General features: G+C 68.4%; 57 protein-coding genes, 1 tRNA gene and 1 pseudogene (1 of these 59 cut by a window edge). 30 read left to right on the forward strand and 29 right to left on the reverse strand.

The annotated features are described in order from the left end of the window. The 4 genes from ACWELJ_RS02310 to ACWELJ_RS02325 form a co-directional block, all read right to left on the reverse strand. Window positions 1–35, reverse strand: partial view of a hypothetical protein gene (locus ACWELJ_RS02310; protein WP_452364366.1) — the 5' end (the start) only. The gene continues 463 nt to the left of window position 1, outside the view; 35 of the gene's 498 nt are visible here — the first part of the coding sequence; its start codon is at window positions 33–35; the stop codon falls past the left edge of the window. Between the two features lie 137 nt (window positions 36–172). Further along, window positions 173–679 (reverse strand): hypothetical protein, encoded by a 507-nt coding sequence (locus ACWELJ_RS02315; RefSeq protein WP_452364367.1) that lies wholly within the window; start codon window positions 677–679, stop codon window positions 173–175. An 11-nt stretch (window positions 680–690) separates the two neighbouring features. Then, window positions 691–1,926: a DUF6973 domain-containing protein gene (locus ACWELJ_RS02320; RefSeq protein ID WP_452364368.1), complete on the reverse strand. Its 1,236-nt coding sequence runs from the start codon at window positions 1,924–1,926 to the stop codon at window positions 691–693. Beyond that, entirely contained in the window at window positions 1,923–2,216 is a 294-nt protein-coding gene (locus ACWELJ_RS02325; RefSeq protein ID WP_452364369.1) for a hypothetical protein, read from the reverse strand. The genes ACWELJ_RS02320 and ACWELJ_RS02325 overlap by 4 nt, the downstream gene beginning before the upstream one ends. A gap of 180 nt (window positions 2,217–2,396) precedes the next feature. Between ACWELJ_RS02325 and ACWELJ_RS02330 the strand changes: the two genes are divergently transcribed. Beyond that, window positions 2,397–2,747 (forward strand): YbaB/EbfC family nucleoid-associated protein, encoded by a 351-nt coding sequence (locus ACWELJ_RS02330; protein WP_452364370.1) that lies wholly within the window; start codon window positions 2,397–2,399, stop codon window positions 2,745–2,747. Between the two features lie 89 nt (window positions 2,748–2,836). Next, window positions 2,837–3,208, forward strand: a complete 372-nt coding sequence (locus ACWELJ_RS02335; protein WP_452364371.1) for a hypothetical protein — start codon at window positions 2,837–2,839, stop codon at window positions 3,206–3,208. A 17-nt stretch (window positions 3,209–3,225) separates the two neighbouring features. Here the strand turns inward: ACWELJ_RS02335 and ACWELJ_RS02340 are convergent, their stop codons facing one another. After that, window positions 3,226–5,376: a LuxR C-terminal-related transcriptional regulator gene (locus ACWELJ_RS02340; protein ID WP_452364372.1), complete on the reverse strand. Its 2,151-nt coding sequence runs from the start codon at window positions 5,374–5,376 to the stop codon at window positions 3,226–3,228. 298 nt (window positions 5,377–5,674) lie between these two features. Between ACWELJ_RS02340 and ACWELJ_RS02345 the strand changes: the two genes are divergently transcribed. The 4 genes from ACWELJ_RS02345 (at window position 5,675) to ACWELJ_RS02360 (ending at window position 8,496) form a co-directional block, all read left to right on the forward strand. Next, window positions 5,675–6,520: a 3-hydroxybutyryl-CoA dehydrogenase gene (locus ACWELJ_RS02345; RefSeq protein ID WP_452364373.1), complete on the forward strand. Its 846-nt coding sequence runs from the start codon at window positions 5,675–5,677 to the stop codon at window positions 6,518–6,520. Between the two features lie 206 nt (window positions 6,521–6,726). Beyond that, window positions 6,727–7,137, forward strand: coding sequence for a hypothetical protein (locus ACWELJ_RS02350; RefSeq protein WP_452364374.1), 411 nt, complete (start codon window positions 6,727–6,729; stop codon window positions 7,135–7,137). 100 nt (window positions 7,138–7,237) lie between these two features. Continuing rightward, a complete protein-coding gene (locus ACWELJ_RS02355) occupies window positions 7,238–7,606 on the forward strand; it encodes a nuclear transport factor 2 family protein (protein WP_452364375.1) in 369 nt (122 codons plus the stop codon). 71 nt (window positions 7,607–7,677) lie between these two features. Then, entirely contained in the window at window positions 7,678–8,496 is an 819-nt protein-coding gene (locus ACWELJ_RS02360) for an alpha/beta fold hydrolase (RefSeq protein WP_452364376.1), read from the forward strand. Window positions 8,497–8,507: 11 nt separating this feature from the next. Here ACWELJ_RS02360 and ACWELJ_RS02365 read toward each other — a convergent pair whose 3' ends face one another. Then, on the reverse strand, window positions 8,508–11,255 hold the full coding sequence (locus ACWELJ_RS02365; protein ID WP_452364377.1) for a helix-turn-helix transcriptional regulator: 2,748 nt from the start codon (window positions 11,253–11,255) through the stop codon (window positions 8,508–8,510). A gap of 307 nt (window positions 11,256–11,562) precedes the next feature. On the opposite strand from ACWELJ_RS02365, the gene ACWELJ_RS02370 reads away from it, so the two are divergent. Both ACWELJ_RS02370 and ACWELJ_RS02375 read left to right on the forward strand, forming a co-directional pair. Further along, complete coding sequence (locus tag ACWELJ_RS02370) at window positions 11,563–13,041, forward strand: MDR family MFS transporter (protein WP_452364378.1); 1,479 nt, start codon at window positions 11,563–11,565, stop codon at window positions 13,039–13,041. Between the two features lie 150 nt (window positions 13,042–13,191). Then, window positions 13,192–13,503 carry a YciI family protein gene (locus ACWELJ_RS02375; protein ID WP_452364379.1) on the forward strand — a complete coding sequence of 104 codons (312 nt, stop codon included), beginning with the start codon at window positions 13,192–13,194 and terminating at the stop codon, window positions 13,501–13,503. Between the two features lie 4 nt (window positions 13,504–13,507). Here the strand turns inward: ACWELJ_RS02375 and ACWELJ_RS02380 are convergent, their stop codons facing one another. The 6 genes from ACWELJ_RS02380 to ACWELJ_RS02405 form a co-directional block, all read right to left on the reverse strand. Then, window positions 13,508–14,974 (reverse strand): peptide MFS transporter, encoded by a 1,467-nt coding sequence (locus ACWELJ_RS02380; RefSeq protein WP_452364380.1) that lies wholly within the window; start codon window positions 14,972–14,974, stop codon window positions 13,508–13,510. A 130-nt stretch (window positions 14,975–15,104) separates the two neighbouring features. After that, the gene (locus ACWELJ_RS02385) at window positions 15,105–16,124 is read right to left on the reverse strand and encodes a Ppx/GppA phosphatase family protein (protein WP_452364381.1); all 1,020 of its coding nucleotides are present in this window, start codon (window positions 16,122–16,124) and stop codon (window positions 15,105–15,107) included. Window positions 16,125–16,176: 52 nt separating this feature from the next. Continuing rightward, a complete protein-coding gene (locus ACWELJ_RS02390; RefSeq protein WP_452364382.1) occupies window positions 16,177–16,725 on the reverse strand; it encodes a DUF501 domain-containing protein in 549 nt (182 codons plus the stop codon). Beyond that, the gene (locus tag ACWELJ_RS02395) at window positions 16,722–17,399 is read right to left on the reverse strand and encodes an FtsB family cell division protein (protein ID WP_452364383.1); all 678 of its coding nucleotides are present in this window, start codon (window positions 17,397–17,399) and stop codon (window positions 16,722–16,724) included. Before ACWELJ_RS02395 ends, ACWELJ_RS02390 begins: the two co-directional genes overlap by 4 nt. Window positions 17,400–17,450: 51 nt before the next feature. After that, on the reverse strand, window positions 17,451–18,737 hold the full coding sequence (gene eno / locus ACWELJ_RS02400) for a phosphopyruvate hydratase (RefSeq protein ID WP_452364384.1): 1,287 nt from the start codon (window positions 18,735–18,737) through the stop codon (window positions 17,451–17,453). Between the two features lie 142 nt (window positions 18,738–18,879). After that, on the reverse strand, window positions 18,880–19,632 hold the full coding sequence (locus tag ACWELJ_RS02405) for a lytic transglycosylase domain-containing protein (RefSeq protein ID WP_452364385.1): 753 nt from the start codon (window positions 19,630–19,632) through the stop codon (window positions 18,880–18,882). A gap of 215 nt (window positions 19,633–19,847) precedes the next feature. Here ACWELJ_RS02405 and ACWELJ_RS02410 point away from each other — a divergent pair, with 215 nt between their 5' ends. The 6 genes and pseudogenes from ACWELJ_RS02410 (at window position 19,848) to ACWELJ_RS02435 (ending at window position 27,458) form a co-directional block, all read left to right on the forward strand. Then, window positions 19,848–20,936 carry a TauD/TfdA family dioxygenase gene (locus ACWELJ_RS02410; RefSeq protein WP_452364386.1) on the forward strand — a complete coding sequence of 363 codons (1,089 nt, stop codon included), beginning with the start codon at window positions 19,848–19,850 and terminating at the stop codon, window positions 20,934–20,936. Between the two features lie 23 nt (window positions 20,937–20,959). Continuing rightward, window positions 20,960–21,922: an ornithine cyclodeaminase family protein gene (locus tag ACWELJ_RS02415; protein WP_452364431.1), complete on the forward strand. Its 963-nt coding sequence runs from the start codon at window positions 20,960–20,962 to the stop codon at window positions 21,920–21,922. Window positions 21,923–22,086: 164 nt separating this feature from the next. Next, on the forward strand, window positions 22,087–23,496 hold the full coding sequence (locus tag ACWELJ_RS02420; RefSeq protein WP_452364387.1) for an alanine racemase: 1,410 nt from the start codon (window positions 22,087–22,089) through the stop codon (window positions 23,494–23,496). A gap of 60 nt (window positions 23,497–23,556) precedes the next feature. Then, window positions 23,557–24,609 (forward strand): annotated as a pseudogene (locus tag ACWELJ_RS02425) (PLP-dependent cysteine synthase family protein); the annotation flags it as partial. A 344-nt stretch (window positions 24,610–24,953) separates the two neighbouring features. After that, entirely contained in the window at window positions 24,954–26,372 is a 1,419-nt protein-coding gene (locus tag ACWELJ_RS02430) for an MATE family efflux transporter (protein ID WP_452364388.1), read from the forward strand. A gap of 132 nt (window positions 26,373–26,504) precedes the next feature. After that, a complete protein-coding gene (locus tag ACWELJ_RS02435; protein ID WP_452364389.1) occupies window positions 26,505–27,458 on the forward strand; it encodes a metallophosphoesterase in 954 nt (317 codons plus the stop codon). A gap of 90 nt (window positions 27,459–27,548) precedes the next feature. On the opposite strand, the gene ACWELJ_RS02440 is transcribed toward ACWELJ_RS02435, so the two are convergent. Next, window positions 27,549–27,749 carry a hypothetical protein gene (locus tag ACWELJ_RS02440; RefSeq protein ID WP_452364390.1) on the reverse strand — a complete coding sequence of 67 codons (201 nt, stop codon included), beginning with the start codon at window positions 27,747–27,749 and terminating at the stop codon, window positions 27,549–27,551. Window positions 27,750–27,768: 19 nt separating this feature from the next. Here ACWELJ_RS02440 and ACWELJ_RS02445 point away from each other — a divergent pair, with 19 nt between their 5' ends. Further along, window positions 27,769–27,990, forward strand: coding sequence for a hypothetical protein (locus ACWELJ_RS02445; protein WP_452364391.1), 222 nt, complete (start codon window positions 27,769–27,771; stop codon window positions 27,988–27,990). Window positions 27,991–28,151: 161 nt separating this feature from the next. Continuing rightward, window positions 28,152–28,298 (forward strand): hypothetical protein, encoded by a 147-nt coding sequence (locus tag ACWELJ_RS02450; RefSeq protein ID WP_452364392.1) that lies wholly within the window; start codon window positions 28,152–28,154, stop codon window positions 28,296–28,298. Window positions 28,299–28,361: 63 nt separating this feature from the next. Here ACWELJ_RS02450 and ACWELJ_RS02455 read toward each other — a convergent pair whose 3' ends face one another. From ACWELJ_RS02455 to ACWELJ_RS02470, 4 genes are all read right to left on the reverse strand, one after another. Continuing rightward, window positions 28,362–29,198, reverse strand: coding sequence for a DUF4389 domain-containing protein (locus ACWELJ_RS02455; RefSeq protein WP_452364393.1), 837 nt, complete (start codon window positions 29,196–29,198; stop codon window positions 28,362–28,364). Between the two features lie 132 nt (window positions 29,199–29,330). Then, on the reverse strand, window positions 29,331–29,714 hold the full coding sequence (locus ACWELJ_RS02460; protein WP_452364394.1) for a hypothetical protein: 384 nt from the start codon (window positions 29,712–29,714) through the stop codon (window positions 29,331–29,333). Window positions 29,715–29,823: 109 nt separating this feature from the next. After that, entirely contained in the window at window positions 29,824–30,159 is a 336-nt protein-coding gene (locus ACWELJ_RS02465; protein ID WP_452364395.1) for a DUF397 domain-containing protein, read from the reverse strand. 10 nt (window positions 30,160–30,169) lie between these two features. After that, entirely contained in the window at window positions 30,170–30,994 is an 825-nt protein-coding gene (locus ACWELJ_RS02470; RefSeq protein ID WP_452364396.1) for a DUF5753 domain-containing protein, read from the reverse strand. A gap of 220 nt (window positions 30,995–31,214) precedes the next feature. Here ACWELJ_RS02470 and ACWELJ_RS02475 point away from each other — a divergent pair, with 220 nt between their 5' ends. From ACWELJ_RS02475 to ACWELJ_RS02485, 3 genes are read left to right on the forward strand one after another with little or no spacing between them, the layout of a single operon-like run. Continuing rightward, on the forward strand, window positions 31,215–31,403 hold the full coding sequence (locus tag ACWELJ_RS02475; protein ID WP_452364397.1) for a hypothetical protein: 189 nt from the start codon (window positions 31,215–31,217) through the stop codon (window positions 31,401–31,403). Between the two features lie 38 nt (window positions 31,404–31,441). Further along, a complete protein-coding gene (locus ACWELJ_RS02480) occupies window positions 31,442–31,606 on the forward strand; it encodes a hypothetical protein (protein WP_452364398.1) in 165 nt (54 codons plus the stop codon). After that, entirely contained in the window at window positions 31,603–31,836 is a 234-nt protein-coding gene (locus ACWELJ_RS02485) for a hypothetical protein (RefSeq protein WP_452364399.1), read from the forward strand. Before ACWELJ_RS02480 ends, ACWELJ_RS02485 begins: the two co-directional genes overlap by 4 nt. A 133-nt stretch (window positions 31,837–31,969) precedes the next feature. On the opposite strand, the gene ACWELJ_RS02490 is transcribed toward ACWELJ_RS02485, so the two are convergent. Beyond that, on the reverse strand, window positions 31,970–33,424 hold the full coding sequence (locus tag ACWELJ_RS02490; RefSeq protein ID WP_452364432.1) for a stealth family protein: 1,455 nt from the start codon (window positions 33,422–33,424) through the stop codon (window positions 31,970–31,972). 442 nt (window positions 33,425–33,866) lie between these two features. Here ACWELJ_RS02490 and ACWELJ_RS02495 point away from each other — a divergent pair, with 442 nt between their 5' ends. From ACWELJ_RS02495 to ACWELJ_RS02505, 3 genes are read left to right on the forward strand one after another with little or no spacing between them, the layout of a single operon-like run. Further along, complete coding sequence (locus ACWELJ_RS02495) at window positions 33,867–34,355, forward strand: hypothetical protein (RefSeq protein ID WP_452364400.1); 489 nt, start codon at window positions 33,867–33,869, stop codon at window positions 34,353–34,355. A 16-nt stretch (window positions 34,356–34,371) separates the two neighbouring features. Further along, window positions 34,372–34,947 (forward strand): TerD family protein, encoded by a 576-nt coding sequence (locus ACWELJ_RS02500; RefSeq protein WP_452364401.1) that lies wholly within the window; start codon window positions 34,372–34,374, stop codon window positions 34,945–34,947. Next, a complete protein-coding gene (locus ACWELJ_RS02505; RefSeq protein ID WP_452364402.1) occupies window positions 34,944–35,240 on the forward strand; it encodes an MTH1187 family thiamine-binding protein in 297 nt (98 codons plus the stop codon). Before ACWELJ_RS02500 ends, ACWELJ_RS02505 begins: the two co-directional genes overlap by 4 nt. 27 nt (window positions 35,241–35,267) lie before the next feature. On the opposite strand, the gene ACWELJ_RS02510 is transcribed toward ACWELJ_RS02505, so the two are convergent. The 5 genes from ACWELJ_RS02510 to ACWELJ_RS02530 form a co-directional block, all read right to left on the reverse strand. Further along, entirely contained in the window at window positions 35,268–36,281 is a 1,014-nt protein-coding gene (locus ACWELJ_RS02510; protein WP_452364403.1) for a hypothetical protein, read from the reverse strand. Between the two features lie 118 nt (window positions 36,282–36,399). After that, entirely contained in the window at window positions 36,400–37,077 is a 678-nt protein-coding gene (locus ACWELJ_RS02515) for a MazG family protein (RefSeq protein ID WP_452364433.1), read from the reverse strand. A 47-nt stretch (window positions 37,078–37,124) separates the two neighbouring features. Beyond that, window positions 37,125–40,742: a transcription-repair coupling factor gene (mfd, locus tag ACWELJ_RS02520; RefSeq protein WP_452364404.1), complete on the reverse strand. Its 3,618-nt coding sequence runs from the start codon at window positions 40,740–40,742 to the stop codon at window positions 37,125–37,127. Between the two features lie 239 nt (window positions 40,743–40,981). Beyond that, window positions 40,982–41,629, reverse strand: a complete 648-nt coding sequence (locus tag ACWELJ_RS02525) for a TetR/AcrR family transcriptional regulator (RefSeq protein ID WP_357280388.1) — start codon at window positions 41,627–41,629, stop codon at window positions 40,982–40,984. Window positions 41,630–41,858: 229 nt separating this feature from the next. Further along, window positions 41,859–42,506: a TetR/AcrR family transcriptional regulator gene (locus ACWELJ_RS02530; protein ID WP_452364405.1), complete on the reverse strand. Its 648-nt coding sequence runs from the start codon at window positions 42,504–42,506 to the stop codon at window positions 41,859–41,861. A gap of 169 nt (window positions 42,507–42,675) precedes the next feature. On the opposite strand from ACWELJ_RS02530, the gene ACWELJ_RS02535 reads away from it, so the two are divergent. From ACWELJ_RS02535 to ACWELJ_RS02555, 5 genes are all read left to right on the forward strand, one after another. After that, window positions 42,676–42,746: transfer RNA gene (locus ACWELJ_RS02535), tRNA-Gln, on the forward strand. A gap of 76 nt (window positions 42,747–42,822) precedes the next feature. Continuing rightward, window positions 42,823–44,325 carry a bifunctional UDP-N-acetylglucosamine diphosphorylase/glucosamine-1-phosphate N-acetyltransferase GlmU gene (glmU, locus tag ACWELJ_RS02540; RefSeq protein WP_452364406.1) on the forward strand — a complete coding sequence of 501 codons (1,503 nt, stop codon included), beginning with the start codon at window positions 42,823–42,825 and terminating at the stop codon, window positions 44,323–44,325. Further along, window positions 44,322–45,302, forward strand: coding sequence for a ribose-phosphate diphosphokinase (locus tag ACWELJ_RS02545; protein ID WP_328602486.1), 981 nt, complete (start codon window positions 44,322–44,324; stop codon window positions 45,300–45,302). The genes glmU and ACWELJ_RS02545 overlap by 4 nt, the downstream gene beginning before the upstream one ends. 191 nt (window positions 45,303–45,493) lie before the next feature. Further along, the gene (locus ACWELJ_RS02550; RefSeq protein WP_452364407.1) at window positions 45,494–45,826 is read left to right on the forward strand and encodes a hypothetical protein; all 333 of its coding nucleotides are present in this window, start codon (window positions 45,494–45,496) and stop codon (window positions 45,824–45,826) included. 58 nt (window positions 45,827–45,884) lie between these two features. After that, the gene (locus ACWELJ_RS02555; RefSeq protein WP_452364408.1) at window positions 45,885–46,523 is read left to right on the forward strand and encodes a DUF2461 domain-containing protein; all 639 of its coding nucleotides are present in this window, start codon (window positions 45,885–45,887) and stop codon (window positions 46,521–46,523) included. A 47-nt stretch (window positions 46,524–46,570) separates the two neighbouring features. Here the strand turns inward: ACWELJ_RS02555 and egtD are convergent, their stop codons facing one another. The 4 genes from egtD to egtA all read right to left on the reverse strand — a co-directional run bounded on the left by egtD (window position 46,571) and on the right by egtA (window position 51,135). Next, entirely contained in the window at window positions 46,571–47,542 is a 972-nt protein-coding gene (egtD, locus tag ACWELJ_RS02560; RefSeq protein WP_452364409.1) for an L-histidine N(alpha)-methyltransferase, read from the reverse strand. Next, window positions 47,539–48,393 carry a class II glutamine amidotransferase gene (locus tag ACWELJ_RS02565; RefSeq protein ID WP_452364410.1) on the reverse strand — a complete coding sequence of 285 codons (855 nt, stop codon included), beginning with the start codon at window positions 48,391–48,393 and terminating at the stop codon, window positions 47,539–47,541. The genes egtD and ACWELJ_RS02565 overlap by 4 nt, the downstream gene beginning before the upstream one ends. After that, the gene (egtB, locus tag ACWELJ_RS02570; protein WP_452364411.1) at window positions 48,393–49,736 is read right to left on the reverse strand and encodes an ergothioneine biosynthesis protein EgtB; all 1,344 of its coding nucleotides are present in this window, start codon (window positions 49,734–49,736) and stop codon (window positions 48,393–48,395) included. The genes ACWELJ_RS02565 and egtB overlap by 1 nt, the downstream gene beginning before the upstream one ends. 76 nt (window positions 49,737–49,812) lie before the next feature. Continuing rightward, window positions 49,813–51,135 (reverse strand): ergothioneine biosynthesis glutamate--cysteine ligase EgtA, encoded by a 1,323-nt coding sequence (egtA, locus tag ACWELJ_RS02575; protein ID WP_452364412.1) that lies wholly within the window; start codon window positions 51,133–51,135, stop codon window positions 49,813–49,815. 124 nt (window positions 51,136–51,259) lie between these two features. Between egtA and ACWELJ_RS02580 the strand changes: the two genes are divergently transcribed. Beyond that, window positions 51,260–52,432 carry an aminotransferase class V-fold PLP-dependent enzyme gene (locus ACWELJ_RS02580; RefSeq protein ID WP_452364413.1) on the forward strand — a complete coding sequence of 391 codons (1,173 nt, stop codon included), beginning with the start codon at window positions 51,260–51,262 and terminating at the stop codon, window positions 52,430–52,432. Between the two features lie 108 nt (window positions 52,433–52,540). Then, on the forward strand, window positions 52,541–54,187 hold the full coding sequence (locus tag ACWELJ_RS02585) for a fatty acyl-AMP ligase (RefSeq protein ID WP_452364414.1): 1,647 nt from the start codon (window positions 52,541–52,543) through the stop codon (window positions 54,185–54,187). A gap of 74 nt (window positions 54,188–54,261) precedes the next feature. Here the strand turns inward: ACWELJ_RS02585 and pth are convergent, their stop codons facing one another. Together pth and ACWELJ_RS02595 are read right to left on the reverse strand one after the other, a co-directional pair. Beyond that, window positions 54,262–54,843, reverse strand: a complete 582-nt coding sequence (gene pth, locus ACWELJ_RS02590; RefSeq protein ID WP_452364415.1) for an aminoacyl-tRNA hydrolase — start codon at window positions 54,841–54,843, stop codon at window positions 54,262–54,264. A gap of 46 nt (window positions 54,844–54,889) precedes the next feature. Then, a complete protein-coding gene (locus ACWELJ_RS02595) occupies window positions 54,890–55,489 on the reverse strand; it encodes a 50S ribosomal protein L25/general stress protein Ctc (RefSeq protein ID WP_452364416.1) in 600 nt (199 codons plus the stop codon). Between the two features lie 374 nt (window positions 55,490–55,863). On the opposite strand from ACWELJ_RS02595, the gene ACWELJ_RS02600 reads away from it, so the two are divergent. Then, a complete protein-coding gene (locus ACWELJ_RS02600) occupies window positions 55,864–56,118 on the forward strand; it encodes a hypothetical protein (RefSeq protein WP_452364417.1) in 255 nt (84 codons plus the stop codon). Window positions 56,119–56,147 lie beyond the last annotated feature (29 nt).

A 56,147-nucleotide genomic window follows, 5' to 3' on the forward strand; every position in this document is an offset into this window, starting at 1 on the left:
AGCAGTGGAACCATCAGGATGCCGACAACGATCATGGCTGGTTTCACTTGCCTCGCACTCACTTTCCCTTGCTTGGAAGTGGGATATCCAGTTGCTCGAAACTCGTCGCATCCGTCCGGGGAGTGATTCCTCGACAACGGTTTTCGATGAAGCGTGGCGCCAGCGAGCATGCTCAGTAGGTTCTGAGTCCGCCGCTCTTGGCGTTCAGCATGGTTTCGTGAGTCAGTCGCTCATTGGCGCGGAACTCCAGGACCCTGTACCCGGTGTTCCACGTCACGGACTGCACCGCCTGCCGGTCTTTCAGGAAGACGTAGTACCCGAAAGATGCCGGCTCCGAACCGATTCGGGGCGGTAATCCCTTCCAGCAGGTGCCCGGCGGGGTTTGCGCCATCTTGTTCAGCCAGTCGTCGTCCATTGCCGACGAGACGTCGATCACCGTGTCCCAGTCGTCGGACCAACCGGCTGCGCGAGTGACCTCACCAAGACTGATGGGCTGCTCCCTGTTCCCAGCGGTTTTGAACTCCGCCGACAGCGCCTTGCTCGAGCCGAGCGGCTCTGGCTTGCTGTCGAGGCGGATTTCGGATTGGCATGCTTTCGCGGCAGGCTTGTCGTGTTTGGCGGCGCATCCAGCCAGCAGCGGAGCGAGCAGGATGCCGACAACGATCGTGGCTGGTTTCACGTGCCTCGCACTCACTTTCCCTTGCCCGGAAGCGGGATATCCACTTGCTCGGGACTCGTCGTATCGGTCCAGGGAACGGTATTGCTGAAGGCGATCTGGGCGGGAGCGGCCGGGTTGGGGTCGGGATGGTGGATGACGACGGTGTCGCCCTTGTCGACCGCGGCGATGACCGCTGTTTTCAGGTCGTCCTTGGACGCGTTCATGTTCGCCAGGCCGATCTGACGGCCGACATCGTTGTTCTTGAGGTCCATTGCCTCTCGCTGCGGACCGTTTCCGCCGACGCCCTCGTGAGCGGTGGCGTACTGCTTCGCCCAGTCGGCGCCGAACTCCTGGGTCATACGCGCGTTCCAGTAGGCATGCCGGGCCGCGTCCCCGTGACCGTCATCCTTCGAGTCGGGATTCACCGCTGTGTACTTGTTGTTCTTCCCGAACTCTTCCGCCTCGTCCTTGATGTCGTTGAACTTCATGTAGTTCATCGGATTGCCGCCGTAGAGCGGGTTGCAGAGCTTATCCATCGCGGTCTTTTCCTCGACGGTCATCTCTACCGGCTGCATGTCGGGCTTGGATATCCGGATCAGGTTCAGCAGGGTGGAGTCGGGCCAGACGACGATCTCGGACTTCGTCGTGTCCACCTGGTAGTTCAGGAGAATATCCCGGAGTGCGGCGTCCGCGGGAATGCCGGCCAGCACCAGCTTGACATCATCGGATACGTGCTCGAGTTGGGTGGCCAGGTCGCGCGCGCCGATCTTGTCGGTTGCCTGCACATCCCAGAACGCCTGCTTGAGACTCGCACCCAGGCGAAGGCAGTCGGCGGTCTTCCAGGCGACGGAAGCCGGGCATCCCCAATGCTTTTTGATGGTCTCCCAGTTCGAGTCGTATGACTTCACGTCGCCGGTCTCGTCGTCGTAGAAGAGGTTGTACTCCGAGTCTTTGACGTCGTCGACTGCCGACTGCAAACTCTTGATATCCGATTGCAGTGCGGCAGTCGTGGCGTCGATCTGCTTATGGATGGCATCGAGGACGTCACCGCTGGTGACCGCCTCGTTCTTCAATTTGGTCGACATGGTGCGAGCGGCAGTACCGCCGGCATCGCCGAAGTAGGAGTCGGAGCCCTGAATCGCCTTGTCGGCGTTGAGGGATTCGGCTTCGAGGGTGATACCGGCGTTCATCGCGTCCGCGCTGGCGAAGCGTGCCGAATCGAGCTTCCAGCCCAGCACCGTGGAGATGGTGATCTTCTCACCGCTCACTTGATCCCCTTGAATCCAGCCACGTTCGCCTCTTCCATCCCATCGACGGTGCCGGCCGCGTTATCGGTCAGCGTCGCGAACTGGTCGAGCCTGCCTTGATGGAGCGTCACCACCCGATCCATCGCCTTGAGTACCAACCCGACGTTTTTCGCGAAGGCGGAGAACGGCATCGCGCCGAGTGCGGCGTCACGGTTGTGCTCGCCGATCGGGTTCAGTTTGCCGATCGCACCGGCATGGGTCCGCGTCTCGGTCGCGAGCGCGCGCATCTTCTCAGGATCGAAAGCGACCATGTCTACCGCCCCACCAACAGCTTTCGTGTCATGAATCCCCCAGCACTGGCCATAGTGCTGCCGAATAGTAGCCGGTCGGTATGTACTGTGAACAATCGGGCGCTTGGTGTAGGTACAGTGTCGGGCAGTCGGGGGGGACATCCCGGCGTGGACGATCCGGATGGAAGGGGTGCGGAGCACGTGGACCAGCGTCGCGCGCGGGCCGAGAAGATCGATGAGGCCATCGGGGTGGTCCGAGCCCAGGCTCGCGCCGCGGACCGGAGCATGGCGATCGAGGTGGACGCCTACGGGCAGATCACCCAGATCAAGCTGGCGCCGCAGGCCGTCGCCGAGGGGACCCAGCAGCTCGAGCGGACCATCATCGAGCAGTACCGGGCGGCGCGCGCCGATGCGGAAGCGCAGGCCCACAAGGTGTACGAACAGTTCGTTCGAAACGAGAAGCAGGCCGCCGTACAGGCAGCCCCGCCGCAACCCGAATGGGCCGATCCGGACGATGTGCAGCCGGTCAGGCTCTGGACCAACACGCGGTAACAAGGAATTCCGCACGAAATAGCGTCGGGCGGGTAGCACCCCTGTGGGCGTTAAGGATTCGACAAGTGGGCGGGGCGAGAGTTTCGCGCATGAGTAGTAGTCGTGGGGCCGCGTTGGAAGCGGCCGGGGGCATTGTGGGTGGAATCGCCGGGGCGGTCATGGGTTTCGTCTACCCGTGGGCGATCATCGCGCTGCAGCGCAGTGTGGGGATCACTGATCCGGGCCGGCCCGCCACTGTCACCGAGGATGGGCCTGTCGAGTACGGGGTGGGATCGGTCGGCTACTGGGCCAGTTGGATCGCGACGTTCGCCGCGATCATCGCAATCGGGGTGGTGGGGTCGAGGTATCGGTATACGCGGGTTGCCGCGCTGCCCGCGACCATGCTGTTCGCGATCGTCACCCTTCCGCTGGCCCTGTTGTTCATCGCGTTCGACTTCGGTGGTGCGCCCCATCCGAGTTGATGGGACGGTCCGAGGAGTCAGGCCGTCCGCTGGGCTTGTTGTTTGATCACGAGGGCGACATGGAGGCGGGAGGGGCAGTCGAGTTTGGTCATGACTTGGCGGAGGTGATTGACGACCGTCCATTCGGCGATGCCGAGGCGGCTGGCGATCATGCGGTTGGTCATGCCCTCGGCGACGAGGCGGGCGATCTCCAATTGCCTTTTGGTCAGCCGGGATACGGGGGAATCGGGGCCTTCGGCGGGCAGGGGCGGGGTGGAGAGGGCGTAGGCGATGGCCTCGTCGATGTCGAGGACGGAGCCGACGGTGGAGACGGCGGGGTCGTCGGTGTCGAGGGTGGGGTCGGGGATGAGAACGTGGTCGGTCAGTTGGGGCAGGGCGTAGGCGTCGCGAATCCAGCGGGCCGCGGCGGAGAGTCGGTGTACGTGGTCGGAAAAGTGTTCACCCGCCGCGTGATAGGCGCGGGCGCAACCCTCGAGGGCCACGACCATTTCGACGGCGTTGCGAGCCGGGTCGGGGGTGCGCAGGGCGAGGCGGAAGACCTCGTGGGCGTGCTGGGGTGCGCCGGCGCGCAGAAGGGCGCGGCCGAGGACCGCGAGCAGGCCGAGGCGGTCGCGGCGATGCGGCAGGGCGGCGATGCGGTCGCGCAGGGCCTGCCAGTCGCCGTCGCCGTCCTGGGATCGGTCGACATGGACCAGCGCTTCGACCAGTTCGCCGACCTCGCGTTCGCGGGGCGTGCGGGCGGCGGCGGGTGGGGCGCTGTCGATCAGGGTTCGGGCCCGCCGCGTGTCCCCCACTTCGTTGCAGGCCACGGCTAGTCGCCAGACCGCCGATCCGGTCGGTTCCACGGCGGAGGTCAGCAGGGCGACCGCGTCCGCGAACCGTCCGGATCGTAAAGCCCAGTGGCCCAGCAATTCCCGGCCCAACGCGGCCGCGACCGGATCCGCGGTCTTCGACATCCGGATGAGCGTCGCCTCGGCCCAGGTGAACGCGCGCCGCTCGATCCAGATGTCCTCGAGTTCGCGCAGCATGCGTACCGCACGAACCGCTTCGCCGTGGACCGTGAAGTAGTCGATGGTCGCGACCAGGTCGCCGTGCCAGCGTTCGGCGAGGCGCACCGCGGTGGGGCGACGGGCCGGGTCGTCGAGCATGCGCGCGATGCGGGCGGCGAGCTGACTCATCCCCGCCGCGCGCATGGCTCGAATACGCAGCGCGCGTTCGGGATCCGCGAACAGCAGCTGCCGCAGACCGGTGCGCGTGAACCCGGACATGGCGTAGGTGTAGTGCCCGTTGCCGGCGACCGCGTGGTCGAGCAGGCTGCGGTTGACCAGGTCCGCGAGTCGCTCCACGATGGCGTCGCGCTGCTGACCGCACAGCAGCAACAGCACTTCCTCGAGATCGGTGAGCACGTCGGAGGTGGCGATCTGCAGCAGCAGGTCGACCGACAGCGGGTCGAGATCGCTGGTCCCCCACTCCAGGCAGTCGCGGACGGTGCGATGCCGCGCGGGCGTGTCGACGAACGGCGACGGCGGCAGCGGCTGCCCCGATTCGATGCGCCGCAGCGTCCGCTCCGCCCCGAACCGGGCGATGGCGGCCGCGGCCAGTTCCAAGGCGAGCGGCACACCGCCGAGCGCCGCCGCGATCTCCTCCACGATGGCGAGATCCGCGGATGCCGCTCCCCGGAACCGGGTTTCGATGCTGTCGAGCAACAGCCGCGCGGCCGGGCTCGGCTCGGCCGGGTCCGGGGTGGCCGTGGTGGGCAGCGGGTGCACCTGGAACAGGCATTCCTGGTACAGCCCGAGCGCCCGCCGGCTGGTGGTGACCACGGTCAGATCGGGTCGGCGGTTCAGCAGCGCCGGAAGCTCGTCCGCGAGCGCGCGGACCGCACGATCACAGTTGTCCAGGAACAGAATCGGCGAAGCGCCCTCGAGTTCGGGTCCACCATCGATCGCCGACCACACCCGTTGCGTATCCGGCAGCTCGGCCAGATCCACCGCGACCACCCGCGAGATTCCATCCCGCACGGCTTCGGCGGCCAACCGGCTCTTGCCCACCCCCGCGAGCCCGGTCACCGTCAATACCCGGACCCGCGAATCCGAGATGAGCCTCCGAACCTCGTCGACCTGGCCTTCCCGCTCGAGTAGCGCGGGGAATCTGTAGCTGTCAGGCATCGAGCAGGCATCCCATCCGATCGAACTCCGGCAGTCGTCCCCCGAAGCCGCAGTCTAGGACCGGTTCCACCGGCCCGCGCCTCGACAGTGCCCCCGATTTCCCCGGCACGGACCTGGCAGAAACTTGCCGGTGTCCCCGCACACCGCCCGCGGGATAGGTTGTCCGGTTCGGCGCCGATCGGTTCCCGGGCGACCGGGGCGGGGTGTGCGGTGTACCTCACAATGTCCGCCCAGCTGAGAGTGGGTGCGGGCGGTCCAGGAAGATGGTGCTCGAGTAACTCGAGTACAAGGAGATTTCGTGGAACGCATTGGCGTGATCGGTGGCGGCACCATGGGTGCCGGTATCGCCGAGGTGGCGGCCCGCGCGGGCGGGTCGGTCCTGATCCTGGAGCGCGACACCCAGGCGGCGGACGCCGCGGTGGAGCGGATCGAGAAGTCGCTGGCGCGCGCGGTGAAGTCCGGGCGGCTCGAGCAGGCCGCCGCCGACGAGGCCCGCGCCCGCATCGCCCTGACCACCTCGATCGACGATTTCGCCGATCGGGAGCTGGTCATCGAGGCCGCGCCGGAGATCGAGTCGCTGAAGGCCGACTTCTTCACCAAGCTCGACGGCATCGTCTCCCCCGAGACCATCCTGGCCACCAACACCTCCTCCATCCCGGTGATCCGGCTGGCCAACGCCACCGCCCATCCGGAGCGCGTGGTCGGCGTCCACTTCTTCAACCCGGTGCCGGTGCTGCCGCTGGTCGAGATCGTGGTCACCCTCAAGACCGACCGCGCGGTGGTCGACAAGGTCACCGGCTACGCCCGCGACGTGCTGGGCAAGCGCACCATCGAGTCCAAGGACCAGGCGGGCTTCATCGTCAACGCCCTGCTGATCCCGTACCTGTGCGGCGCGATCCGCATGTTCGAGACCGGCTTCGCCAGCGCCGAGGACATCGACGAGGGCATGGTCAGCGGCTGCGCCCACCCGATGGGTCCGCTGCGCCTGTGCGACACCGTCGGCCTGGACGTCACCCTCGCGGTCGCCGAGTCGCTGTTCGCCGAGTTCGGTGAGCCGCAGTACGCGCCGCCGGTGCTGCTGCGCCGCATGGTCGACGCGGGCTACCTGGGCCGCAAGACCGGCCGCGGTTTCTACACCTACTGATTCACCCGAATTCGGCCGCCCGCGCTCGACGTGCGGGCGGCCGAATTCGTGTCCGGCTGCGGGCGAACGACTTACGGTCACGAACTTGTCAATTGTCCAGCATGGTTGGTTTGTTATGCACTACCCTGACCCGCGATGCGCCGCTGACTTCCTGAAATCTGGTGCAGGAAACAGTGAATCGGTTCCGGAACAGCAAGGAAACAACCGTGCACGCACGCAGCCTCGTCACCGCCCTCGGCGCGTTCGCCGCCGCCGTCACCCTGGCCGCCGGTAACGCGCAGGCCATTCCCGCGCTGGCCGTCGACGGCGCGCGCGAGACCAATGGCAATGCCGTGATCACGGTTTCGTATTTGTGTACCGGACCGGCCGCCGCCCTGTCGGTGACCGTGCGGGCCACGCCCTACCTGGGGACCGGCGTCAACGGCAGCGCGCTCGCGCCGGTGGTGTGTGCCGGAGAACCGCAGCAGGCCACCGTCACGGTCAATCCGGTGCAGCTGTTCGGGGAGTCCGCCAAGTTCCAGTCCGGGGCGCTCACCGACGTGACGGTCACCGTGCTGGACCTGACGCTGAATTCGCCGGTCAACACCACCAAGAAGCGGATCGAACACCTCGGCTGAGCGAGACCGGTCGTCAGTACTTAATGACGACGGATTCCCGGTCATCGCGATCTTCATAACGTTGTCCTCATCACGTTCACACGAACCGAGGAGAACGACAATGAGTGACATCACCGAACTCGTGCAGCGCTACCTGGCCGCCTGGAACACCACCGACGCCGGGCAGCGGGCGGCACTGGTGGCCGAACTGTTCACCGAGGACGCCGAATACACCGACCCACTGGTGTCGGTGCGCGGGCACGCCGGACTCGACGCCACCATCGCCGCCGTGCAGGCGCAGTTCGCCGGGCTCGAGTTCACCCTCGGCGGAGCCGTGGACGCCAACCACCACATCGCCCGATTCACCTGGCACCTGGGCGCTCCCGGCGCGGAACCGCTGGTGATCGGCTTCGACGTGGCCGCTCTCGCCGCCGACGGCCGCATCGAGCGGGTGTACGGCTTCCTCGACCAGGTCCCGGCCGGACTCTGAATCACCACCGGCCGGGCGGCACGCGATCCGCCCGGCCGCCATCGAAACTTCGGTACGACAAGGGGATTCCCATGTTCTTCACCACCCCCACCGACGGCACCACCCTCGCCTACGAGGACTACGGCACCGGCACACCGCTCGTCTTCGTCTCCGGCTGGGCCCTGCCCACCGACATGTGGGAATTACAGGTGCCGTTCTTCCTCGAACAGGGCTACCGCTGTGTCCTGCTGGATCGCCGCGGCCACGGACGCTCGGATCGCCCCTCCGCCGGCTACGACACCGACACCCGCGCCGACGATCTCGCCGCCCTGCTCGAACACCTGGAGCTGCGCGACGCGATCCTGATCGCCCACTCCACCGGCGCCGCCGAGGCGGTCCGCTACCTGGCGCGCCACGGCGCGGACCGGGTAGCGCGAATCGCCTTGCTGGGACCCGCGATTCCGTACCTGCTCCAGACCGAGGACAACCCGATCGGCGTCCCCGCCGCGATGATCGACGCCTCCACGGCAGACCTGCGCGCCGACCGCGCCCAGTGGCTGGCCGACCGGGCACAGGGCTATTTCGCCACCCACCTCGGCACCCGGGTATCCCCGGCCGCGATCGAGGCCGAGGTGCGGCGCAGCCTGAGCTGCTCCCCGATCGCGGCGCTCGAGGTCCAGAAAGCGGTGGCCCGCACCGACCACCGCGCCGATGTCGCCGGGCTGTCGGTGCCCACGCTGCTGCTGCACGGCCTGCACGACCAGTCCATCCCGATCGAGGTCAGCAGCCGCCAGGCGGTGCGGCTCTACCCCCAGGCGGTGCTGAAGGAGTACCCGACCGCCGGGCACGGGCTGTACCGCAGCCACGCCGACCAGGTGAACGCCGACCTGCTCGAATTCATCAAGGCGTAGTAGCGGACCGATCAACGCAGCTGCGCGGCAATGCCTTTCAGCTCACCGCGCGAGGTCACGCCGAGCTTCGGGTACGCCTTGTACAGGTGGTAGCCGACGGTGCGGTGGCTCAGGAACAGCTGGGCCGCGATATCGCGATTGGACAGCCCCTCCGCGGCCAGCCGCACGATCTGCAACTCCTGCGGGGTCAGGCCGGTGGCGGTGGCGCTCGCTCCGGCCGGATCGGCGGCCGGGGCCCCGGCGGCCGACAGCTCGTGCCGGGCACGCTCGGCCCACGGGCGCAGGTCCAGGCGCTCGAAGACCTCGAGCGCCTCGGTCAGGTGGGCGCGCGCCTCCGATTTGCGGCGGGCCCGGCGCAGCCATTCGCCGTACAGCAGTGCGGTGCGGGCGAATTCGATGGGGCGGGCCTCGCGATCGTGGATCGCCAGCGCCCGGGTGTAGAGGTCCTCGGCGTGGTCGTCGTCGAGCAGGGCCCGGCAGCGCAGCACCAGGGCCTCGGCCCAGGGCTGCCCCACCGATTCCGCCCAGCCCGCCAGCTTCGCGAACGGCGCGGCGGCGCGTTCCGGGGCGCCGAGCCGGACGGCGGCCTCGACCAGGTCGGGAATCGAGCGGATGGCGCAAATGTGGTGGCTGAAGGGGACTTTCGTCAAACGCTCGAGGCGCGAGAGGGCGGACTCCGCCCGACCGGCGCCCAGGTCGAGCAGGCCCAGCGACCAGTGCGCCCAGGGCGCGCCGGGAGCGATCGACCCGGGGGTGTCCCCTTCCAGGCCCAGTTCGGCGTGCGCGCGGCACTCGGCGTCATCGCCGCGTAGCGCGTCGAGATGCGCCAGCACACTGCTGAGTTGGCGCACCCACTGCCGCTGACCGGTGTCGCGGGCGAGGTCGCGGGCTTCGACGGTGGCGGTGCGCGCGTCGGTCAGGCGGCCGGTGAAGATATCGGCCTCGGCGGCGAAGAACAGCACGGTCGGCAGGCGGCCCGCCGCACCCGCGGCGCGATGCCGGGCGGCCAGCGATACGGCCAGGTCGAAGGCGGGACCGTCCTGTCCACGGGCCAGGGCCACGCCGCACAGGATCAGCAGCACCTGATCGGAAACCGCACCACGGGAACGGATCTCGGTGAGCGTGTCGGTGAGCGACAGCGGCTTGCCGGGACCGGTGTCGAACAGTCTGCCGAGGAACCGCACGACCGGTGTCACGGCGGGTTCGTCCGCCAGGCGTAGGTCGCCCAGGCGCTTCAGCACCTCCGTCAGTTCCGGTTCGCCCAGGTACCAGCCGGTGTGGATGGCCTGCACCAGCATTCCCGCGGCCTGCTCCGGATCGTAGGCGGCGATGCTCGCGGCCGCGTCGATCAACAGGCGATGCGCGTCGGGGAACGCGCCCTGCCAGAACTTGGCCAGCGCCTGCACCTGGGAGAGGCTGGCGCGCAACGACTCCGAACTCACCTCGCGGGCGGTGCGGCGGGCCAGATCGCCGGCCCGCTCGACATCCCCCGATTCCAGCGATGCCTGGGCGGCCAGGGTCTGGCGGCGGGTGCGGTCCTCGGGCCGGTCGCTCAGGCGCGCCGCACGATCGTAGGCGGCGGCCGCCGCGGTGTGACCGCCGCGCTCCCGGGCTCGAATGGCGGTGCGCTCCAGTGCATCCGCCACCTCGGCATCGGGGCCGAGGGCGGCTGCCGCCAGATGCCAGGCGCGCCGATCCGACTGCTCGGGCGCGTCCAAAGCGTCGGCGAGGGCCCGGTGCGCGGCCAAACGCTGCCCCAGCGGCGCACGTTGGTAGACGGCCGCGCGAATCAGGGGATGGCGGAACGTGATCGAGACACCGGGGTGGCGCCGCAGCAGATCCGCGGCCTCGGCGGGCGCGAGATCGTCGACACCCGCGCCCAGACTCGCCGCCGCGCGCAGGACGATCCCAGGTTCCCCGGATTCGTCGGTGGCGAGCACCGTGAGCAGCGTCCGGGTGGCTTCCGGCAGCCGGCTGATCCGGCCGTGGAAGGCCACCCGCAGGCGATCGGTCAGCGGCAGCGCCCCCGCGGCGAGCTCGGAGGCGGCTTCGGTGGCCATGGCCAACGGCAGTTCGCGCAGGGCCAGCGGATTGCCGCGCGCTTCCGCGAGCAGCCGGTACCGCACTGCCGGACTGAGCCGAAGCCCATCCTCGCCGTCGAGGAGCGCGGCGGCGGCCTCGGGCGACAGACCGGTCAGTCGCAGCTCGGGCAGGCCGGCCGCCTCGAAGGAACCCTCGCCGTCGCGGACGCCGAACAACAGGACCACGCCCTCGGCTCGGAGCCGCCGCGCCGCGAACAGCAGCGCGTCCCGCGAGGCGCGGTCGAGCCATTGGGCGTCGTCGACGACGACCAGCACCGCCGACCCGTCCGCGTACTCGGTGAGCAGGGACAGCACGGCCAGGCCCGTGAGCATGGGCTCACGGCCGCCGGGACCGAGTCCGAGGGCGGCGGACAGTGCGTCACGCTGGGGTTCGGGGAGAGCGGGCAGCCGGTCCAGGGCCGGGGTGAGCAGCAATTGCAGACCGGCGAACGGGAGTTCCGCCTCGGCCTCCAGGCCGGTGCCGCGCAGCACCCGCAATCCCTCCGCACCCGCCGCGGCATCCTCCAGCAGCGCGGTCTTGCCGATTCCGGCCTCACCACGCACCACCAGCACCGCGCTGCGGCCCGCGCGCGCACCGTCGATCAGCGCGCCGAGCGCCTGTTGCTCCTGCTCACGTCCACGCAGCGGCGGAAGCTGTTCGGCCACGGTCGTTCTCACACCGTCCATCATGGCCGGTAACAGAACGGGCGCTGCCGGGTCCGCCGATGCGGAAAATCGTGACCTGCCTCACCTTTCGATCTTTCAGCCACCTATAAGCACTGGTGAGAGCGCATTTTCGGCATCCCGATGAGTGGTCAATCGCCCAATAACCGGATGAATTCTGTCGGACCCCGCCGGAATACTGGTCGCCGACCGATGAGTTGAGCGATCAGTACCCGTCTGCATCGATGTGGGCACCCCGGACGCGATCGCCGATTCCGCGGACCGCCCACCCCTCGTCCACGAACATCCGGAGGTTTCCCCGATGCCCGCCGACCTATCCGCGAGCTCGACCAAGCAGCGGACACCAACGGTCATCCGGTTGCTGGTGCTCGCGACGTTCACGGTGATCCTCAACGAGACCATCATGATCAACGCGATTCCGCGGCTCATGACCGATCTCCACGTGACCGAGCGGTCCGCGCAGTGGGTGTCCACCGTCTTCATGCTCACCATGGCCGCGGTCATTCCGGTGACCGGCTGGTTCCTGCAGCGCGTCTCCACCCGCCGCGCCTACACCATCGCCATGGGCGTCTTCCTGGTCGGCACCGCGCTGGCCGCGGTCGCGCCGTCCTTCGCCGTGCTGTTGGTCGCCCGCGTCATCCAGGCCGGCGGCACCGCGGTCATGATGCCGCTGCTGATGACCACGCTGATGACCGTGGTGCCCGAGCAGGATCGCGGCCGGGTGATGGGCAATGTCACCCTCGCGATCTCGGTGGCCCCGGCCATGGGTCCGGTCATCTCCGGCGCGGTGCTCAACTACGGTTCCTGGCGCTGGCTGTTCGTGCTGGTGCTGCCGATCGCCGGTGCGGTGACCGTGTTCGGCCTGCGTCAGCTGGAGAATGTCGGTGAGCCGCAGGCCGGTTCGATCGACTGGTTCAGTGTGGTGTTCGCGGGCTTCGGCTTCGGCGGACTGGTGTACGGCCTGAGCAAGTTCGGTTCCGGCAGCGTCGCCACCCCCGCCCTGTTCGTGGCCGGTGGCCTGGCCCTGGTCGCCATCTTCGTGGTCCGGCAGATCTCGTTGCAGCGCAACGGCACCCCGCTGCTGGATCTGCGCGTGCTGCTGTCGGGCACCTACGCCAAGGCGCTGGTCCTGATGGCCGTGGCCTTCCTGGCCATGATGGGCTCGATGATCCTGCTGCCGCTGTACCTGCAGAACCTGCGCGGACTCAGCCCGCTGCAGACCGGTCTGCTGGTCATGCCCGGCGGTCTGGCCATGGGCCTGCTCGGCCCCACCGTGGGCAAGGTCTTCGACCGCTTCGGCGGCCGGGTCCTGGTGATCCCCGGCTCGATCGGCATCACCGCCGCCCTGGTCGGCTTCACCCAGCTCTCGCTGACCACCCCCTACGCCGTCCTGGTCGCCCTGCACATCCTGCTGATGGTGTCGCTGGCCGCCGCCTTCACCCCGGTCTTCACCCTGGGCCTGGGCGCGCTGCCCATGCACCTGTACTCGCACGGCAGCTCGATGCTCGGCACCCTGCAGCAGGTGGCCGCGGCCTTCGGCACCGCCCTGGTGGTCACGGTCATGACCTCGCGGGCCACCCACCTGGTCGACGGCGGCGAGAACCCGCTCAACGCCCACCTCGACGGCATGCGCCTGGCGTTCCTGGTCTCGGCGGGCCTGGCGGTGATCGTCATCGTGATGGCGGTCCTGCTGCCCAATCGCGCCGACGCCCCGGCGCACGGCGAGCAGATCCCGGACACCCTGGACGAGCTCGACGCCCCGCAGCTGGTCAAGGACTGACCTTCCCGGCAACCGAAAGCGCCCGCGGCCGACCGCCGCGGGCGCTTTCGCGTTCCCACCCACCCACCGGACAGTCGGCATACGATGAGCGAACAATCGGGAATGGACCCGGTCAACCGGAGTCGGCCGGGCGACACTCAGGAGTCACCGATGACCAGATTCCTCGTGCTCTACAAATCGGACCAGTCCGCCCGGGAGCGGATGGCGCAGGGCACCCCCGAGGACATGGCGGCCGGGATGCGGGCCTGGATGGACTGGGCCACCCGCGCCGGGGACGCCCTCGTCGACCTCGGTTCGCCGCTGGGACCGGGTTCGGTGAACGCCGACGGCGGTATCGGCGGCTTCTCCATCCTGCAGGCGGAGTCCGGCGAGGCCGTCCAGGCGGTACTGAAGGACCACCCGCACACCGAATCCGGCGGCACCATCGAGGTTTACGAATTCCTGGCGATGCCCGGCATGTGACCGGTCAGTGCACGCCCTCCATGTGGCGGCTGATCCACGGGGAGAGCACCCAGACGACCATGCCGACGGCGATCGCGATCAGGCCGGTGACGCCGAAGTAGGCCAGTTCGTGGGAGGGGTCGTAGTACTTGGCGAGGACACCGGACATGGAGGTGCCGATGCCGACCGAGAAGAAGTAGAGGGCCATCATCTGGGCCCGGAAAGCGTTGGGGGCCAGCTTGGTTGTGACCGAGAGGCCGATCGGGGAGAGCATGAGCTCCGAGATCGCGAACGCGCCCAGGATGAAGAAGACGATCACGAACGACACCGATTTGCCGTGGGTGCCGGAGAACAGGGTGAACAGCAGGAACGCCGCGCCCATGCCGATGACGCCGAGGGCGAACTTGCGCGGGGTGCTGGGGGCGCGGTTGCCCAGGCGGGTCCACATGATCGCGAACAGCGGGGACAGGGCGATGATCCACACCGGCTCCATCGAGCCGATCCAGTTCGAGGGCGCGGTCCAGCCGAAGATGGACCAGGTCATGCGCTTGTCGGAGTAGGCCGACAGCACGGTGAAGATCTGCTGGAACAGCGACCAGAACACCGCGTTGGCGATGAACAGCGGCATGTACGCGCGCACCCGGGTGCGCTCGACCGCGGAGACCTTGTCGCTGGTCAGCATGATCCCGAAGTAGACGATCGAGGCCACCGTGATCACGCCGGTGGTGACATTGGGCAGATTCGACAGCGTGATCAGCTTCGTCGCCGCGGCGATCGCGACCACCACGGCGAAGGCCGCGAGTGCCGCGATGACCTTCGGGATCTCGGTGCGCGGCAACGGGTTCGGGATATCGCGGCCGTGCTCGCCGAGGTTCTTGCGGAAGATCACGTACTGGGTGAGGCCGATCGCCATACCGACCGCCGCCGCGCCGAAGCCGTAGTGGAAGCCGATGTGGTCCTGCAGCAGGCCGGTGATCAGCGGGCCCGCGAAGGCGCCCAGGTTGATGCCCAGATAGAAGAGGGTGAAGCCGCCGTCCGCGCGCGGGTCGTCCTTCTCGTAGAGGGTGCCCAGCAGTGAGGAGGCGTTGGCCTTCAGACCACCCGAGCCCAGCGCGACCAGTACCAGGCCGACGCCGACGCCGGCCAGTCCGGGCAGGATGGCCAGCGCGATGTGACCGGCCATGACGATGACGCCGCCGTAGAAGACGGTCCGCTCGGAGCCGAGCAGCCGGTCGGCCACCCAGGCGCCGAGCACCGTCGACAGGTAGACCAGACCGCCGTACGCGCCGACGATGCCGAGACCGGTCGACTCGGCCATGCCCAGGCCGCCGTCGGTGGTCGAGTAGTACAGGTAGTAGCCGAGAATGGTGAGCATCCCGTAGAACGAGAACCGTTCCCACAACTCGACGCCGAACAGATTCGCGATACCGATGGGATGGCCGAACAGGGTCCGTTCAGTGGCCGGTTTCGCGTCGTGTGCTACTCCTGACATACCGAGACCCTCCCATATAGGGCAATCTGACAGCAACCTCGAGAGTTAACCTACGTCACATCTTCCCAGGGCACTGTCGGCTCGACCTCGGCATCGGGCGAGTGTCCTCGAACGCACTCGAAGAATGGCCTTATCCGGCAATCGAAAGCGCGATGCCGTCCAGGATGTCGTGCTCGCTGACAATCAGTTCGGAGATCCCGGCCCGCCGCGCCAGCTCATCGGCCAGCACCTCAGCAACTACCGCGCCACCGCCGATCACATCCACCCGGCCCGGGTGCATGGGTCCGAGCGCGGCCCGCTCGTCGTGGTTCATGCCGATCAGCCGATCGCAGACCGCGCGCAGCTCCGACAGCGGCAGCCGGGTGAGATGCACACGCTCCGAATCGTATTCGGGCAGATCCAGCGCGACCGCCGCGATCGTGGTCATGGTCCCGGCCACGCCCACCCAGGTGTGCGCGCGCTCCACCGGCACCACGCCGAAGGCCTGCGCCAGCCGCTCGGAGGCGAAGAACCGCGCGGCCGCGACCTCCTCGCGAGTGGGCGGGTTGCCGTGCAGGCAGCGCTCGGTGATCCGGACGCAACCGATATCGGCCGAATACGCCGACTGCACACCGGCGGTGTCGCCGAGCACCACCTCGGTGGACCCGCCGCCGAGATCGACCACCACGAAAGGCCCCGCCGCGCTGGACAGTTCCCCGACCGCGCCCGCGAACGACAGCCGCGCCTCCTCGTCACCGGTGATGACCTCGGCCTGCGCCCCGGCCACCACCCGGCCCAGCTCCTCGCCGGTCATGCCGAAGAAGTCCTCGCGATTGGCGGCGTCGCGGGTGGCGGAGGTGGCGACCATCCGCACCCGGGTCACCCCATGCTTCAGCATCAGGTCCACGTAGTCGCGCAGCGCGACGCGGGTCCGTTCGATCGCTTCGGGATTCAGCGCGCCGGTGGCGTCGACGCCCTGGCCGAGGCGCACGATCCGCATCTCGCGGTGCACGTCGGTGAGGTGCGGCGCGCCGGCCTCGTCCCGGGCGGCGTCGGCGATCAGCAGACGGATCGAATTGGTGCCGCAGTCGACTGCCGCGATCCGCTCGTGTCCTTCGGCCGCCGTCTCACCGGCTGCCGCCGAGCTCTGGGCGAATTCCGCATTGCTCATCAGTGACCTCTGAATTCGAGTGGTGCCGAACGACTCCCGCGGACGCGCCGGATCAGGCGTCGCCGGTGGCCGGATCGGTGCGGTACTGGGCGTATTCCGGCCAGTCGGCGGGGATGGCGGTGCCGCGCAGGCCGTGCTCGGCCGCCAGCGCGACGGCCTCGTCACCGAGCGTATTGAGCCCCGGCCCCTTGGCCAAGGAGTGCGCGATCAGAACGTGCAGGCACTTCACCCGGTCGGGCATGCCGCCCCCGGCGAAATCGGTGCCCAGGTCCTCGATGGCATTGCGTTCGGCCAGGTAGCTGTCGTACGCGGCGCGGTAGGCGGCGGCCAGTTCCGGATCGCGGGTGAGGCGTTCGGACATGTCGCGCATCAGGCCCGTGGTCTCGAGCCGGCTGGCCTCCGCGGTCAGGCGCGGGTCGGTCAGGTAGTACAGGGTCGGGAAGGGCGTGCCGTCGGGCAGCTTGGGCGCGGTCTTCACGACCGCGGGCAGGCCGTCGGGGGTGTGGTACGCGATGGCGAGCACGCCGCGCGGAGCCCGGCCCAGTTGCTCGGCGACGATCGCGAGATCGCGCTCGCTGGGTTCGTTCTCGGCTGCGGTCACCTGGGTTGTCCTTCCTCGGGGGGTGCGGGCGGCGGGGGCGCCGGGGTGGTGGCGGGTGCGGGGGCGGCGACCGGTTGCGGCGACGAGATGCTGTGCCACACCTGCGTGTACCAGGGGTCGGGCTCCCGCGGTTTGGCGGGCTGGGTCGGGATGGCCGGCTGCTCGATCTCGGGGATCTGCACGATGTAGGGGGTGTCCCCCGGCATCACCAGGCGCAGGCGGTCCCGGGCCTCGGCCTTGATGTAGTTCGGATCCTGTTGCTGCGCACGGCGATCACGCAGCACCGAGACTTCCTCTTCCAGCTGATGGTGCTGGGCGGCCAGTTCGGCGGCATCGGTGCGCTGGGTGAAGTAGGTGCGCAGCGGGACCGCCAGGGTGAGCGCCAGGCCCGCCAGCACCGCGGCCAGCAGGACCGCGCGACCCGTGGACAGGCCCAGGATCTTGCGTTCGTGGCGTTCGGAATTCGCGGCGGGCGCGGTGCGGCGCTTGGCCGTCGCTTTCACCGCGGCCGTCCGGGTCTTGCTCGCGGTCTTGGGGACCGCGCCGGACTTGGATGCGGCAGTGCCGGTTTCGGTCCGCTTGCCGCCCGAAGCGGCCTTGGACCGGGTGGAGCGCGACGGGCGCCGGTCACTTCGTCCCGCAGGACTGGTACCGCGCGCCCGTCGCTCCGTCATCTCACACCTCGAAAGTCAGCTGATCGATTGCCTTCTCAGCCTTCGACTATGTCAGCCTTCGAACGCGAAACGCGGGAAGGCCGCGTCACCGGCGTAGCGCGCCGAGTCGCCCAGGGCGTCCTCGATACGCAGCAGCTGGTTGTACTTGGCGACCCGCTCGGAACGAGCCGGGGCGCCGGTCTTGATCTGGCCGGAGCCGACGGCCACGGCCAGGTCGGCGATGGTGGTGTCCTCGGTCTCGCCGGACCGGTGGCTCATCATCGTCTTGTAGCCGTTGCGGTGGGCCAGGTCGACCGCGTCCAGGGTCTCGGTCAGGGTGCCGATCTGGTTGACCTTCACCAGCAGCGCGTTGGCGGCGCCCTTGGCGATGCCCTCTTCCAGGCGGTCGGGGTTGGTGACGAACAGGTCGTCGCCGACCAGCTGCACCTTGTCGCCGATCTGGTCGGTCAGCGAGACCCAGCCGTCCCAGTCGTCCTCGGACAGCGGGTCCTCGATCGAGACGATCGGGTACGCGCCGAGCAGGCCGGCGTAGAAGTCCGACATCTCGGCCGCGGTGTGCAGCTTGCCCTCGAACTTGTAACCCTCACCGGTGGTGTAGAACTCGGTGGCGGCCACGTCGAGCGCCAGCGCGATCTCGCTGCCCAGCTTGAAACCGGCCTTCTCGATCGCGGAGACGATCAGGTCCAGCGCGGCGCGGGTGTTGGCGACCGACGGCGCGAAACCGCCCTCGTCGCCCAGGCCGGTGGACAGGCCCTGAGCCTTCAGCACCGACTTCAGCGTGTGGTAGACCTCCGCACCCCAGCGCAGCGACTCCTTGAAGGTCGGCGCGCCGATGGGGGCGATCATGAACTCCTGGACGTCGACGCCGGAGTCGGCGTGCGCGCCACCGTTGAGGATGTTCATCATCGGGACGGGCAGCACGTGGGCGTTCGGGCCGCCGACGTAGCGGAACAGCTCCAGGCCCGAGGACTCGGCGGCGGCGCGGGCCACGGCCAGCGACACGCCCAGCAGGGCGTTCGCGCCCAGGCGCGACTTGTCCGGGGTGCCATCCAGATCCAGCAGGGTCTGGTCGACGGTGCGCTGCTCGACGGCGTCGAGACCGATCACGGCCGGGGCGATCTCGTCGAGGACGCCCTCGACGGCCTTCTGCACACCCTTGCCCTGGTAGCGGTCGCCACCGTCACGCAGCTCCACGGCCTCGTGCTCACCGGTGGACGCGCCGGAGGGCACGGCCGCGCGGGTGAGGGTGCCGTCGTCGAGAGCGATCTCGACCTCGACAGTGGGGTTGCCACGAGAATCCAGGATCTCGCGAGCTCCGACCTGTTCGATGATGGCCACGAAACGACACTCCTTCGGCTGCTGACTCGGCAGGTCGCACGGGCTATCCCGTGCTGCCGAAAAGCCTAGCAGTGTTGCATTTGCCCCTCCGCTACGCTCCGGGGCCGGTTCGCGGCCCCTGGTCCCGAACTTCGGGTGCTGGTCAGACGGTGCGGCCCACGCTGTATGCCGCAGCTCGGTACCGGACGGTGTTCATGTAGGTGGTGGACTGGTTGTAGGTGAGCAGGGCCTGCTGCCAGCCGGGGGCGCCGGTCAGGTCGCCGCCCATGGCGCAGAGGTAGCGGGCGGCGGTGAGGGCCGCGTCGTCGATGTTGTCCGGATCGATCTTGCCGTCGCCGTTGGCGTCCACACCCCAGCGCTGCCAGGTCTCGGGGATGAACTGGAACGGGCCCATGGCACGGGCGTAGACGGGGTTCGCGTCGGTGGAGCCGATGTCCAGGATGCGGGCGCGGCCCGGCGAACCGTCCAGGGCCAGGCCGCGAATCGGGGGCGAGACGGTGCCGTCGTCGGCGATGCGGGAACCGGCGTGGGTGCCGTGCCGGCTCTCGACGCTGGCGATGCCCGCCAGGGTGGTCCAGCCGATCCCGCATTCGGGCCTGGAGCGCGCCATGACCGCGGCCGCGTACCCGTAGGCCTCGAGCGCGAGCACCGGGATGCCGGTCGACTCGCGCTGTTCCTTCGCCCAGTCACGCAGTTGAATCGCGGTGCGGCCCGGGGCATCCAGATCGATCGCGGGCACCGGTGCGCCCGCTCCCGGCGGCATGTCGTCGGGCACCGGCGTGAGATGGGTTGTCCCGCAACCGGTCAGCACGACGAGAGCGACGGCCGTGGCAACCAGGCCGGCGCGGGTCAGCGGGGCCCGGAGGCCGGCCATACGGATACGCACACCGTTCATCATCCAGATGGATCGGCGCGCAGGCGAGAAACGTCAACGCGGTTCGCTCGAACGAGGCCGATTCGATTACCCTCCGCGCGGGAATCCTATGCCTATTCGCTATTTCTACGACACACCCTTAGGTAAGGCTTGCCAAAATTACGCGGTGGCAATACCGTCTTCGGTCGAGCCGAGATCACCATGCCCCCGCCCACGCCAGGAAGGCCCTTCCGTTGGTGAAAAGCGTTCTCTCCGAACGTACCCCGCTCCACCCCGAAAAGCTCGAACCGCTCGAACGGCGCGACCTGCCGGAATCCGCGACCCGCGCGATCCATTACCTCGCCGCTGAGATCGCCGTCACAGTCGGTGCTACCCCCGCGATCGCGGGCACCCTCGCGCATCCGGTCCTGTTGCGCCACATCGACGCCAAGTACGGCAGGTTGCCCGACGTCGTGCACGAGGCCATGCGCCCGCCCGCCACCGCCGCGGGCGTCGCGGTCATCAGCCGGCTACCGATCGACGAGGACGCGCTCGGGCCGACCCCGTTCAACTGGGAGGAGGCCGCGGCCTGGGCCGGCGACCGGTCGCGGCGGTCCACCTCGTTCGAACTCGATATCGCGCTGCTGCTGCTGGCCCGTTGCGCCGGTGAGCCGTTCGGCTGGCACGGCCAGCAGGCGGGGCGGCTGGTGAACAACATCCTGCCCACGCCCGGGCACGAGCACGAGCAGTCCGGGGCCAGCAGCACCGCGCTGCTGAGCCCGCACACCGAGGACGCCTTCCACCCCGGTCGCGCCAACCTGCTGATGCTGGGCTGCCTGCGCAACCCCGACCGGATCGCCACCACCGTGTCCTCGATCCGGCAGGTGGAACTCGATGCGGCGCAATGGGAAACCCTGCGCGCCGCCCGGCTGCCGATCCTGCCCGACGTCTCCTACGGCGACGACTTCGGCGACCGGACCGCGCCGCCGATCCCCACCGTCGGCGGCGACACCGAGGAGCCGACACTGCGTTTCGACCCCGCGTACACCCCGCTCGACCGCGCCGACGACGAATTCCGTTGCGCCTACCAGCATTTGACCAGCGAATTGCACAGGGTGAGTCGCGCCGTCGCTTTGGCTCCCGGCGAGCTATTGCTGATGGACAATGATTCCGTGGTTCACGGAAGGGTGCCCTTCGCCCCGCGTTACGACGGCACCGACCGGTGGCTGAAGCGAGTGAACATCCACCTGCCCGACCGCCGCCGCGCCGCGTCCGAAGCCGCCGAGGACGGCTACGGCCAGCGCGTGGTGGCCCCCTTCCGCATGACCAGAGGACAGCGCCCGTGAACTACCGCCCCACCCCGCTCCGGGTGCTCAGCCGCAGCGACCTCGCGGACGTCCCGATCAGCCCCGCCGAAGTGGTACGCGCCGTCGAGGACGCGTATCTCGCCCTGGCGGGCGGTGATTCGGACAACCCGCGCAAGCTCAGCGTGGCGCACCCGGACGGCTGGTCGGTCGCGTACGCCATGCTGGGCCGCGACGGCCGCCGCCGGGTGGTGGCGATGAAGACCAGCTACAAGTTCGATCCGCACCACGACCGCTCCAACAAGCGGTACTTCACCACCATCTCGCTCTACGACGACGCCACCGGAACGCCTATCGCACTGATGGATTGCGCGCGCGTCGGCGCGCTGCGCACACCCGCGGTCTCGGCTCTGCTGGTGCGCGAATGCGTCCGGCCGGGCGCGCGCAGCGCGCTGCTGATCGGCACCGGCACCCAGGGCCGCAACGCGCTGCCCCACCTGCTGGCGGCGAACCCGCACTTGAACCGGCTCATGCTCTACGGTACCCATCCCGAAGGCCTGGAAGCCGTGTATCAGCAACTGCTGCATCATCATCCGCACGCGGAACTGGAGACCGTCGACGATCCCAACGCGGCGGCGCGCGAGGCGGACGTGGTCCTCGCGACCGCCGGTCCGGGCACCCGGGTGGCCATCGACGCCGAGGATCTGGCGCCCGGTTCGACGGTCGTGCTGGTGGGCTACGGCCTGGCCCCCTCCACCCTGGTGCACGCCGACCGCGTGATCGCCACCAGCGCCGAGCAGATGGCGCTCACCGGAACCGATATGGCGGGCCCGGACGGCCGACTACGCCGGGTCGACGCCGAGCTACCCCAGATCCTGGGACATCGCGCCGTCGGCCGGATCAATGATGACGAACGGATTTTCGTCTACAACAGCGGCTTGGTGTTGACCGATATCGCCGTGGCGCACGCACTGGCCAATCGGGCCATCGCCGAAGGCCGAGGCACCGAGATTTCGCTCTGGGATTGACCCGCCCGGATTAATCGAACGGATTCGCGATAGAAATCCGACCGAAACGGCTATTTCGGACATTGGTCAAAACCATTACCCCCTAGCCATTTGAGTCTAGATTCGCACTGACATAGTCATGCATGTTGGCTATCGCTGCCGCCTCACAGCCACCGAAAGGGAAGATGGAGCACCACGCGGAAGCCGCCCCCTCCACTATCGACGCCCCCGCTCGCACAATCGACACCCCGGCTCGCGACCTGCGCGAGATAACCGCGGCGCCGATGCCGGCCCACCGGCTCGAATGGGAGAACCGGTTACTGAACGGGGACGCGCTGCTCAAGATCGCGACCGAGGTCGACGGACCATTTCACGTCATGTATCCAGCGCGGATCGTCGAGAACATCCAGGCATTTCTAGCCGTATTCAGCGAGATCGGATTGACCGGCGCCGTCTACTACGGCAAGAAGGCCAACAAATCCCCCTGTGTCATCGCCGCCTGCGCCGCGGCCGGCGCCGGCGTCGACGTCGCGAGCATCGGCGAGCTGCGCAGCGCGCGGGCCGGAGGCATCGCCGGAGCGGACCTCATGGTGACCGGCCCGGCGAAATCCGATCAGCTGCTCGCGCTGGCCGCGCGGGAGAACGCCACGATCGCCATCGACAGCGCGGCCGAACTCGTCCGGCTCGCCGGCATCGACCGGTCCGCCCGCATCGTGCTGCGCGTCCTGCCCGATGGCTCCAGCAGTCGCTTCGGCATGACGGGGACCGAGCTCGACGACGCCGTCCGGCTCGCCGCGCGGGAATCGATTCGACTGGAGGGGTTCAGCTTTCATCTCGGCGGCTACAACGCCGCCGCGCGGGCCGACCAGGCCGCCACGCTGGTCGACACCTGCCTCGCCGCCCGTGCGCTCGGCCACCCCGCCGACACCATCTCGATCGGCGGCGGCTTCGGCGTGGACTACGTCCCCGAGGACGCCTGGAAAACCTTTTGCGCACACGCGAATCCGATGTGGTTCCACGGCTATCGCGCACCCAAGGTCGGCTCCTATTACCCCTATCACTTCCCGGTCCCCGGCCCGGCCATGCTCGCCGCGGTCCTGCGCCACGACAATCTCGCCGAAAAGCTCCGGGCGGCCGGAATTCGGCTGGCGGTCGAGCCCGGACGCGCGCTCCTCGACGGCGCGGGCAGCACGGTATTCCGGATCCAGGGCGTCAAAACCCGGGTCGCGCACGGCCAGCCCTACGACATCCTCACCGTGAACGGGAGCAGCCTCAGCCTGTCCGAACAATGGTTCGACAGTGAGTATCTGCCCGACCCCGTCCTGTGGCCGAAACGCCCCGGCGAACTCACTCCGACCTGTGTCGGCGGCTCGACCTGTCTGGAAGAGGACATGCTCAGCTGGCGTCGAATCCCGCTGCCGCGGCCCGCGACCACCGAGGATCTGCTGATTTACCCGAATACCGCCGGTTATCAGATGGACAGCAACGAGTCCTCATTTCACGAGTTGCCCATTCCGCCGAAAGTAGTCTTGCGGAACTCGCCGGATGGACGACAATTCGATTGGAACCTCGACACCGACGGCTTCACCATCTGAACGGTTCGCGCACACCGCCCCGCTACACGCTCCATCGACTTTCCCGAGGAGAAGTACTCGATGCCGGTTATCGCCAGGCGAGTGTCCGAGCTCATCGGACGGACACCGCTGTTCGAGCTGGCCGTCGACCCCGCAACCGGGACTCGGCTGCTGCTGAAGCTCGAAACCATGAACCCGACGGGCACCGCCAAGATTCGCATGGCCCGGGCCATGGTGCTGGACGCGGAACGACGCGATGTGCTGCGGCCCGGCGGGCACATCATCGAATCGACATCGGGTAATACCGGACTGGGCCTGGCCGTGGTGGCGCGCGAACGCGGCTACCGCTTCACCGCCGTGGTCGACCATCACGCCTGCAAAGCGAAGCTGAACGCGATGCGCGCCATGGGAACCGAACTCGACTTCGTCTCCGACGACGGCGACGACGGCCTGTCCACCTCCGCGCGCGAAGAACGCGCGGCGGCGCTGGCCCAGCAGGAGGCGCCCACCGGCTACTTTCCCGCCCAGCACGCCAACTTCGCCAACGGCGTCGGCTACGTCGCGCTGGCCGAGGAACTGATCGAGGATCTCGGGGAGACCGAACTCATCCTGGTCGCCGCCGTCGGCACCGGCGGATCGCTGTTCGGCACGGCGCGGGGGCTGCGTGATCACGGGCGTGAGCCCCGGCTGATCGGCGTCGAACCGGAGGGATCGATCGCCTTCGGCGGGCCCGGCCACGACTACTGGCAGTCGGGCACCGGCACCCCCGAGGGCGCCGAACCCGGTGTGCACGTGGATCAGGACCTGCACCGGATCGCCGAGCCGGATCGGATGAAGGTCTCCGATGTGGACGCCTTCGCCACCACCCGCGCGCTGGCCCGGCGGAAGGGGCTGCTGATCGGCGGTTCCTCGGGCAGCGCGGTGCACGCCGCGCTCACCCGGCTGCACGAGTTCCCGCCCGGCTCCACCGTGGTCGTGATCGTCAACGACGACGGGGAGAAGTACCTCGACACCGTCTTCGACGACGAATGGATGAGCGACCGCGATCTCCTCGACGCCGAACGCGAGGAACGGATCACCCGGCTGCTCGAGCACTGCCAGCCGCCCTTCCGCCCGGATCCGAAAGAACTGACCGTGCTCCGGCACCTGCACCACACGCTGCCCGATCAGGCCGCGACGGGCCTCACCGGCGCACGACTCGACGCCTACGCCGACGCGAAAGTGCCGCAGGCCGCGCTGATTCAGCTGCTCGAGCGGGTGGGCATGCCCGCGCACGAGATCGGCGAGATCGTCGCCACCACCGATGACGACGCCGTGTGCCGCGCGCTGGAGAACCACCTCGGGCGGCTACGGGAACAGGCCGCCCTGGTCGCCGACGCGCTGGCGGGCATGCGAAACCCGGTGCGGGAACGCGCCACCACACACACCATCCTGGTGGCCGATCCGAAGACCACGGGCGTGGACGGGGCTGCCACGAAATGATCGGGGCGCTCGGATATTCCGATCGACGACACCGCCAATCCGATGGGCGGCAGCTGACCTCGCTGGCCACGCCCATCGCCCTGACCCAGCTCGCCCAGGTCGCGGTGTCCACCACCAATATCGCGCTGATGGGGACGCTCGGGGTGCGGGAAGTCGCCGCGGGCGGGCTGGCGCTGGTGCTGTTCAACCAGATTCGGACCATGTGCGTCGGGCTGATCACCGGGACCGGGAATCAGGTGGCGACCGTGGTGAGCCGCGCCGAGAAGCAGGGGCGGCGGGCCGAGGCCCTGGTGCGAGCGGTGGTGCGGTCGAGTTTCCTGATCGCCACCGCGGCCGGATTGCTCGGCGGCGCACTGCTGATCGGGCTGGGGTGGTCGCTGCAATGGCTGGGGCAGGACGCCGGCGTGCTGGCGCAGGCGCGGCCCATGATGGTGGCGCTCGCGCCGGGACTCGTGCCGTGCCTGTGGTTCCAGGTGCTGCGGCAGTACACGGTCGGGATGCAGCGGCCGCAGGCGCTGCTGCTGGTGACGCTCGGATCGGTGGCGCTGAATCTGGTCCTGGCGCTGGCGTTCATGCACGGCTGGGCCGGGCTGCCCGCACTCGGGTTGACCGGGGTCGGCGTGGCGACCTCGCTGGTCTTCCTGATCACCTTCGGGGTGTTCTGGGCGATGGTGCGGCGGGATCCGAAACTCGGTGCGACGCTGCCGGTTCGGATGTGGCCGGTGCACGCGGCGACGGTGCGGGAGGAACTGCGGCTGGGGACCCCGATCGCGCTCACCTACGGGTCCGAAGCGGGCATGTTCTCGGTGCTGGCGCTGGTCATGGGGAGCCTGGGGGCCGCCGCGCTGGCAGCGCACAATGTCGTCTACCAGATCGTGTACATCGTGTTCCAGGTGGCGATCGGGCTCTCGCACGGGGCGTCGATCCTGGTCAGCCGGGCGGTGGCGCGCGAGGAGTACGCGCATGCGCGGTCGATGGCGTGGCTGGCGCTGCGGTTCGCGGGGCTGGTCGCGGCGCTCACCGGTCTGGCCTACGCGCTGGCGCCGGACTGGGTGCTGAAGCCGTTCCTGGCCGACAGCGATTCGGCCACCGTGCGGCTGGCGCACACGCTGTTGCTGATCGCGATCGTGCTGCAGTTCTTCGACGCCGCCCAGAACATCGGTGTGGGGTTGCTGCGCGGGCTCAAGGACACCAAGGCCGGGTTCCGGCTGTCGCTGGTCGGGTACTGGGGTGTGGGATTGCCCACCGCGCTGCTGCTCGCGTTCCCGGCGGGATGGGCGGCGGCGGGCGTCTGGTGGGGGCTGACAGCCGGGCTCGCGGTCACCGCTGCCCTGATGCTGCGGCGCTATTTCACCCTGTTGCACGCACGTGAGCAGGAACATCCACGAGTGCTGGCCGGTAGCTTCGGGCATTAGCCCGACATCCAAATCTCACCTTCCCGCAAGCATGTCGTCACTGGACACGGGCAACCTGGAAGAAACGGCTTTCGCTATTCTGGCGACGAATTCGGTCAGGGGCGCAAACCATCAATGCCGGGGAGGATGTCCGTGCACATCTCACGAGTCGCCGAACACGCCAGGGCCGATCATGTCCTGTTCCACTTCAGCGACACCCATCTGATCGCCGCCGACACCGAGCTCTACGGTGCGGTCGACGCCGAGGCGCGGCTGTCCACGCTGCTCGGGCAGGCCGAGGCCAGCCGCATCGCGCCGACGGCCATCGTCTTCACCGGTGACCTCACCGACCAGGGCGAGCCCGGCGCGTACCGCAAGCTGCGGGACCTGGTGGAGCCGTGGGCCGAACGCATCGGCGCGCCGGTCGTCTGGGTCGCGGGCAATCACGACGAGCGCGGCACCCTGCGTGAGCACCTGCTCGACGAAACCCCTTCCGCCGCACCGTTCGACGCCGTGCACCTGTTCGACGGCCTGCGCGTCATCGCCCTCGACACCACGGTTCCCGGCCACCACTGGGGCGAGCTGACCGACGCCCAATTGGCGTGGCTCCGAGACGTTCTCGCCGAACCCGCCCCCTTCGGCACCATCCTCGCCATGCACCACCCGCCCATCCCCTGCGTCCAGGATCTGGCCGTGCTGGTGGAGCTACGCGACCAGCGCCGCCTCGCCGACGTCCTCGACGGCACCGACGTGCGCGCCATTCTGGCCGGGCACCTGCACCTTTCGAGTACCGCCACCTTCGCGGGCATCCCCGTCTCGGTGGCGTCGGCCACCTGCTACAGCCAGGACATGGCCGCCGCCGAGGGCGGCCAGCGCGGCCGCGACGGCGCACAGGCCTTCAACTACGTCCACATCTACCCCGACACCATCGTGCACTCGGTGGTCCCGATCGGCCACGGCCCCACCGTCGGCAACCCCGCCGACCCCGACCAAGCGGCCGCCCGGCTAGCCGACGCCGGCATCGTCATCCCGCCCGCGGCCCGCATCCCCCACGTCCTGCGCCGCCGCACCGAGGCCCCCGAATCCGACGGCGAGACGGTCCTCTGACCCTGACGCGGACTCCACCTCGACGGCACCCGGCAAATCCCGTGGTCACCCAGGTCCAGTGACAGGTCCCACTCCCGTTCCTGGTCCTTTTCACACCGGGGATCCGGGGCCGTTGTAGGAACCGCGAACCTCCCCGCAACCGACGGACACCGGCATCTCCAGCGCACCGCACTCGACCATCCCCTCCGGCAACGGTTCCCAGCTGACCGACACCATCGCCGCCTTCACCTTCTCCCTCGCCAACGCCAACACGGCCCCCTCCGGCGCCAACGACTGGAACTGCAAACCCACTGCCGCGCACCCCGAACCGGTGGTGCTGCTGCACGGGTCGTGGATGAACGCCTACGACGGCTTCGCCTACCTGTCGCCCCAGATCAAGCAGGCCGGATTCTGCGTGTACGCGCTGAACTACGGACAGGAAGGGCTGCTCCAGCAGGGCGGCCTGAGCGCGCTGGTACCGGGCGTCAATGGCATTGCCCCCATGGTTTCAACGCACTGGGATTCAGCCGGCTCCTGGTCGGTGAGGGCCTGATCGAACAGGTCGCCGGATCCACGTTCTACGCCACCCTCAACGCCTCCGGCGACACCGTCCCCGGCGTCCACTACACCAGCGTCGCCACCAACCATGACGAGATCTCCACCCCCTACGACGCCACCTTCCTGACCGCCGGCCCCGGCGCGACGGTGACCAACGTGACCCTCCAGGACGGCTGCGGCATAGACCTGTCCGACCACCTGTCGATGCTGTACTCCAAGCGCGCCGTCTCCATCGCCCTGCGCGCCCTCGACCCGTCCGCCCACCCGAACCTGGTCTGCGCCTTCAACCCCTACGCCCTGTGAACGAAACCCGGGTTCGACGCGCGGGATGCGCGCCGAACCCGGGTTATCGATCCGCCGCCCCGATCAGGGAGTCGGGCGGGGCCATTCGGTCTGGGTGGGGTGGGTCGGGCCGTTGTCGTCGGTGGAGAAGTCGGAGCTGGGGTTGAAGAAGCTCCAGATGATGCCGAGGATCAGGATGATCCACAGCAGGACCTTGCCGGCCTGGGAGACCAGGAGGGGGCGGGTCGGGGAGGCGGGGGTGAAGCCGGGTGGGAGGGCGGCTTCGGGTTCGGGGAGCGGGCCGTCGCCGAAGACCTGTTTGAGGTAGGTGGGGGTGAGCATGAGCCAGTAGGCCTCGGTGCGGATCTGGACGCGCAGGACGGCCGTGGTGGCTTGGAAGAGGGCGGCGGGCATGCGGCCGGTGATCAGGACGATCAGCCAGACGATCGGGGAGATGACCATCCAGCCGGTGGACAGCCAGGCGGCCAGCACCTGGATGGGGAAACCCAGGATGAAGCGGAACAGCACGGCCCAGCGGTTCAGGCGGGTGGGGGCCGGGAACAGCACGCGCACCGGGTAATTCACATCGGTGTCGAAGGTGAACGGCGGATACTCGTCGACCAGGAGGTACACATAGCCCTCGACTCGCGCCGTGTAGGCGAGCGTCCACCGCAGGTAGTCGCCGCACCACTGCGGCAGCGCGCCGGTGAACAAGGCGCCGAACCAGCCGCAGATCGCCACCACGATCTGGCCCAGCGTCAGGATGAACAGCACGAACAGGTGCGGGATGACCAGGATCAGGCGGAGCAGCACGGTCCAGCGGCGCTGTTGCGCGGGCGGGAAGATATCCAGATCGACACTGGGTTCCGGCACGGGCTGCACCGGCATCGAGGCCGGCGGCATCGGCGGATATTCGACCATGACGCACACTCGCTTCCTGGTCCATGACGACGGGAAAGTGACGTTTCCTGGTCAGCGTCCCACATGAATAAAGGAGCGCGCCGAGGGCGCGCTCCACGAATTCAGGACAAAGACATAGGGACCGGGCGGAAATCAGTTGATCTTGACACCCAGGCCGTAGTCGAGGGTGTTGTGACCGGCCGAGGTCACCACCAGCTCGTAGGAACCGTTCACCGGCAAGGTGACCCGAGCCCACTGCTGCTGATTGGCCAGCGTCCCGGTCGGGCCCTTGATGGTGACCACGGTGTCCGACCAGTACGGCGCGGCACTGATGACCATCGACTGCCCGCCCCGGGCATCGAGCCGATAGGTGTCGGTGCTCCACCCCTGCAGGTGGCCGCTCACGAAGGCATTGTCGGTGTTCTTCGCGAAATGGATCTGACGCGCACTGTCCGCGGCGGCCGAACCCGTACCGAGAACGGTGGCGGTGGTCGTGGCGGCGGCGACAACAGCGGCGGCGAGGAATTTCTTGTTCATGCCATCGATGGTCGAAGCCGCCACCAATCGGATTCCAAGCAAAGACTATTGGGCTGAATCCCTGGGCCACGGAGGCTTCTCGTCTGACGGTACGGACTGAAAGAGGTGCTCAGCGGGTGAATTCGCCGTTGGCAACACCCTTGGTGAAGGCATCCCATTCAGCGGTGTTGTACTCGAGCGCGATGCCCTTGGCATCCAGCAGAGTCGCGCTGCCGTCTTCGAAGACGCTGACGGTCAGCTGATCACCGACTCGACCGGAGTTGCCGCTCGACACCAGATCGAGCACGGCGGGCCAGGATCCAGAACCGACCTCGAGTATCGGCTGACCCTGCGGTTCCCCCGTGAACTTGCTGTCTCGAATGAGAACAAGATCAGCGAGGTGCGCAATCTCTACACAAGTGCCGTTGGTACCACTGAAGCTAGATCTGAAGAACTCGGCGTTCACAGAATTCAGCCTAGCCGTGGTCGGCAACCAGCTTGATCAGCTCGAGGGACTGCTCACGATCCAGCGCAGTGGACCGGATCTGATTGAAGAGGTAGTCGAGCGCGGTGACTCGCTTCGGATCATCCACAACTTCGAAGTACTCGGCGGCTTCAGTCCAGCCCATCGCCGGCAAGCGAGCGCTCTTGAAGTCCAGCAGGTGGAATGTCGCGGAGTTGAGACCCACCATCGCCGTACCCGCGTCAAACGGGACGATGCGAATGTCGAGCGTGTCCGGGTATCGCTCCGCCATCGAGATCAGGTGCCGAAGCTGTCTAGCGCGAACCTCATCACCGCCAACTTTGTACATCAGAGCCGCCTGACCGATTACCACTGAAAGCTCCAGCGGATCAGGACCTTCGAGCCGACGCTGCCGACGCATGCGAGCGTTGACCCGTTGCTCGATCTCGGTCGGCCTACCTGTGGATACCACTGCCCGCATGAGGGCGCGGACGTGATCCTCGATCTGCAGCAGACCGGGTATCGCGATGCTCTCGAAGCTGCGGATGCTCTGCGCACCCGCCTCCAGATCATAGAAGCGCATGAGCTGTTCGTTGAACAGCGCGGAGTACTCCGCGAACGGATTGCGGCCTTTGGCGATATCACGCAGCGCGAGCAAGTCCGCCCGCTCGTCGTCGTCGAACTCGAGCAGGTCCACCAGCGCTGTCAGCTTCTGCTCGGTCAGTACGCCGCGACCCTTCACAAGTTTCGACCAGTACTGCTGCGTGACATCAACCTGCCGCGTGATCGTGCTCGGCTTCTCGCCACGTTCCTCGGCGCGAGAGCTGATCCGCAGCATCAGTTCCCACCGAGCGACCATCGGAGACATCGGTGCCACTTGACCTCGATTCTTCCTGCGAAGGAGCTGCCCCTACGGTAGCCGAACCAGCTGCAGATCCAGACACCAATACCGTTGATTGGTTGTGTAAACCAGGTGTATGATCTGATGGTCGGCTTGGCGGTTTGCCACCGACTCTGAAACCCAGTTCTGCAAGCGCATTCAGCGAGGAGCTGACGTAATGCTTTGGGACATTTGGTTTTTACTTCTGATTCTCATCACCGGCTCGACCCTGCTGGGCGTCGCACGGTGGGGGCTCACCGACGGGGGAACCACCGCACCGGGCGACTCAACGCTGGTCACCGGCGGTTTTTCCTGCGTGCCACTACGCAACCGCCACCGCGTGCACGGCAGACACCGCGCGTGGTGACCAGCCTCCTTGCCTCTCGTACCGATTCGGAGTCGATCATGACCAATCCCTATATCGCCCCGTCCGATCCGCCGATCCGCAAACGCGCCGCCGCACCGCTCGACCACTCCTCCGAGCCCGACCAGCCCTCGCCGGTCACGGCGCTCCCCGACCACGAGACCGAGACACGGCTGCGCGACGAGCCGGAGAGGCGGGAGGCATGATCTGGCTGCCCGACTGGGTGAAAGTCGGTGCCCCGGTGCGGTTCCGGATGACCGGCCGAGACGACGCGGACTGCATCATCACCGCCGTCACCTCCACCGGCCGGGTCACCCTCTGCAATGGCGAGTGCTTCTCCCCCACCCACCTGACCCCCGGAAGCCACGACGCCACCCGCTACTTCGAGAAGCTCAACCGCCTCTCCGGGGTGACGAAGTCGGCCCGCAAACCATGACGCGGGACGAATCCGGTCCGCGGGGGTCTCCACGGTGCGAAACGCTGATTCGAGCCAACTGCGTGCGTGGTCGGCACGAGTACTGACCGCCGACAGCCTCGACGAGGCGATTCGGTAGCGCGCCGCGACCGGGTCAGGCCGCGCCGGATTCGAAGGCCGTCATGGTTCCGGCGATGGTGTCGGGTTTCTCCCAGGGGGCCGGGTCGGGGAAGTAGGTTTCGAGGAATTCCGAGACGGCGCGGACGCGTTCGGTTTCCGGGACCTCGGGGAAGCTGCCGTCATTGAGGCAGAAGAAGTCGACGTTGCGGCGTTTGGCGAGGCCGTCGAGGAGGGCCAGGCCGGTGTGGCTGGTGGTGTCGACGTAGCGCATCTTCGCCGCCTCCTGGGGGACGGCGCGGCCGGTGAGCAGGGCGTAGTAGTGGTAGAGGGAATTGGTGACCGAGATGTCGGTGGCGGCGCGGAAGCGGCTGGCTCGGGTGCGGGCGAAGTCCTCGGCGAAGACCTGCTCCATTTCCAGCAGGACGCTGCGGCGCAACGGAACCGGGGTGTGCTCGAGGTGGCGGGTGATGACGTGGCCGAAGCGCTGGGACAGCAGGGCGCGGTTGACGCGGGCCGCGTTCTCGAAACCGCTGCGCCGCTCGTTGTTCGCGCCCGGGCCGATGCGGGTGCCCGCCTCGATGTAGCGGCTGATGCCCGCGGGAGTGAAGAACATGGACGGGCGCACCGGGCGGGCGAAGAACATGTCGTCGTTGGAGTAGAGGAAATGCTCCGACAAACCGTCGATGTGCTGCAATTGGCATTCCACCGCATGGGAATTGAAGATCGGCAGGCCGCTGATATCGGAGAAATGGTCCACCGCACGGACGACGGTGACCTTCGGGTCCTCGCCGAGCCAGTCGGGGACGCGGGAATCGGTGGCGATGAAGATGCGGCGGATCCACGGGGCGTTCTTGTGCACCGAGCGCAGCGCGTAGCGCAGTTCGTCGATCTGGCGGATGCGGGCGTCGGCCTCGTCACCCTCGCCGACCACCACCTGCGCCAGCATTCCCGCACGGCGGGCCCGGAATTCGGGGTCGGAGCCGTCCACCCAGGAGAACACGATGTCGATGTCGAAGCCGACGTCGACGGGCTGGGGCGTGAACATGCCGTCCAGGGTGGGCCAGCTGGTGTCGTAGAGCAGCACGGTGGCCGGTTCCACATCGGCGACGTCGAACACCATGCGAGTCAGGGCGTTCGGGCGCGGGCACTCGACGGTATCGCCGTGGTATTCCCACAGCTCGATCTCCACGTGATGGGCCGGATCGAGGTCGCGGCCGAGCCGGAAGACATTGTGCGGCTTCTCATTGCAGGAGAACCCGGCCACCATGGCCGCCCCCAGCACCCGTCTGAGCGCGGCCCGATGGCCGGTGTCCACGGCCAGCACCAGGCGATGGTCGGCGTCACGAACCAGCAGGTAGGGGACCTCGGCGGCGGTCAATTCGGAGCGCAGGTAACGCAGATCGCCGACGACCGCCTCGGACACCGCCAGATTCGCCACCGTCGCGCGCCCCACCGTCTCCATGATCTCCGGCTGCTGTCCCGCACCCATATCCACCATCGCCATCTCCGCTCTCTTCGGGGCCTATCACCTCACGTCTTGCGGTGGCCACGCCGGCACAGCCGCCTACCGGCCCGGGACACGCCCGGGCCGGCGCAGCCGTGAAATCTGTTGCGCAGTCAGAAGAACGGAGCGGACGGGTGGTGCGGGGCGTGTTTCCACGGGCGAAATTCACCGGGCGGTCATCGGCCGGCTACTCGCGTGACCTCGTCGAGTCGAGGGACTGTTACGAATGATGCAACCGTTATCGCTTCTCGTCAATCTGTTTCCCCGCAGGTCCAGAGGTGTTTTCACAGCCGTAACGGACGAAACACCCGTTTCCGGCACGCCCGGGGTCCGCTTCGGAGACCAGCGAGCCAGTGCGGCAACGGCATACACTTGCGGGCAGCACAGTCCAGCCCGCTGTGCGGACCCAGATGGTGAGGGGACACAGATGGTAGCCGACGCCCGGGAACGTCAGGAGCCCTCGACGGACACGCGACCCGACCACCCCGAACTGGACGTTCTACCCGAGTGGCCGCTGGACACCATCGCGGTGCTGGTGACCACCGATCCCGCCCCGCACGCCATCCCCGTCTCCTGGCCGGTGCGCGCCGGCGACCGGCGAATCCTGCTCAGCCTCAAGTCCGATCGCGGCTCGCTGGCCCGGCTGCGGGAGCGGCCGGAGCTGGCGCTGCTCATCCTGGGCGGCGGCGATGTGGCGCTGTGCGCCCGCGGCACCGGCAAGGTGATCGCGGATCCGCTGCCCGGCGCGGACGATTACGTGGCGGTGGAACTGACCGTCGACGTGATCGACGACCACCGCCAGTCGGCCTTCGCGGTCGCCTCGGGAATTCAGCGCACCGTCATCGACGACACCGAACTACGCTATCTGGAGAATCGGGTCGCCACCCTCGAAGCAATGGCGGCCGACCGCAACTGAGATCGAAGGAGATCGTGTGTCTGTCAGCTTGGCCAAGGGCGGAAATGTCTCGCTGTCCAAACAGGCCCCGAATCTGACCAAGGTCGCGGTGGCGCTGGGCTGGGACGTGCGCACCACCACCGGCGCCGACTATGACCTCGACGCCAGCGCCCTGGCCTGTGGATCCAACCAGCGGGTGCTGTCGGACGCGCACTTCATCTTCTACAACAACCTGCGCTCCCCCGAAGGCACCATCGAGCACACCGGTGACAACCTCACCGGCGCGGGCGACGGCGACGACGAGGTGATCAATGTCGACCTGGCCGCCATGCCGCCGAGCATCACCAATATCTTCTTCCCCGTCTCCATCCACGAGGCCGACGTCCGCCGTCAGTCCTTCGGCCAGGTGCGCAACGCCTACATCCGCGTCATCGACGCGGTCACCAGCGCCGAACTGGCCCGCTTCGACCTCACCGAGGACGCCTCCACCGAAACCGCCATGGTCTTCGGCGAGCTCTACCGGCACGGCCCCGAGTGGAAGTTCCGCGCCATCGGCCAGGGCTACGCCTCCGGCCTGGCCGGCATCGCCCGCGACTATGGCGTGAACGTATGATCGTCGCCTTCTCGGTGACACCCATGGGCGTCGGCGCGGACGTGGGCCGCGCCGTCGCCGAGGCCGTGCGCATCGTGCGCGCCAGCGGCCTCCCCAACGAGACCAACTCCATGTTCACCACCCTCGAGGGTGAGTGGGACGAGGTCATGGCCGTGATCAAACAGGCCACCGAGGCCATCACCGCGGTCGCCCCGCGCTGCAGCCTCGTCCTCAAAGCCGACATCCGCCCGGGCGTCACCGGCGCGATGACGGCCAAGGTCGACACCGTCGAGCGGTATCTCGCCGAGGACTGATCCGGTCGGGGGACGCCGCGGCTCCGGTCAGGAGATGCGCTGGCGGAGCCAGGCGGGGATCTCGTCGCCGGCTCGCGGGTAGGTGGCGAGTTCGCGGCGGCATTCGTCGGGCTCGGGGATGGGGAGCCAGTCGGGGATTTCCTTGAAGGACAAGGTGAACTGGGCCTTGGTGGAGTCGGCGCGGAGCAGGACCTGGCCGCTGAGCCAGGTGCCGGTCATCTGGTCGTAGCAGACTTCCTTGAGGCGGTTGAGCAGCATGAGCACTTCCTCGGAGGGTTGTAGCTCCTCGGAGGGGACTCCGGACTCGGGGACCTCGGGGACGGGGGTGCCGGACAGCTCCAGCTGCAGTCCCGCGTGGCCGTCGTCGCCGACCAGGGAGAACCACAGCACCGCGAGGGTCCAGCCGGTGGGTAGCTCATCGGTGAGGGCGCTGACCAGGGCGCTCTCCACCATGTCGCGATCAGCCGAGCGGGGCGTGGCGGGCGGCTCGGGAGCGGCGCCCGGGGCGGCCTCGACGGTTCGAATCACCAGGCCCGGACAGTGATCGCGCATGACCTCCACGACCGCGGGCACCGGCACGGGCAGGCGTTCGGACACGATGTAGAGCGGGCGGTCGACCTGGCGGCGGGCGATCACATCGCCCAGCGCCCGCACCCGATGCCGGAATTCCTCCGGATCACGCAGCACCACTTCGGCGAAGAGCTCCGTGCGGCCGCCCTTGCGTAATCGGCCGACGCCCAGCCGGATCCGCTCCACCTCGCTCCACGCCACGTGCGGGAACCCGCGATACGTGAAGCCGTGATCGTTGAGCAGCAGCGTCGGCTGCGGGCGGAACAGATCGTCGGCCATGGTGTAGACGCCGAAACCGAACACCGCCATGAGTAGCCCGGCCACGACCCGCATGACCGGATGTTCCGCGTCGTTGAACACCACGAAACCCGGTAGCACGGTCATCACCAGGAAGAACACCAACGCGACGATCGCACCCGTTCTCCGCGGGTAGTACTCGGTGATCGATTCGCGCCCCGAAGCATGCACCACCCCTGAGACGCTAGCCGAAACCGGCCCAGCGCAACACCGCCGTTATCGCCGGGCATCGCCTCCGCTATGCCGAATTTGCCAGGAATCACCGCGATTCCAGATCCGTCCGGCTGGCGCGTCAGCCGTGCGGCCAGTACCGATGCCAGTCCGCGGCGGTCAGCGCGTCGCGCGCGCCCCGATCGATCTCCGCGGCGTCCTCGGCGGCGCGCACCGCGGCGGCGAAGTCGAGAGTGGCCTTGCGCAGGCGTTCTTCGGCGCTGTCGGGCCCGCCCAGCTCGACCACCCGCAGGGCCGCCGGAATCAGCTCTTCCGGTAAACCCGCCTTGATGCCGCGGGACCGGACCTTCTCCGCCAGGGCCAGCGCGGGCTGCGCCATCGCGATTCCGTCGAGGCAGGAGCGCCGCGCCTTCTCGGCGGATTTCCGCTCCTCCCAAGCCCTTTCCTGCGCCGCGATCTTCTCCGCCACCGACGCGCCGGGCGCGGTGAACGCGTCGAGCGCGTCACTCAGGTGCGGGCTGCGGTGCACCAGCTTGGCGACCAGCGCCGCCGCCACCTCCGCGACCGTGAATTCCCCTGCGGCCTCGGCGATCCGGGAGTGGAACAGCACCTGCAACAGCAGATCGCCGAGCTCCTCCTTGATGGTCTCGGCGTCCTCGTCCTGGATGGCGTCGAGCAGTTCGTAGGTCTCCTCCAGCAGGTAGGGCCGCAGCGAATCATGGGTTTGCGTCACCTCCCAGCCGCCGAAGTTCCACAGCCGATCCATCACCTCGACGGCCTCGCCCAGCGCCTCGGTCATGCGCGCGGTCCCGGCCGCGGTCTCGGCGGCGACACCCTCCCCCGAGCTCATCGGTCGGCCATCACCTCGGCCGGAACCCGGACATCCACCGCGCCGGGCGCCTTGCCGTCCAGGGCCAGCAGCAGATCGGCCACGAACTGCAGCACCTGGACATCGCGGACCCGGGCCGCGCCGACGCTGTCCTCCACTCGCGGCAGCGGCAGCTGCACGATGCCGGTGGCCGCGCGGTAGGTGGCGTTCGGGTAGAGCCGCTTGAGTCGCAGCTGCTTCGAATCCGGCAGTTGCAGCGGCGACACCTTCACCGTGGTCCCGGTGACTCCGATCTCGGCGATCGAGTAGGTGCGGGCCAGCAACCGCAGCTTGGCCACCGACACCAGGCGGCCCACCTCCACCGGCAGCGGCCCGTACCGGTCCACCAGCTCCTCGACCACCGCCGACAGCCCCGAATCGTCCTGGGCGGCGGCGAGTTTGCGGTACGCCTCCAGGCGCAGGCGATCGGAGGTGATGTAGTCCGGCGGAATGTGCGCGTCCACCGGCAGGTCGATGCGCACCTCCTTGACCTCCTCGTCCACCGAGATCGGGCGGCCGTCGGCGGCGGCGCGATACGCCTCCACCGCCTCCCCGACCAGGCGCACGTAGAGGTCGAAGCCGACGCCCGCGACATGGCCGGACTGTTCGGCGCCCAGCACGTTGCCCGCGCCGCGAATCTCCAGGTCCTTCATGGCCACCGCCATGCCCGCGCCCAGATCCGAGTTCTGCGAGATGGTGGCGAGCCGGTCGTAGGCGGTCTCGGTGAGCGGCTTCTCCGGCGGGTACAGGAAGTAGGCGTACCCGCGTTCCCGGGACCGGCCGACGCGGCCGCGCAACTGGTGCAGCTGCGAAAGGCCCAGGGCGTCGGCGCGTTCCACCAGCAGGGTGTTGGCGTTGGAGATGTCCAGACCGGTCTCGATGATGGTGGTGCACACCAGCACATCGAATTCCCGCTCCCAGAAGCCCTGCACGGTCTTCTCGAGCATGTCCTCATTCATCTGCCCGTGCGCGACCACCACCCGGGCCTCCGGCACCAGATCGCGAATCTTCTTGGCCGCCTTGTCGATCGACGACACCCGGTTGTGGACGTAGAACACCTGGCCGTCGCGCAGCAGTTCACGGCGGATGGCCGCGGCCACCTGCTTGTCGTTGTAGGCGCCGACATAGGTGAGGACGGGATGCCGTTCCTCGGGCGGGGTGAGGATGGTCGACATCTCACGGATGCCCGCCAGCGACATTTCCAGGGTGCGCGGAATCGGCGTCGCGGACATGGTCAGCACGTCCACGTGCGTGCGCAGCGCCTTGATGTGCTCCTTGTGCTCGACGCCGAAACGCTGCTCCTCGTCGACGATGACCAGACCGAGATCCTTCCAGCGCACCCCCGTCTGCAACAGCCGATGCGTGCCCACCACGATGTCGACATCCTTGGTGGTCATGCCCTCCAGGATCTCTCGCGATTCGGCGGCGTCGGTGAACCGGGACAGGCCCTTCACCACCACCGGGAATCCGGCCATCCGCTCGGTGAAGGTCTGCAGATGCTGCTGCGCCAGCAGCGTGGTCGGCACCAGCACCGCCACCTGCTTGCCGTCCTGCACCGCCTTGAAGGCCGCGCGCACCGCGATCTCGGTCTTGCCGTAACCGACATCACCACAGATGACGCGGTCCATCGGGACCGCCTTCTCCATATCGGACTTCACCTCGGCGATGGCCGAGAGCTGGTCGATGGTCTCGGTGAACGCGAACGCGTCCTCCATCTCCTGCTGCCACGGGGTATCCGGGGCGAAGGCGTGACCGGGCGCGGCCTGGCGGGCGGCGTAGAGCTGCACCAGCTCGGTGGCGATCTCGCGAACCGCCTTGCGCGCCTTGCGTTTGGTATTGGCCCAGTCCGAACCGCCCAGCTTGGACAGCGACGGCATCTCGCCGCCGACATAGCGGGACAGCTGGTCGAGGGAGTCCATCGGCACGAACAGCCGGTCGCCGGGCTGGCCGCGCTTGCCGGGCGCGTATTCGATGACCAGGTACTCGCGGCGCGCGCCGCCGATGGTGCGCTCGATCATCTCCACGAAGCGGCCGATGCCGTGCTGATCGTGCACCACCATGTCGCCCGCGGTCAGGGCCAGCGGATCGACCTGGTTGCGGCGGCGGGCGGGCAGCTTCTTGCCCTCACCGGGCGCGGTGACCCGGTTGCCGGTGAGGTCGGATTCGGCGATCACCACCAGCTTGGCGTCGTCGAACACCACGCCGTCGTGCAGGGAACCGCACAGCACGCCGACCAGGCCGCGGACCGGTTCGGCCCCGGCGTCGAGGGCCGCCGCCGGCACCTCGGCGTCGGCGAGGCGTTCCAGAATGCGTTGCGCCGTACCGTGTCCCGCCACCACGATGACCGCGCGGCCGCCGGTGGCGACATGCGCGCGCAGCGAGGCGAAGATGGTGGCGACCAGTTCCTCCGAACCGCGCGCGGAGGCGGCGGCCTGCACCGGCAGCACGATCTCGTCGGGAGCGTCGGCGGCCAGCGGGCTCAGCGTCCACCACGGCAGGTCGCGGCGGTCGGCGTCGGCGCGCACCACGTCCAGGCCGCGATAGCCGGAGGCGGCCAGGTCCAGGCCGTGCGCGCCCAGCGGCGCCGCCCCGCCGAAGGAGGCGGCCGTCCACGACGCCTCCAGGAATTCCTGCCCGGTGCGCACCAGGTCCGCGGCCCGGGTGCGGACCTTCTCCGGATCACACAGCAGCACATGGGTTTCCGCGGGCAGCGCGTCCACCAGCAGTTGAAGTTCACCCGGCTGCAGCACCGGCAGCAGCGCCTCCATGCCCTCCACCGGGATGCCCTCGGCGATCTTCTCCAGCATCTCCACCAGCGCGGCGTCGGCCGGATTGTCGGCCGCCACCTGGGCGGCACGCTCGCGCAGGGCGTCGGTCAGCAGCAGCTCGCGGCACGGCGGCGCGACCACCAGATCGATCGGCACCTCGTGAATGGAACGCTGGTCCTGCACCGAGAAGGCACGCAGCTCGGAGACCTCGTCACCCCAGAACTCCACGCGCACCGGATGATCCGCGGTGGGCGGGAACAGGTCCAGAATGCCGCCGCGGACCGCGAATTCGCCACGCTTGCCGACCATGTCGACCCGCTCGTAGGCGAATTCCACCAGCCGCGTGAGCAATTCGTCGAAGTCGAATTCGGCGCCGGGCCGCAGCACGATCGGCTCGATCTCCCCCAGCCCCGCCGCCATCGGCTGCATGAGTGAGCGCACCGTGGTCACCACCACCCGCAGCGGCCCGGTCACCCCCGGATCCTCCGGATGCGCCAGCCGTCGCAACACCTGCATCCGCCGCCCCACGGTGTCCGCGCCCGGCGAGAGCCGCTCGTGCGGCAGCGTCTCCCACGACGGGAACAGCGCGACCGTATCGCCCAGGATCTCGGTCAGCTCGGCGGTCAGATCATCGGCCTCGCGCCCGGTGGCCGTCACCACCAGCAGCGGCCGCTGCCCGGCGATGGTCGAGGCCACGAACGGCCGCACCGCCGACGGCGCGACCAGCCTGGCCTCGGCGCGCCCGATCAGGCTCGCGACCTGCGTCAACGCGGCGTCGGCACCGGCCACCGCAGCAAGTCCCGACAGAGGCGGACGATCGGTGGTCATGCGAAGACTCCTCGGCGCAGATCAGCGTTTCAGACGGCCAACCGAGTCTAGTGGCGCGCGCTGACAACCCACGATGCGCCCAGCCACACACCACCCACCGGTTCGCGGCCCGCCCCGGTCTGGACTGACGGAGCGGAGGAGCGAAGCGGAGGAGCGGAGGAGGGAAGACCGGGGTTACAAGGGCCGCGACCGCCTCTCTCCACCCTGCGGCTTGCCCGGAGCGAAGCGGAGGGCAAATGTCACTGCACGTAGCGGCGGAGGCGGCGGGCGGCGAACTCGCGGAAGTAGGCGACCTTCTCCTGGGGGACGATCGAGGGCAGGAGGAAGTACCAGGCGCGTTCCATGCGGGTGGCCATCTGGTCGATGGACTCGGTGCTGACCGCGACGATGTGGACGCCGGTGGTCATCTCCTGCAGGAGCATGCCGATGGTGTCGGGGTCGAGGTCGGGCTCGAGGTCGCCCTGGGTGATGGCGCGTTCGGCGAGCAAACGGTGCGTCTCACCCCAGGTCTTGGCGATGTTGTCGCCCGTCGCGCCGCGGTAGTCGCCGATCTGGTGGGTGAGTTTGAGCATCGCGCCGACCATGGGGTCGTTCATGGTGAGATCGGCGACCACGTAGGTGATCCCGATGCACGCCTCCAGCGCGGGCACCCGCGGATCGAAGAAACCCTGGCATGCGCTGATCAGTCGCTCGTTGCCCTGATCGACGACCGCGCGCGCCAGTTCTTCCTTGGAGCCGAAGTGAAAGTACAAGGCGCCCTTGGTCACATTCGACTGCGCGATGATCTCGGACAGGGACGCGTTCGCGTAGCCCAGTCGCAGAAAGACATCGGCAGCGCCCGCGAGCACGGAATCGCGAGTGATCTCCGCACGCGCTTGCCTAGCCATCAGATCCGCCCGTCATCAAACCAGCCATCCTGAAGTAGACCGCCATCCCGAAGTTGACCGACATCACAGTTCGAACAGCACTCGAAGGATGGGTGAACCGTACCACCCGGCTGCGTGCTGCCAGCCGATTCGAGCATTCGACCCGTCCTCCTTCGCAATTCGCTGGTTAACTGTCCAGTTCTGTCCGGTTACGACAGACATATCAGACCAAAATTCAGACCGCAGGGTTCTATAACCCCTTGCCGCTCGGCCATTCCGACGCCAGCTTCGGCTCCGCCTCCAAATGCGTGAGCCCGTTCCAGCACAGATTCACCAGGTGCGCGGCCACCACTTCCTTCGACGGCTGGCGCTCGTCCAGCCACCAGGTCGCCGCCGTCGCAACCATTCCCACCAGAGCCTGCCCGTACAGCGTCGCCAGATTCGGATCCAGGCCGCGACGTTCGAAATCCCCGGCGAGAATATGGGCCACCTGATTCACGGCCTCGTTGAGCAGACTCGAATAGGTGCCCTCGGCCGCCGACACCGGCTGATCCCGCATCAGGATCCGGAAGCCGTCGGTGCGCTCCTCCATATAGGTGAGCAACGCCAGCGCCACCTGCTCGAGCCGCACCCGCGAACGGTTCTGGGTGAGCGAGGAGGTGATCATCTCGAGCAGCGTCGACATCTCCCGGTCGACCACGACGGCGTAGAGGCCCTCCTTGCCGCCGAAGTGCTCGTACACCACCGGTTTCGAGACCTGCGCCCGCGCCGCGATCTCCTCGATCGAGGTGGCGTCGTAGCCGCGCTCGGCGAACAGCGCCCGCCCGATCTCGATGAGCTGCTGACGGCGCTGGGTGCCGGTCATGCGCGCCCGCGCCGGCCGCTGCCCTTCCGTCATGCGCTCACCTGCCCCTTTCACCCTGCCCGCGAGCGCCTTTGCAAGGTCGCGCGGCCCGCGCCCACCGCGGTTCGGTAGGTAGCCTATCGACTGACACGTTCGACACTGTGTAAGCGGTTCGACGTAGAGGCGTACTTCATGCGAGGATCAGACCCGCATGACGCTGCAATCCGCCGTGGTGTAATGGCAGCACAACTGATTTTGGTTCAGTTTGTCCAGGTTCGAGTCCTGGCGGCGGAGCTCGCGCGCAGGGTCGCTATGGTTGGCCCCGCACAACCTGACTCAGCACACGATGACTGGCAGCCGAGGGAGATCCATGCCACAGGAGACCGCCGTCGTCGTTCTCGCCGCCGGAGCCGGAACCCGAATGCGGTCCAAGACACCCAAGGTGTTGCACCCGCTGGCCGGCCGGAGCATGCTCGCGCACGCGTTGCATGCCGCGCACGAGATCGACCCGACGTCGCTCATCACCGTGATCGGTCACGACCGCGAACAGGTCGGCGACGCGGTCGGCAAGGTGGGAGCGGAACTGGGCCGCCCGATCACGCTGGCGGTGCAGAACGAGCAGCGCGGCACCGGCCACGCCGTGCAGTGCGCGCTCACCTCGCTGCCCGAGGATTTCGCGGGCGACGTGCTCGTCACCTACGCCGACGTGCCGCTGCTGGACGGGCACACCCTGCACGCGCTGCTCGACGAGCACCGCAGCTACTCCGACGGATCCGCCGTCACCGTACTGACTTTCGAGCCCGAGGACCCGAACGGCTACGGCCGCATCGTGCGCGATGCGCAGGGCCGGGTGATGGAGATCGTCGAGCACGCCGACGCCACCCCGGAGCAGGCCGCGATCACCGAGGTCAACTCCGGCGTCTACGTCTTCGACGCGGCCGTGCTGCGAATCATGATCTCGCGCATCGACACCGCCAACGCCCGCCACGAGCTGTACCTGACCGACGTGCTCAAGCTGGCCCGCGAGGCCGGGCACCCGGTGCACGGCGCGCGGCTGGTCGATTCCGCCAAGGTCACCGGCGTGAACGACCGGGTGCAGCTGGCCGGTGCGGCCAAGACGCTGAACCGCTACATCCTGGAGCGGCACATGCGCGCCGGGGTCACCATCATCGATCCGGGCAGCACCTGGATCGACGGCAATGTGGTGATCGGCCGCGACACCGTCATCCGCCCGGGCGTACAGCTGTTGGGCGACACCGTGATCGGCGAGGACACCGAGATCGGCCCGGACTGCACGCTCACCGACGTCACCGTCGGCGACCGCGCCAAGGTGGTCCGCACCCACGGCGAGAAGTCGAGCATCGGCGCGGGCGCGAACGTCGGCCCCTTCGCCTACCTGCGGCCCGGCACCTCGCTCGGCGAGGAGGGCAAGATCGGCGGCTTCGTCGAGACCAAGAACGCCACCATCGGCGCGCACTCCAAGGTCCCGCATCTGACCTACGTGGGCGACGCCACCATCGGCGAGTACAGCAATATCGGCGCATCCAGCGTGTTCGTGAATTACGACGGCGTCAAGAAGCACCACACCACGGTCGGCTCGCATGTGCGGACCGGTAGCGACACCATGTTCGTCGCACCGGTCACCGTGGGTGACGGCGCGTACTCGGCGGCGGGTACTGTACTGCGCAGAAACGTTCCTCCGGGGGCGCTCGCGGTATCGGGTGGAGCACAGCGCAATCTCGAGGGCTGGGTGCAGCGCAATCGCCCCGGTACCGATGCCGCCCGCGCGGCCGAAGCGGCTCTCGCTTCGAACCCGGAGGACGCGGGAACCACCGAGAAAACCAACGAGCAAAAGGATGGCGAACGTCAGTGACCGCGTTCTCTACCGATAACCAGAAGAATCTGATGCTGTTCTCGGGACGCGCTCATCCCGAGCTCGCCGAGGCGGTGGCGAAGGAACTCAACGTCCACGTCACCCCCCAGACCGCTCGTGATTTCGCGAACGGCGAGACCTTCGTCCGGTTCGAGGAATCGGTCCGCGGCTCCGACGCCTTCGTGCTGCAGAGCTTCCCGGCCCCGCTGAACCAGTGGGTCATGGAGCACCTGATCATGATCGACGCGCTCAAGCGTGGTTCGGCCAAGCGCATCACCTCGGTGCTGCCGTTCTACCCCTACGCCCGCCAGGACAAGAAGCACCGCGGCCGCGAGCCCATCTCGGCCCGCCTGATCGCCGACCTGCTCAAGACCGCGGGCGCGGACCGGATCATCACCATCGACCTGCACACCGATCAGATCCAGGGCTTCTTCGACGGCCCGGTCGATCACATGCACGCGCAGGTGCAGCTGGCCGAGCACATCCGCAACAACTACGACCTGTCCAACATCACGGTCGTCTCCCCCGACGCCGGCCGCGTGAAGGTCGCCGAGAAGTGGGCCAACTCGCTGGCGGACGCGCCGATGGCGTTCATCCACAAGACCCGCGACCCGCTGGTCCCCAACCAGACCGTGTCCAACCGCGTGGTCGGTGAGGTCGAGGGCCGCACCTGCATCCTGATCGACGACATGATCGACACCGGTGGCACCATCGCCGGCGCGGTCAAGGTGCTCAAGGAGGCCGGCGCGGGCGATGTGGTCATCGCCGCCACCCACGGCATCCTGTCCGCCCCGGCCGCCGAGCGTCTCGCCAACTGCGGGGCCAAGGAGGTCGTGGTCACCAACACGCTGCCGATCGACGAGTCCAAGAAGTTCCCGACCCTGACCGTTCTGTCGATCGCGCCGCTGCTGGCGCAGACCATCCGCGAGGTCTTCGAGAACGGCTCGGTCACCGGCCTTTTCAACGGCAACGCCTGACCGGAACTCCGGTAGGCCGGGCCCCGGCCCGAACCATCGCCACGAAGCGCCCTTCCCCGTTCCGCGGGGCGGGGCGCTTTCTGCGTGAAATGGGGTCGACAAGCGTGTCCGTTTCGGCTGGTAGGCGGTAGCGTTGGATCGGATGTACGGGTTGCTACTGGTGCGCTGACAGCGCGGAGAGGTGGTGCCGCATGGCCGACCGGCCCGACGAGGACGACGCCCGGCTGATGGACGAGGTCTTCGACACCGATCAGGTCTTCGACAGCGATGTCGACAACCTCGACTACGACCTCGGCGACGACGACCAGGAAGACGAGATCCGCGAGTACCAGCGCTACATCGCCGATCCGCCCACCGACCTGGTCATCCGCAACCGCGAGAACGACGACGACGGCCGGCTCGGCATCAGCGACGAACTCGACCAGGAGTGGACCCGCCGCCGCCGGCGCGAGGAATTCGTGATCGAGGACAACCGGCCCGCCGAAGTCGCCGCCATGGACATCGTCGAGGAGCTCGAGGACTGACCTCGTCGAGGACCGGGCCGGGCGCGCCCGGCTCCTGGCCATCACGGACACTCGACCCATGACCGCGTTCACCGGATTCCCGCTCGCCGGACTCGACTTCTACGAAGACCTGGAAGCCGACAATTCCAAGGCCTTCTGGACCGCCCACAAGACCGTGTGGGAGCAGTCGGTCCGGGATCCGATGAAGGCCCTGGTCGCCGATCTGGAACCGGACTTCGGCACGGCCAAGATCTTCCGGCCCTACCGCGACGTGCGCTTCGCGAAGGACAAGTCGCCGTACAAGAACCATCAGGGCGCGGTGGTCTACAGCGCCCAGTACTCCGGTTGGTACGTGCAGATCGGCGCGGGCGGGCTGCGGGTGGCGGGCGGCATGTACGCCGCCGAGGCCGCCCAGCTCACCGCGCTGCGCACCGCCATCGACGACGAGGTGCGCGGCGCCGAACTGGAGGCGCTGATCGCCCGGCTCGTCGCCGACGGCTACGCCATCGGCGGGGACAAACTGGCCACCAAGCCCAAGGGCTACGACATCGACCATCCGCGCATCGATCTGCTGCGGCACAAATCCCTCACCGCCGGAAAGGATTTCGGTGCGCCGAAGTGGCTGACCACCCCGCGCGCCGCCCGGGAGGTCCGGGCGGCGTGGGAGCAGTTGCGGCCGCTCATCGAATGGCTGGCCGCGGTGACCGCGCAGAAGTAGCGCGCGGCCGGCCTCCGGAACCGCGATGGCTCCGAAACCGCCTGCGGCTAGCGGCGTTCCGCGAGCACCAGGGCGAACCGGCGGTCCGGGTCGGTCCACAGGTGCTCGGGGGTGAAACCGGCGGCGTTCAGCTCGCGGTCGAGCACCTCGGGACGGAATTTCGCCGAGATCTCGGTGCGCAGCTGCTCGCCCGCCGCGAAATCGACGGTGAGGCCGAGTTCGGGAATGCGGACGGTCATGGCCTCGGTGGCCTCGAGCCGCATCTCGATCCACTCGTTCTCGGCGTCCCACAGCGCGACGTGGGCGAACTTCTCCGGCACGAAGTCCGCGCCCAGGCGGGCGTTGAGGACATGCAGCACATTGCGATTGAACTCCGCGGTGACCCCGGCGGCATCGTCGTAGGCGGGGACCAGCACCGCCGGATCGATGACCAGGCCCGCGCCGAGCAGCAGCTGCTCGCCGGGTTCGAGCACATCCCGGATGCCCGCGAGGAATTCGGCGCGCTCGGCCGGAACCAGATTGCCGATGGTGCCGCCCAGGAACGCGACCATGCGCCGGCCGCCACCGGGCAGATTGTCCAGGGTGGCGGTGAAGTCACTGACCACGCCGTGCACGCCCAGCCCCGGGAACTCCGCCGCCACCTCGTCCGTGGCCATGCGCAGCGCCGAGACCGAGACATCCTGGGGCACATAGCTCTTCAACGGACCGGCCGCGGTGAGCGCGTTCAACAGCAGCCGGGTCTTGGCCGCCGAACCCGCGCCGAGCTCGACCAGCACCTCGGCCCCGGCGATCCGGGCGATCTCCCCGACCACCCGTTCCAGCAGCGCCCGCTCGGTGCGAGTCGGGTAGTACTCCGGCAGTTCGGTGATCTTCTCGAACAGCTCGCTGCCGCGCGCGTCGTAGAACCACTTGGGCGGCAGCCACTTCGGATCCGCCGTCAGCCCCTGCCGGACGTCCGCGCGCAACGCGGCCGTCAAATCCTCGTCGGTCAGATGGATCTCCACCGTCGCCCCAGTCATGAATCAACCCTTCCGATCTCGATATCCAGTGGTTCCACCGACACTTCGCCGACGCGGACCCGGACCAGCCGCCGATCATCGATCGGCCGCCAGCGCGGATCGTCGTCGAACGGCTCCGACGCCACCACCACGAAGCCCTCGCCCGGCAGCACCGACAACGCGTGATGCCACGTCGTCGCCCACACTCCGGACCCGTTCCCCAGCAGCAGGTTCAAGCGCGCCCGCGGCGATCGCTCCAGGACCGCGGCCATGACCCGCCGCAACACCTGTCCCGGTTCCGCGCCGTCCGCGAGCAACCGGTGCAGGATCACCCAGAGCACCCCGGAATCGGTCAGCGCCTCCGCGTCGAGCAGGGAGCCCGAACCGAATTCGGCGGCGACGGCGGTCAATACGGCGCGCCAGTCGGGAATCGCGCCGTTGTGGCTGAAGGCCCAGCGGCCGTGGACGAACGGCGCACACGCCGCCCGCTCGACCGGCATGCCCACGGTGGCGGACCGGATCGCGGCCAGCACCGCCGTCGAACGGATCTGCGGCAGCACCTCGTCCACGGCCGGATCGGTCCACATCGGGACCTGATTGCGGTAGCGGCTGACCACCGGATCGGTGGTCGGCGCAGGCTTGCCCGCGGGATCGCCGGTCGCGCCACCGTGCCAGATGACGCCCGGCCCGTGGTCGAGCGCCGCGGCGTCGGGGTGATGCCACCAGGCGACGCCGAAGCCGTCGGCGTTGATGATGCCGCCGCCGCGCATCTCCCGCGGGGCCCAGGACTGCGTCCGCAGCGAGTGCGGGCCCTGGGTGAGCAGGGCGCCGACCGGGGTCGGCGGGCCCAGATAGGCCAGATGACGGCACATCAGCGCTCGTCCGATCGCAGGTCGCGGGCCAGCCGGAAGCCGGAGAAGATCTGACGGCGGATGGGGTGGTCCCAGTTGCGGAAGGTGCCGCGGCAGGCGACCTGGTCCGCACCGAAGGAGCCGCCGCGCAGCATCTTGTAGTCGCCGCCGAAGAAGACCTCGGAGTATTCGCGATACGGGAACGCCCGGAAGCCCGGGTACGCCTCGAAACCCGAGGACGTCCACTCCCACACATCACCGATCAGCTGATGGACGCCGGCCGGCGACGCGCCTTCCGGATACGCCCCGACGTCGGCCGGTTCCAGGTGGTGCTGACCGAGATTCGCCAGCGCCTCGGTGGGATCGCCATCGCCCCAAGGGAATCGGCGCGAGCGCCCGGTACTCGCGTCGAAACGCGCGGCCTTCTCCCATTCCGCCTCGGTGGGCAGGCGCTTCCCGGCCCACCGGGCGTACGCGTCGGCCTCGAACCAGCACACATGCACCACCGGCTGCCGCGCCCGCAGCGGCTGCATGACCCCGAAAACCCGCCGCCACCACCGTCCGCCGCCGTCCTGCTCCCAGAACTGCGGCGCGCGCAGCCCGGCCTGGACCCGGTGCGCCCACCCGCGCTCGGACCACAGTTCGGGCCGCTCGTACCCGCCGTCGTCGACGAAGGCCAGGTACTGCTCGTTGGTGATCGGCGCGGCGTCGATGGCGAAACCGTCCACGTGGACCGGGTGCGCGGGCCGTTCGTTGTCCAGCGCCCACGGGTCGGTGTCGGTGCCCATGGTGAATTCGCCTGCGGGAATGACGACTTCACCGGTGACTGCCACCCGGGCGGCGGGCGTGGGCGGCGCGGACAGCACCGCCTCGCCGACCCGCAACTGATGGGTGGCCAGCATGGTCTCGTCGTGCTGCTGCTCGTGCTGGGCGATCATGCCGAAGGCGAACCCGTCCCGCACCAGATCGGTGCCGCGTAACGGGCTGCGGTCCAGCACATCCCACACCTTGTCGCGCACGGTGCCGACATAGTCGCGGGCCTGGGCGGGATCCAGCAGCGGCAACGCGGGCCGATCCGCGCGGGCGTGCTTGAACGCGTCGTAGAGGTGGTCGATGTCCTGCCGCACCGGTTCGCGCCCGCCCACATCGCGCACCAGCCACAGCTCTTCCTGATTGCCGATATGCGCCAGATCCCACACCAGCGGGCTCATCAGCCGCGAATGCTGCGCCACCAGCTCGGCCTCGTCGAGGCACTCGGTCAGCCCGATGGTCCGCCGCCGCGCCCGCTCGAGCGACGCGGCGATCCGCCCGCGCAGGGCTTCGGTCTCGGCACGGTCCGATCCGGGCAGATGCTGAACGGTCATGAGAGAACTCCCGATTCGAGAATGAGACGCGCCGGGCGGGCCTGCGCCACGGGCCGGGCCGATCGAGGTCGGGATGTCATGCCCCGCCTCCGAATTCGGCCGCGGTGGGCATCTCACCGCGGCGACATCGATCCGCGGCGGCGGCCGATTCCGCGGCGGCCCCGGAGGTCTCGGCGTGTGCGGTCGCCAGCTCCAGCAGCGCGACGGCGGTGGCGCGCAGCTCGGGATCGGCCAGGCCGTGGCGCGCGGACTCCGACCAGGCCCGCGCCGTGGGCTCCGCCAGAGCCGTTGCCTCCTTGATGGTCTCGGCCGACGACAGCAGCGCGCCGAAGACCTGGACCGGCACCGTCCAGCCGTCCCCGGGCTGCGCGTCGAGGTAGCGGACCTCGAGGTGTCCCGCCGCGCGGACCGGCGGGAACAACGTCGTGAGGTGATAGTCCAGATCCGACCGGTCGGGGCGACGACCGATCTCGTCATCGAGCGCTCCGCACAACCAGTCCGCGAAGGTCGCCCCCGGCGGCGCGCACCAGTCGGCCTGGGTCCCGGCGGAACCAGGGGCACCGGCGGCGGAGTCGGGGCGTACGCACAGCAGGGGCACGTCCAGCGCCCATCGGGCGTAGCCGGTGATGGGGTCGGCCCAGTCGTGCACGGGCGGGCGGGTGCGGAGCTGGTCGAGGCGCTGCCAGGCCCGCATGCGCTGGGAGGCCCAGGCGCCGGGCGGGGCCGTGTGCAGGCCGGGTGAGCAGGCGAAGGCCGCCAGCAGGGCGGGGCCCACGTCGTACAGCAGCCGCCAGCGGGCGGCGATCTCGGCGGGATCCGCGCCCGCGTCCACGCTGACCTGGGTGGCGGCGGTATTGCACATCATGAGCGCCCCGAACGGGCCCAGTCCGGCGAAGGACCGTTCCATGGCCCGGTAACGCGGCAGCTGCAGGACGCGCTGGGGCACCCGGACGGCGTCGGCGGCGCCGGAAATGGTTCGGATACCGCGGGATTCGAGCAGCTCCCGCAGGCTGGTCGTGTCTGCCCGCAAGCGCTCGCACAGTTCGGTGGCGGTGCCGAACGGGGCACTGGACAGTTCGATCTGACCGCCGGGTTCGAGGGTGACCCGGCTGCCGCCCGGCAACGGATCGGCCGGGGAATCGGGGGAAATGGACCGTGGCGCGTACGGCCCGAGCGCGTCCGCCAGGACGGTGAGGTCCGGGCGGGAATTCGTCGCCGAAAGTTCACCTTGCGTGGTGAGCCACTCGAGTTCGGCGCCGATGAGCAGCGGTGGACCCTGTTTGAAACAGACTTTTCCGACATACGCCTCGGCGGCGGCGCGTGAGGTGAATTCGCCGCCGGGCTCGGAGACATTCAGGCCACTACGCAGCACATCGGCGGGTGACGCTGTGACAGCCATTGCCAACCTCCGTCTGATGCGTTCGCCGCTGGGGATCGGAACGGCGACCCAAACCAGAGTAGCGAGCCACTGTGACAAGAAATCTGACGAAAGGGAGAACGCGGCAAGCTATATGGTCGATTCCATGCTGGATATGGCTGGATTGCGGGCCGATACCCCCGGATGTGAAAACCAGGTATTTCTCGACAGTGCGGGCTCCTCGCTGCCGCCCCGGGCCGTCGTCGACGCCACCATCGCCCACCTGCGCCGGGAAGCGGAGATCGGCGGCTACCGCGCGGCCAACGAGCGCATCGATGACCTGTACGCCGTCAAGACCGCGATCGGCGAACTGATCAACGCCGACCCCGCCGCCCTGGCCCTCAGCGACAGCGCCAGCCGCTCCTGGAGCGACTTCTTCTACACCGTCCCGCTGGCCCCCGGCGACCGCATCCTGATCTCCGGCGCGGACTACGGCAGCAATGCCATCGCCGCCCTGCAGCGCGCCCGGCAGACCGGCGCGGTCGTCGAAGCCATCCCCAGCGACAGCAGCGGCCAGCTCGACCTGGACGCGCTCAGCGCCATGATGGACGAACGAGTGAAACTGGTATCGCTGGTTCATGTTCCGACCAACGGCGGCCTGGTGAACCCGGTCGCCGAGGCCACCCGCGTCGCGCACCGGTCCGGCGCGCTGGTGCTGCTGGACGCCTGCCAGTCCGCCGGTCAGCTGCCCCTCGACGTCGCGGCCCTGGATGTGGACGCGCTGTCCGCCACCGGCCGCAAATGGCTGCGCGGGCCGCGCGGCACCGGTTTCCTGTACGTACGACCAGAACTGGCGCTGAGCCTGGAACCCGGCCGCCTCGACCTGCACAGCGCCGAATGGACCGCTCCGGACGACTACGTGCTCACCCCCGACGCCGGGCGCTTCGAATTCTGGGAGCACTCCGTCGCCACCCGGCTGGGCCTGGGCGCGGCCGTGCGGTACCTGCTCGACCTGGGCCCGGCCGCCGTCTACGCCGCCATCGCCGAGCGCGCCGAGTATCTGCGCAAGGCGCTGGCCGAGATTCCGGGCGTGGATGTGCGCGACCGCGGCATCCAGCACGCGGGCATCGTGTCATTCACCCTGGACGGGCTGGAACCGATCCGGGTGCGCGACGCGCTGGCCGCGGAGTCGATCACCGTGACGGTGAGCCACCGCAGCTCCACCCTGCTGGATATGTCGGCGCGAGAACTGAACTCGGTGGTGCGCGCCTCCCCGCACTGCTTCGTGAGCTTCGAGGATCTGGACCGCTTCGCCGGGGCCGTGCGGGCGCTCGCGTAGATCCTCAGAACCTTCACATACCAGACCGGATCACCCGAAAACGGTTAACAGAGCGGCTCGAAAGCGGGATATTTGAATGCTGGTCCGGCATTCGAGGAGTGTTCTGCTTTGAGCCGCTTCACCGACGAAATGTATGCCACCGCCCGCGTTTCCCAGCGCGGACTGGTGACCGGAGAGCCCGACGCACCGCTGCGTCAGACATGGGCCGAGATCCACGACATCGCACGCCGCATGGCGGGCGGGCTGGCGGCCGCCGGCATCGGCCCCGGCGACGCCGTGGGCGTGCTGGCCGGGATGCCGGTCGATATCGCGCCCGCCTGCCAGGCGGCGTGGATGCGTGGCGCCTCGATCACCATGCTGCATCAGCCCACGCCGCGCACCGACCTTCAGGTGTGGGCCCACGACACCGAGACGGTGCTGGGCATGATCGAGGCGCGGGCGGTGATCCTGGGCGCGCCCTTCGAGATCGCGGAACCACTACTGCGCGAACGCGGTATCACCGTGGTGACCCTGGACGCCATGCGCGCGGGCGCGGCCATCGACCCGGTGCCCACCGGCGAGGACGATATCGCGCTGCAGCAGTTGACCTCCGGGTCGACGGGCTCGCCGAAGGCCGTGCGGATCACGCACGGCAACTTCTTCGTCAACGCCTACGCCATGTTCGACCGGGTGAAGTTCCAGCTCGACGACGACGTGATGATCAGCTGGCTGCCGCTGTTCCACGATATGGGGATGGTCGGATTCCTCAGCGTGCCCATGCAATTCGGCGCCGAGGTCGTATGCGTGACCCCGCTCGACTTCCTGGCCCGGCCCATCCTGTGGGCCGAGCTGATCTCGAAGTATCGCGGGACCGTCACCGCCGCACCGAATTTCGCGTACTCGCTGCTGGGCCGGCGATTACGCAACGCCGACGAGGGCTCGCTGGATCTGAGCAGCGTCCGCTACATGTGGAACGGCGCGGAACCCGTCGACGCCGACACCATGGAGGCGCTCGCCGAAGCCGGTCAGCGTTTCGGCCTCAACCCCGCGGCCCTCACCCCCGTCTACGGCATGGCCGAGACCACCCTCGCCGTCTCGATCCCGGACCCGGGACTCGGCCAGATCCTCGATGTCGTCGACGCCGATCTGCTCGAGGCCCTCGGCAAGGCGGTGCCGGTCCGCGACGCGGAACACCATCACGGGGGCGTCCGCCGCCTGCCCACCCTGGGCTACCTGGTCGACAATCTCGAGGGCCGGGTGGTCGACGCCGAGCGGCAGCCGCTGCCCGCCCGCAGCGTCGGCGTCATCGAATTACGCGGACCCGCGGTGACTTCCGGCTATGTCACCGTCGAGGGCTTCCGCCCCGCCCAGGACGCCGAGGGCTGGCTCGACACCGGCGATGTCGGCTACTTCACCGAGGAGGGCTACATCGTCGTCTGCGGCCGGATCAAGGACGTCATCATCATGGGCGGCCGCAATATCTATCCCACCGATATCGAGCGAGCGGCCTTGCGCGTCAAGGGTGTTCGCCCCGGCAACGCGGTGGCGGTCCGGCTGGACGCGGGCCAGAAGCGCGAGAGTTTCGCGGTGGTGGTGGAATCCAACGATCACCAGAACCCGGCGGAAGTACACCGTATCGAACACGAGATCGTGCACGCGGTGTTCTCGGAGGTCGGGGTGCGTCCGCGCAGCGTGACCGTGCTGGGCCCGGGCGCGCTGCCCAAGACCTCGTCCGGCAAACTGCGCCGTTCGGCCACCGCCACCAGCGTGTCCTGAGACGCGAAGCGCCCCGGGGCTCGAATCACCCTGGGGCGCAATGCGATCGGTGACGACTCGGTGCGATCGCCGAATCAGTGCAGCTGGTTCTGCGCGGTCTCCAGACCCACGCGCAGCAGCAGCTCGACCGCGTCCGCGGTCTGCTCGACGATCACCGGAACCTCTTTGCGTTCCGGCGCGGAGAATGGCTTCAGCACGTAATCCGCGGGATCCTGCCGGCCCGGCGGACGGCCGATGCCGAAGCGGACGCGCAGATAGTCCTTGGTGGTGAGGGCCTGCGAGATCGAACGCAGCCCATTGTGCCCGCCCTCGCCGCCGCCGCGCTTGAGGCGGATCTGGCCGAAGGGGAGGTCGAGTTCGTCGTGCACGACGATCACCTCGGTGGCGGGCACGGAGAAGAATTTGGCCAGCGCCGCGACGGGCCGCCCGGACAGGTTCATGTAGGTGCGCGGCTTGGCCAGCAGCACCTTGCGCCCGTCCAGGCGGGCCTCGAGCAGATCCGCGCCGGACTTCTTGTGCACGGTGAAACGACCGCCGACCCGCTCCGCGAGCAGATCGGCGACCATGAAACCGACATTGTGCCGGGTGCGCTCGTACTCGGATCCGGGGTTGCCCAGACCGACCACGAGCGCGGGCCCGGCTGCCGTCTCTGTCATGGAGAGAATGCCTCGGTTATTCGGAAACCGTTGCGGGAGTAGGGAGTTACTCCGCGGCGGCCTCTTCGGCGGCGCCCTCTTCGGTCTCCTCGGTGGCGGCGGCCGGGGCGGCGATGATGTTGACGATCAGGGCCTCCGGGTCACCGGCGAGGGTGACGCCCTTCGGCAGCTCGATGCCGCCGGCCAGGATCTGGGTGCCGGCCTCGGCGCCCTCGATCGAGACCTCGATGGACTCGGGGATGTGCAGGGCCTCGGCCTCGATGGAGAGGGTGGTGGCGTCCTGAGTGACCAGGGTGCCGGAGGCGGCGTCGCCGACCAGGGCGACGTTCACGTCGGCGGTGACCTTCTCGCCACGACGCACGATCAGCAGGTCGGCGTGCTCGATGTAGCGGCGGATCGGGTGGACGACGACCGACTTGGTCAGCGCCAGCTGCTTCTTGCCGTTGATGTCCAGGTTCAGGACAGCGTTGGTGCCGTGCTCACGCAGGATGGCGGCGAACGCCTGGGCGCTCACGGCCAGGTGCTGCGGCTCCTCGTTGTGGCCGTAGAGGACGGCGGGGACATTGCCGTCGCGGCGGGTACGGCGGGCAGCGCCCTTGCCGAACTCGGTGCGTACGGTGGCTTCGAGAAGGTTGGCGTCGGACATGACTGTCTACTCCCTACGGCTCGTCCGGCTGTAATGTCAGCGTGTCGCCAGGCGACGTGGGCCGCCCTGGCACAGTGGTTGGTCTGCTCGTCGGCGAAGACCAACGTGGACGGCCGAATAGGCCGAGCCGCGTCGATCACGGTGGGCAGCTAGGTGCCACACCCTCGCCGAGACAACCTGAAGACTCTAACACGCTGCCGGTAGGCGCCTGCCGCACCCCCTCGGCGACCGCGATTTCCGCTCTTGTATACGGCAATTTGACACACTAGTATTTCGCATCACTCGGCCCCGCCCCTCGATCCCAATCCTTACCCGATCCCGGGCAATTCGAGGGCATACCGAGAAGCTTGTCCGCCAAGTTAGGAAAACGCTTGATGAAGAACATCCGCCGGGTCGGCTTCAGTGCCGCGGGCATCGCCGCAGTCTCCGCCGCCATCGCGCTCACCGCGCCGATCGCCTCGGCCACCACCAACGACTGCCCCCCTGGCACCACCACGCCGCCGACCACCACCACCCCGCCGAAGACCACCACCCCCTCCACGGGCGGCTTCGACGCGATCATCAAGGCGCTGGGTAGCGGCTCCGCCGCCGCCAACTCGGGCGGTATCGGCGCCGGCGTCGGCAACTGACGGACGGACTTCCCGCTTTCGGTAGCGGA

The organism is Nocardia sp. NPDC004582 (assembly GCF_053602115.1).

Bases quoted from the DNA above. Each gene is read 5' to 3' on its own strand.
- ACWELJ_RS02325 (WP_452364369.1), bottom strand. From the start codon at position 2,216: ATGGTCGCTTTCGATCCTGAGAAGATGCGCGCGCTCGCGACCGAGACG.
- ACWELJ_RS02335 (WP_452364371.1), top strand. From the start codon at position 2,837: ATGAGTAGTAGTCGTGGGGCCGCGTTGGAAGCGGCCGGGGGCATTGTG.
- ACWELJ_RS02340 (WP_452364372.1), bottom strand. From the start codon at position 5,376: ATGCCTGACAGCTACAGATTCCCCGCGCTACTCGAGCGGGAAGGCCAG.
- ACWELJ_RS02355 (WP_452364375.1), top strand. From the start codon at position 7,238: ATGAGTGACATCACCGAACTCGTGCAGCGCTACCTGGCCGCCTGGAAC.
- ACWELJ_RS02360 (WP_452364376.1), top strand. From the start codon at position 7,678: ATGTTCTTCACCACCCCCACCGACGGCACCACCCTCGCCTACGAGGAC.
- ACWELJ_RS02370 (WP_452364378.1), top strand. From the start codon at position 11,563: ATGCCCGCCGACCTATCCGCGAGCTCGACCAAGCAGCGGACACCAACG.
- ACWELJ_RS02375 (WP_452364379.1), top strand. From the start codon at position 13,192: ATGACCAGATTCCTCGTGCTCTACAAATCGGACCAGTCCGCCCGGGAG.
- ACWELJ_RS02380 (WP_452364380.1), bottom strand. From the start codon at position 14,974: ATGTCAGGAGTAGCACACGACGCGAAACCGGCCACTGAACGGACCCTG.
- ACWELJ_RS02385 (WP_452364381.1), bottom strand. From the start codon at position 16,124: ATGAGCAATGCGGAATTCGCCCAGAGCTCGGCGGCAGCCGGTGAGACG.
- ACWELJ_RS02395 (WP_452364383.1), bottom strand. From the start codon at position 17,399: ATGACGGAGCGACGGGCGCGCGGTACCAGTCCTGCGGGACGAAGTGAC.
- ACWELJ_RS02405 (WP_452364385.1), bottom strand. From the start codon at position 19,632: ATGAACGGTGTGCGTATCCGTATGGCCGGCCTCCGGGCCCCGCTGACC.
- ACWELJ_RS02420 (WP_452364387.1), top strand. From the start codon at position 22,087: ATGGAGCACCACGCGGAAGCCGCCCCCTCCACTATCGACGCCCCCGCT.
- ACWELJ_RS02430 (WP_452364388.1), top strand. From the start codon at position 24,954: ATGATCGGGGCGCTCGGATATTCCGATCGACGACACCGCCAATCCGAT.
- ACWELJ_RS02455 (WP_452364393.1), bottom strand. From the start codon at position 29,198: ATGGTCGAATATCCGCCGATGCCGCCGGCCTCGATGCCGGTGCAGCCC.
- ACWELJ_RS02460 (WP_452364394.1), bottom strand. From the start codon at position 29,714: ATGAACAAGAAATTCCTCGCCGCCGCTGTTGTCGCCGCCGCCACGACC.
- ACWELJ_RS02470 (WP_452364396.1), bottom strand. From the start codon at position 30,994: ATGCTGCGGATCAGCTCTCGCGCCGAGGAACGTGGCGAGAAGCCGAGC.
- ACWELJ_RS02475 (WP_452364397.1), top strand. From the start codon at position 31,215: ATGCTTTGGGACATTTGGTTTTTACTTCTGATTCTCATCACCGGCTCG.
- ACWELJ_RS02480 (WP_452364398.1), top strand. From the start codon at position 31,442: ATGACCAATCCCTATATCGCCCCGTCCGATCCGCCGATCCGCAAACGC.
- ACWELJ_RS02485 (WP_452364399.1), top strand. From the start codon at position 31,603: ATGATCTGGCTGCCCGACTGGGTGAAAGTCGGTGCCCCGGTGCGGTTC.
- ACWELJ_RS02490 (WP_452364432.1), bottom strand. From the start codon at position 33,424: ATGGGTGCGGGACAGCAGCCGGAGATCATGGAGACGGTGGGGCGCGCG.
- ACWELJ_RS02495 (WP_452364400.1), top strand. From the start codon at position 33,867: ATGGTAGCCGACGCCCGGGAACGTCAGGAGCCCTCGACGGACACGCGA.
- ACWELJ_RS02505 (WP_452364402.1), top strand. From the start codon at position 34,944: ATGATCGTCGCCTTCTCGGTGACACCCATGGGCGTCGGCGCGGACGTG.
- ACWELJ_RS02515 (WP_452364433.1), bottom strand. From the start codon at position 37,077: ATGACCGAGGCGCTGGGCGAGGCCGTCGAGGTGATGGATCGGCTGTGG.
- mfd (WP_452364404.1), bottom strand. From the start codon at position 40,742: ATGACCACCGATCGTCCGCCTCTGTCGGGACTTGCTGCGGTGGCCGGT.
- ACWELJ_RS02525 (WP_357280388.1), bottom strand. From the start codon at position 41,629: ATGGCTAGGCAAGCGCGTGCGGAGATCACTCGCGATTCCGTGCTCGCG.
- ACWELJ_RS02530 (WP_452364405.1), bottom strand. From the start codon at position 42,506: ATGACGGAAGGGCAGCGGCCGGCGCGGGCGCGCATGACCGGCACCCAG.
- glmU (WP_452364406.1), top strand. From the start codon at position 42,823: ATGCCACAGGAGACCGCCGTCGTCGTTCTCGCCGCCGGAGCCGGAACC.
- ACWELJ_RS02550 (WP_452364407.1), top strand. From the start codon at position 45,494: ATGGCCGACCGGCCCGACGAGGACGACGCCCGGCTGATGGACGAGGTC.
- ACWELJ_RS02555 (WP_452364408.1), top strand. From the start codon at position 45,885: ATGACCGCGTTCACCGGATTCCCGCTCGCCGGACTCGACTTCTACGAA.
- egtD (WP_452364409.1), bottom strand. From the start codon at position 47,542: ATGACTGGGGCGACGGTGGAGATCCATCTGACCGACGAGGATTTGACG.
- ACWELJ_RS02565 (WP_452364410.1), bottom strand. From the start codon at position 48,393: ATGTGCCGTCATCTGGCCTATCTGGGCCCGCCGACCCCGGTCGGCGCC.
- egtB (WP_452364411.1), bottom strand. From the start codon at position 49,736: ATGACCGTTCAGCATCTGCCCGGATCGGACCGTGCCGAGACCGAAGCC.
- egtA (WP_452364412.1), bottom strand. From the start codon at position 51,135: ATGGCTGTCACAGCGTCACCCGCCGATGTGCTGCGTAGTGGCCTGAAT.
- ACWELJ_RS02580 (WP_452364413.1), top strand. From the start codon at position 51,260: ATGCTGGATATGGCTGGATTGCGGGCCGATACCCCCGGATGTGAAAAC.
- pth (WP_452364415.1), bottom strand. From the start codon at position 54,843: ATGACAGAGACGGCAGCCGGGCCCGCGCTCGTGGTCGGTCTGGGCAAC.
- ACWELJ_RS02595 (WP_452364416.1), bottom strand. From the start codon at position 55,489: ATGTCCGACGCCAACCTTCTCGAAGCCACCGTACGCACCGAGTTCGGC.
- ACWELJ_RS02600 (WP_452364417.1), top strand. From the start codon at position 55,864: ATGAAGAACATCCGCCGGGTCGGCTTCAGTGCCGCGGGCATCGCCGCA.